At 64.0% G+C, this 56,620-nt stretch carries 54 protein-coding genes and 1 pseudogene (2 of these 55 cut by a window edge); 19 read left to right on the forward strand and 36 right to left on the reverse strand.

Features of this window, described 5'->3' with window-relative positions; all coding sequences use genetic code 11:
* Positions 1 to 572 carry the beginning of a glycogen/starch/alpha-glucan phosphorylase gene (locus KZJ38_RS35450; protein ID WP_219801665.1) on the reverse strand. It extends 1,882 nt beyond the left edge of the window, so 572 of the gene's 2,454 nt are visible here — the first part of the coding sequence; it begins with the start codon at positions 570 to 572; the stop codon falls past the left edge of the window.
* A 253-nt stretch (positions 573 to 825) separates the two neighbouring features.
* On the opposite strand from KZJ38_RS35450, the gene KZJ38_RS35455 reads away from it, so the two are divergent.
* Positions 826 to 1,053 (forward strand): hypothetical protein, encoded by a 228-nt coding sequence (locus KZJ38_RS35455; protein WP_219801666.1) that lies wholly within the window; start codon positions 826 to 828, stop codon positions 1,051 to 1,053.
* Between the two features lie 370 nt (positions 1,054 to 1,423).
* Here KZJ38_RS35455 and KZJ38_RS35460 read toward each other — a convergent pair whose 3' ends face one another.
* Positions 1,424 to 2,899: an aldehyde dehydrogenase gene (locus KZJ38_RS35460; protein WP_219801667.1), complete on the reverse strand. Its 1,476-nt coding sequence runs from the start codon at positions 2,897 to 2,899 to the stop codon at positions 1,424 to 1,426.
* Positions 2,900 to 3,174: 275 nt separating this feature from the next.
* On the opposite strand from KZJ38_RS35460, the gene KZJ38_RS35465 reads away from it, so the two are divergent.
* A complete protein-coding gene (locus tag KZJ38_RS35465; RefSeq protein ID WP_219801668.1) occupies positions 3,175 to 4,797 on the forward strand; it encodes a carboxylesterase/lipase family protein in 1,623 nt (540 codons plus the stop codon).
* A 108-nt stretch (positions 4,798 to 4,905) separates the two neighbouring features.
* On the opposite strand, the gene KZJ38_RS35470 is transcribed toward KZJ38_RS35465, so the two are convergent.
* The 11 genes from KZJ38_RS35470 to KZJ38_RS35520 form a co-directional block, all read right to left on the reverse strand.
* On the reverse strand, positions 4,906 to 5,889 hold the full coding sequence (locus KZJ38_RS35470; RefSeq protein ID WP_219801669.1) for a sugar-binding transcriptional regulator: 984 nt from the start codon (positions 5,887 to 5,889) through the stop codon (positions 4,906 to 4,908).
* An 84-nt stretch (positions 5,890 to 5,973) separates the two neighbouring features.
* Positions 5,974 to 6,465, reverse strand: a complete 492-nt coding sequence (gene rpiB, locus KZJ38_RS35475; RefSeq protein WP_219801670.1) for a ribose 5-phosphate isomerase B — start codon at positions 6,463 to 6,465, stop codon at positions 5,974 to 5,976.
* 244 nt (positions 6,466 to 6,709) lie between these two features.
* Entirely contained in the window at positions 6,710 to 7,720 is a 1,011-nt protein-coding gene (locus KZJ38_RS35480; protein WP_219801671.1) for an ABC transporter permease, read from the reverse strand.
* A gap of 7 nt (positions 7,721 to 7,727) precedes the next feature.
* Positions 7,728 to 9,206, reverse strand: coding sequence for a sugar ABC transporter ATP-binding protein (locus KZJ38_RS35485; RefSeq protein WP_219801672.1), 1,479 nt, complete (start codon positions 9,204 to 9,206; stop codon positions 7,728 to 7,730).
* A gap of 55 nt (positions 9,207 to 9,261) precedes the next feature.
* Entirely contained in the window at positions 9,262 to 10,329 is a 1,068-nt protein-coding gene (locus KZJ38_RS35490; RefSeq protein WP_219801673.1) for an ABC transporter substrate-binding protein, read from the reverse strand.
* A 144-nt stretch (positions 10,330 to 10,473) separates the two neighbouring features.
* Positions 10,474 to 11,160, reverse strand: a complete 687-nt coding sequence (gene dhaL, locus KZJ38_RS35495; RefSeq protein WP_219803813.1) for a dihydroxyacetone kinase subunit DhaL — start codon at positions 11,158 to 11,160, stop codon at positions 10,474 to 10,476.
* 14 nt (positions 11,161 to 11,174) lie between these two features.
* Entirely contained in the window at positions 11,175 to 12,182 is a 1,008-nt protein-coding gene (locus KZJ38_RS35500) for a dihydroxyacetone kinase subunit DhaK (protein ID WP_219801674.1), read from the reverse strand.
* Between the two features lie 98 nt (positions 12,183 to 12,280).
* Positions 12,281 to 13,048: a GolD/DthD family dehydrogenase gene (locus KZJ38_RS35505; protein WP_219801675.1), complete on the reverse strand. Its 768-nt coding sequence runs from the start codon at positions 13,046 to 13,048 to the stop codon at positions 12,281 to 12,283.
* 28 nt (positions 13,049 to 13,076) lie between these two features.
* Entirely contained in the window at positions 13,077 to 14,087 is a 1,011-nt protein-coding gene (locus KZJ38_RS35510) for a substrate-binding domain-containing protein (RefSeq protein WP_219801676.1), read from the reverse strand.
* 34 nt (positions 14,088 to 14,121) lie between these two features.
* Positions 14,122 to 15,111: an ABC transporter permease gene (locus tag KZJ38_RS35515; RefSeq protein WP_219801677.1), complete on the reverse strand. Its 990-nt coding sequence runs from the start codon at positions 15,109 to 15,111 to the stop codon at positions 14,122 to 14,124.
* Complete coding sequence (locus KZJ38_RS35520) at positions 15,108 to 16,586, reverse strand: sugar ABC transporter ATP-binding protein (RefSeq protein ID WP_219801678.1); 1,479 nt, start codon at positions 16,584 to 16,586, stop codon at positions 15,108 to 15,110. Before KZJ38_RS35520 ends, KZJ38_RS35515 begins: the two co-directional genes overlap by 4 nt.
* Positions 16,587 to 17,014: 428 nt before the next feature.
* Between KZJ38_RS35520 and KZJ38_RS35525 the strand changes: the two genes are divergently transcribed.
* The 7 genes from KZJ38_RS35525 (at position 17,015) to KZJ38_RS35555 (ending at position 25,417) form a co-directional block, all read left to right on the forward strand.
* Complete coding sequence (locus tag KZJ38_RS35525) at positions 17,015 to 18,268, forward strand: ABC transporter substrate-binding protein (RefSeq protein ID WP_219801679.1); 1,254 nt, start codon at positions 17,015 to 17,017, stop codon at positions 18,266 to 18,268.
* Positions 18,269 to 18,270: 2 nt separating this feature from the next.
* Positions 18,271 to 19,812, forward strand: coding sequence for a sugar ABC transporter ATP-binding protein (locus KZJ38_RS35530; protein ID WP_219801680.1), 1,542 nt, complete (start codon positions 18,271 to 18,273; stop codon positions 19,810 to 19,812).
* A complete protein-coding gene (locus tag KZJ38_RS35535; protein WP_219801681.1) occupies positions 19,809 to 20,861 on the forward strand; it encodes an ABC transporter permease in 1,053 nt (350 codons plus the stop codon). Before KZJ38_RS35530 ends, KZJ38_RS35535 begins: the two co-directional genes overlap by 4 nt.
* A 21-nt stretch (positions 20,862 to 20,882) precedes the next feature.
* The gene (locus tag KZJ38_RS35540) at positions 20,883 to 21,833 is read left to right on the forward strand and encodes a 3-hydroxyacyl-CoA dehydrogenase (RefSeq protein ID WP_219801682.1); all 951 of its coding nucleotides are present in this window, start codon (positions 20,883 to 20,885) and stop codon (positions 21,831 to 21,833) included.
* 36 nt (positions 21,834 to 21,869) lie between these two features.
* A complete protein-coding gene (locus tag KZJ38_RS35545; protein WP_219801683.1) occupies positions 21,870 to 22,664 on the forward strand; it encodes an FCD domain-containing protein in 795 nt (264 codons plus the stop codon).
* An 85-nt stretch (positions 22,665 to 22,749) separates the two neighbouring features.
* The gene (locus tag KZJ38_RS35550) at positions 22,750 to 23,658 is read left to right on the forward strand and encodes an SMP-30/gluconolactonase/LRE family protein (protein WP_219801684.1); all 909 of its coding nucleotides are present in this window, start codon (positions 22,750 to 22,752) and stop codon (positions 23,656 to 23,658) included.
* A 310-nt stretch (positions 23,659 to 23,968) separates the two neighbouring features.
* On the forward strand, positions 23,969 to 25,417 hold the full coding sequence (locus KZJ38_RS35555) for an MFS transporter (protein ID WP_246642106.1): 1,449 nt from the start codon (positions 23,969 to 23,971) through the stop codon (positions 25,415 to 25,417).
* Here the strand turns inward: KZJ38_RS35555 and ltaE are convergent.
* The 3 genes from ltaE to KZJ38_RS35570 all read right to left on the reverse strand — a co-directional run bounded on the left by ltaE (position 25,402) and on the right by KZJ38_RS35570 (position 27,975).
* Positions 25,402 to 26,406 (reverse strand): low-specificity L-threonine aldolase, encoded by a 1,005-nt coding sequence (gene ltaE / locus KZJ38_RS35560; protein WP_219801686.1) that lies wholly within the window; start codon positions 26,404 to 26,406, stop codon positions 25,402 to 25,404. The genes KZJ38_RS35555 and ltaE overlap by 16 nt on opposite strands.
* Positions 26,407 to 26,567: 161 nt before the next feature.
* Positions 26,568 to 27,323: a peptidoglycan DD-metalloendopeptidase family protein gene (locus tag KZJ38_RS35565; RefSeq protein ID WP_425518400.1), complete on the reverse strand. Its 756-nt coding sequence runs from the start codon at positions 27,321 to 27,323 to the stop codon at positions 26,568 to 26,570.
* 340 nt (positions 27,324 to 27,663) lie between these two features.
* Positions 27,664 to 27,975, reverse strand: a complete 312-nt coding sequence (locus KZJ38_RS35570) for a cupin domain-containing protein (protein ID WP_219801687.1) — start codon at positions 27,973 to 27,975, stop codon at positions 27,664 to 27,666.
* A 186-nt stretch (positions 27,976 to 28,161) separates the two neighbouring features.
* On the opposite strand from KZJ38_RS35570, the gene KZJ38_RS35575 reads away from it, so the two are divergent.
* Positions 28,162 to 28,482 (forward strand): hypothetical protein, encoded by a 321-nt coding sequence (locus tag KZJ38_RS35575; RefSeq protein ID WP_219801688.1) that lies wholly within the window; start codon positions 28,162 to 28,164, stop codon positions 28,480 to 28,482.
* A gap of 100 nt (positions 28,483 to 28,582) precedes the next feature.
* Positions 28,583 to 29,323: a DUF2968 domain-containing protein gene (locus KZJ38_RS35580; RefSeq protein WP_219801689.1), complete on the forward strand. Its 741-nt coding sequence runs from the start codon at positions 28,583 to 28,585 to the stop codon at positions 29,321 to 29,323.
* Positions 29,324 to 29,531: 208 nt separating this feature from the next.
* On the opposite strand, the gene KZJ38_RS35585 is transcribed toward KZJ38_RS35580, so the two are convergent.
* The 9 genes from KZJ38_RS35585 to KZJ38_RS35625 all read right to left on the reverse strand — a co-directional run bounded on the left by KZJ38_RS35585 (position 29,532) and on the right by KZJ38_RS35625 (position 37,337).
* Complete coding sequence (locus tag KZJ38_RS35585; protein ID WP_219801690.1) at positions 29,532 to 29,822, reverse strand: DUF4148 domain-containing protein; 291 nt, start codon at positions 29,820 to 29,822, stop codon at positions 29,532 to 29,534.
* Between the two features lie 309 nt (positions 29,823 to 30,131).
* Positions 30,132 to 31,544: an NADP-dependent phosphogluconate dehydrogenase gene (gene gndA, locus KZJ38_RS35590; protein WP_219801691.1), complete on the reverse strand. Its 1,413-nt coding sequence runs from the start codon at positions 31,542 to 31,544 to the stop codon at positions 30,132 to 30,134.
* 170 nt (positions 31,545 to 31,714) lie between these two features.
* Positions 31,715 to 32,347, reverse strand: a complete 633-nt coding sequence (locus KZJ38_RS35595) for a DUF938 domain-containing protein (protein WP_219801692.1) — start codon at positions 32,345 to 32,347, stop codon at positions 31,715 to 31,717.
* 35 nt (positions 32,348 to 32,382) lie between these two features.
* Positions 32,383 to 32,994 carry a pyridoxamine 5'-phosphate oxidase family protein gene (locus KZJ38_RS35600; protein ID WP_219801693.1) on the reverse strand — a complete coding sequence of 204 codons (612 nt, stop codon included), beginning with the start codon at positions 32,992 to 32,994 and terminating at the stop codon, positions 32,383 to 32,385.
* Positions 32,995 to 33,096: 102 nt separating this feature from the next.
* Positions 33,097 to 33,954, reverse strand: coding sequence for an NAD-dependent protein deacetylase (locus tag KZJ38_RS35605; RefSeq protein WP_219801694.1), 858 nt, complete (start codon positions 33,952 to 33,954; stop codon positions 33,097 to 33,099).
* Between the two features lie 133 nt (positions 33,955 to 34,087).
* Positions 34,088 to 34,324 carry an oxidoreductase-like domain-containing protein gene (locus tag KZJ38_RS35610; RefSeq protein WP_343223868.1) on the reverse strand — a complete coding sequence of 79 codons (237 nt, stop codon included), beginning with the start codon at positions 34,322 to 34,324 and terminating at the stop codon, positions 34,088 to 34,090.
* Entirely contained in the window at positions 34,321 to 35,115 is a 795-nt protein-coding gene (locus tag KZJ38_RS35615) for an SDR family oxidoreductase (RefSeq protein WP_219803815.1), read from the reverse strand. The genes KZJ38_RS35610 and KZJ38_RS35615 overlap by 4 nt, the downstream gene beginning before the upstream one ends.
* A 450-nt stretch (positions 35,116 to 35,565) precedes the next feature.
* Positions 35,566 to 35,817 carry a GlsB/YeaQ/YmgE family stress response membrane protein gene (locus KZJ38_RS35620; protein ID WP_219801696.1) on the reverse strand — a complete coding sequence of 84 codons (252 nt, stop codon included), beginning with the start codon at positions 35,815 to 35,817 and terminating at the stop codon, positions 35,566 to 35,568.
* Between the two features lie 110 nt (positions 35,818 to 35,927).
* A complete protein-coding gene (locus KZJ38_RS35625; RefSeq protein WP_219801697.1) occupies positions 35,928 to 37,337 on the reverse strand; it encodes a DUF2252 domain-containing protein in 1,410 nt (469 codons plus the stop codon).
* Between the two features lie 216 nt (positions 37,338 to 37,553).
* Between KZJ38_RS35625 and KZJ38_RS35630 the strand changes: the two genes are divergently transcribed.
* Positions 37,554 to 38,477, forward strand: a complete 924-nt coding sequence (locus KZJ38_RS35630) for a DUF72 domain-containing protein (protein ID WP_219801698.1) — start codon at positions 37,554 to 37,556, stop codon at positions 38,475 to 38,477.
* A gap of 139 nt (positions 38,478 to 38,616) precedes the next feature.
* On the opposite strand, the gene KZJ38_RS35635 is transcribed toward KZJ38_RS35630, so the two are convergent.
* From KZJ38_RS35635 to KZJ38_RS35650, 4 genes are all read right to left on the reverse strand, one after another.
* Complete coding sequence (locus KZJ38_RS35635) at positions 38,617 to 41,223, reverse strand: penicillin-binding protein 1A (RefSeq protein WP_425518401.1); 2,607 nt, start codon at positions 41,221 to 41,223, stop codon at positions 38,617 to 38,619.
* Between the two features lie 194 nt (positions 41,224 to 41,417).
* Positions 41,418 to 42,905 carry a monocarboxylate uptake permease MctP gene (gene mctP / locus KZJ38_RS35640; protein WP_219801699.1) on the reverse strand — a complete coding sequence of 496 codons (1,488 nt, stop codon included), beginning with the start codon at positions 42,903 to 42,905 and terminating at the stop codon, positions 41,418 to 41,420.
* On the reverse strand, positions 42,902 to 43,099 hold the full coding sequence (locus tag KZJ38_RS35645) for a DUF3311 domain-containing protein (protein WP_219801700.1): 198 nt from the start codon (positions 43,097 to 43,099) through the stop codon (positions 42,902 to 42,904). Before KZJ38_RS35645 ends, mctP begins: the two co-directional genes overlap by 4 nt.
* Positions 43,100 to 43,338: 239 nt before the next feature.
* Entirely contained in the window at positions 43,339 to 43,851 is a 513-nt protein-coding gene (locus tag KZJ38_RS35650; RefSeq protein ID WP_219801701.1) for a hemerythrin domain-containing protein, read from the reverse strand.
* A gap of 232 nt (positions 43,852 to 44,083) precedes the next feature.
* On the opposite strand from KZJ38_RS35650, the gene KZJ38_RS35655 reads away from it, so the two are divergent.
* On the forward strand, positions 44,084 to 45,073 hold the full coding sequence (locus KZJ38_RS35655) for a DUF72 domain-containing protein (RefSeq protein ID WP_246641935.1): 990 nt from the start codon (positions 44,084 to 44,086) through the stop codon (positions 45,071 to 45,073).
* Here the strand turns inward: KZJ38_RS35655 and KZJ38_RS35660 are convergent.
* Positions 45,054 to 45,944 (reverse strand): LysR family transcriptional regulator, encoded by an 891-nt coding sequence (locus KZJ38_RS35660; RefSeq protein ID WP_219801703.1) that lies wholly within the window; start codon positions 45,942 to 45,944, stop codon positions 45,054 to 45,056. The two genes, KZJ38_RS35655 and KZJ38_RS35660, sit on opposite strands and share 20 nt — an antisense overlap.
* Before the next feature lie 168 nt (positions 45,945 to 46,112).
* Here KZJ38_RS35660 and KZJ38_RS35665 point away from each other — a divergent pair, with 168 nt between their 5' ends.
* Together KZJ38_RS35665 and KZJ38_RS35670 are read left to right on the forward strand one after the other, a co-directional pair.
* Positions 46,113 to 46,838 (forward strand): pirin family protein, encoded by a 726-nt coding sequence (locus tag KZJ38_RS35665; protein WP_219801704.1) that lies wholly within the window; start codon positions 46,113 to 46,115, stop codon positions 46,836 to 46,838.
* A gap of 58 nt (positions 46,839 to 46,896) precedes the next feature.
* On the forward strand, positions 46,897 to 47,307 hold the full coding sequence (locus tag KZJ38_RS35670) for a DoxX family protein (protein WP_219801705.1): 411 nt from the start codon (positions 46,897 to 46,899) through the stop codon (positions 47,305 to 47,307).
* A gap of 169 nt (positions 47,308 to 47,476) precedes the next feature.
* On the opposite strand, the gene KZJ38_RS35675 is transcribed toward KZJ38_RS35670, so the two are convergent.
* From KZJ38_RS35675 to KZJ38_RS35685, 3 genes are all read right to left on the reverse strand, one after another.
* Positions 47,477 to 47,644: a hypothetical protein gene (locus KZJ38_RS35675; protein WP_219801706.1), complete on the reverse strand. Its 168-nt coding sequence runs from the start codon at positions 47,642 to 47,644 to the stop codon at positions 47,477 to 47,479.
* 234 nt (positions 47,645 to 47,878) lie between these two features.
* Positions 47,879 to 49,051, reverse strand: a complete 1,173-nt coding sequence (locus tag KZJ38_RS35680; protein ID WP_219801707.1) for a porin — start codon at positions 49,049 to 49,051, stop codon at positions 47,879 to 47,881.
* A gap of 522 nt (positions 49,052 to 49,573) precedes the next feature.
* Entirely contained in the window at positions 49,574 to 51,079 is a 1,506-nt protein-coding gene (locus tag KZJ38_RS35685; protein WP_219803817.1) for an aldehyde dehydrogenase family protein, read from the reverse strand.
* 227 nt (positions 51,080 to 51,306) lie between these two features.
* Between KZJ38_RS35685 and KZJ38_RS35690 the strand changes: the two genes are divergently transcribed.
* Positions 51,307 to 52,464 carry an acyl-CoA dehydrogenase family protein gene (locus KZJ38_RS35690; protein WP_219801708.1) on the forward strand — a complete coding sequence of 386 codons (1,158 nt, stop codon included), beginning with the start codon at positions 51,307 to 51,309 and terminating at the stop codon, positions 52,462 to 52,464.
* 355 nt (positions 52,465 to 52,819) lie between these two features.
* Entirely contained in the window at positions 52,820 to 53,278 is a 459-nt protein-coding gene (locus KZJ38_RS35695) for a hypothetical protein (protein ID WP_219801709.1), read from the forward strand.
* Between the two features lie 106 nt (positions 53,279 to 53,384).
* Here KZJ38_RS35695 and KZJ38_RS35700 read toward each other — a convergent pair whose 3' ends face one another.
* The 3 genes and pseudogenes from KZJ38_RS35700 to KZJ38_RS35710 form a co-directional block, all read right to left on the reverse strand.
* The gene (locus tag KZJ38_RS35700; protein ID WP_219803818.1) at positions 53,385 to 53,591 is read right to left on the reverse strand and encodes a hypothetical protein; all 207 of its coding nucleotides are present in this window, start codon (positions 53,589 to 53,591) and stop codon (positions 53,385 to 53,387) included.
* Positions 53,592 to 53,666: 75 nt separating this feature from the next.
* Positions 53,667 to 54,023, reverse strand: a pseudogene (locus KZJ38_RS35705) (DUF2784 domain-containing protein); the annotation flags it as partial.
* Positions 54,024 to 54,076: 53 nt separating this feature from the next.
* Positions 54,077 to 54,673: a short chain dehydrogenase gene (locus KZJ38_RS35710; protein ID WP_219801710.1), complete on the reverse strand. Its 597-nt coding sequence runs from the start codon at positions 54,671 to 54,673 to the stop codon at positions 54,077 to 54,079.
* A gap of 343 nt (positions 54,674 to 55,016) precedes the next feature.
* On the opposite strand from KZJ38_RS35710, the gene KZJ38_RS35715 reads away from it, so the two are divergent.
* Both KZJ38_RS35715 and KZJ38_RS35720 read left to right on the forward strand, forming a co-directional pair.
* Positions 55,017 to 55,721, forward strand: coding sequence for an ABC transporter ATP-binding protein (locus tag KZJ38_RS35715; RefSeq protein ID WP_219801711.1), 705 nt, complete (start codon positions 55,017 to 55,019; stop codon positions 55,719 to 55,721).
* Between the two features lie 82 nt (positions 55,722 to 55,803).
* Positions 55,804 to 56,620: the 5' portion of an FtsX-like permease family protein gene (locus KZJ38_RS35720; protein ID WP_219803819.1), read on the forward strand. Its footprint extends 1,733 nt past the window's final position; only the first 817 of its 2,550 coding nucleotides appear in the window; the start codon lies at positions 55,804 to 55,806; the stop codon falls past the right edge of the window.

Raw genomic sequence — 56,620 nt, forward strand, 5'->3', positions numbered from 1 at the left:
ACGATGTACTGCACTTCGGGACGCGGAAACTCCCATGGGTTGCCGGCGCGCAGCCAGTAGTCCGGGGTTTCGACCTGCTCGCCATTGAGGATCTGCTGGCGGAACATCCCGTACTCGTAGCGGATGCCGTAGCCGAAGCCCGGAATACCGAGCGTGGCCATCGAATCGAGAAAGCACGCGGCCAGACGGCCCAGGCCGCCGTTGCCGAGCGCCGCGTCGGGCTCGAGATCGGTCAGCGCTTCCATATCGACGCCGAGGCTTGCGAGCGCCTCCTTCATCTGGTCGTAGATGCCGAGCGCGAGCAACGCGTTCGTAAACGTGCGGCCGATCAGAAATTCCATCGACAGGTAATAGACGCGCTTGACGTCCTGCTCGTATTGCTCGCGCGTGGTTTTCATCCAGCGCGCGACGAGCCGGTCGCGCACGGCGAGCGCGGCGGCGTGCAGCCAGTCTTGCGGACGCGCGGTGACGGCATCCTTGCCGACGCCGTACATCATGCGATTCGAAATCGAGCGCCGTAGCGCGTCGACGGTGCTGTTGAGCTGGTCGAATTCCAGATCCACCGCTGTCATCGAAGCCTCCGGTAAAGCGACGCGGCACACACCTGAAACGCACGCGAGCGGTAAGGCGCAGGCGGCGCGAGCCGGTCTGGTGGATAAATAAGCAGATTAGGACATTTGACGTGTCCCGTCATCCGCGACGGCAGTGCCACGCAAGGTACATGCCCCGCCCGCGGGCACGGATGCCGCGCGACCTTCGATCCGGCTTGCACTAGTATGGAATTGAAAGAAGGCATATCGGCGACAGTGCTAACGGGAAATCGACATGAATGCGCAAGCGATGCTCGGAGTCGTTCACGCACAGGAACTGCTGATCGTATCGCTGATCCGCGCCATGCCGCCCGACGAACGACGCAGGATCGCCGACGAATTCCAGCAGCAGGTCGATCTTGCCGAAGCACCGCATCTGAGTTCTGGACATGACCGCGAAATCAACGAAGCGTTCAAGGCTCATATCCGAAAGTTGTCTATTCTGCTTGCCTCGCTTAGCTGAAAGCCGGTGCTGGGGGCCGCTTGAGGGGATGTCGCTTGCGGGCCGGCTGGAGGGCTCGCGGGCGCCGGGCGGGGCAGACAGTTAGTTGCATTTTAGTCGACGATGTTGGGGCATCGGTCGCACCTTCACTTGCGTTTGTTCCTCCACAACCAGGTGGAAAAGCTCAACGCAAAGTGTGCAAAAATAGTAAGGAAATCAGCAAAAAATGGAGCAGGTTGTAAGCTCCATGGCACACCTTTCAGTGTCGGCCATCTGAATTCGCTTCATCCGGGCGGCAGTTCGTGGCACCGCCCGTCTCCGGACGGAGGTCGCGGGCTGCGGCGCGGCGACGCCCCTGGCGTCCCGCCGCGCCGCATCACGCCCGACTGGATCAGCGCATAACAAACGGATTCGATGGCACGCCTTCGGCATAGGAAATCCAGGTGCTCTTGGTTTCCAGGTAGTGCCGGACGGCCTCGATGCCGCTTTCGCGGCCAATGCCGGAATGCTTCATGCCGCCAAACGGCATCATGTAACTGACTGCGCGATAGGTGTTCACCCACACCGTGCCCGCCTTCAGCGCCTTCGACATGCGCATCGCCCTGCCGATGTTTTCGGTCCAGACACCCGCGGCAAGCCCGTAGATCGTGTCGTTGGCGAGGCGAATCGCCTCTTCCTCATCGTCGAATCCGATAATCGACAGCACGGGCCCGAACACTTCTTCACGCGCAATGCGCATCGCCGGCGTCACATCGACAAAGATCGTCGGCTCCACGAACTGGCCGCCGGGCAACCCGCTTGCCGCCTGGCCGCCAAGCACGCAATGCGCACCTTCGGCCTTTGCGATGTCGATGTAGTCGAGCACTTTCTTGTATTGCGCAGGCGTCGTGACCGGCCCGATATTCGTCTGCGGGTCCATCGGATCGCCCTTCCTGGCCGACCCGCCCAGTTCGATGAGACGCTTCGTAAACGCATCCTTGATCGAGTTCTGCACCAGCAGCCGCGAGCCGGCGATACAGGTCTGTCCGGTCGCCGCGAAGATACCGGAGATCGCGCCGCTCGCGGCCTTGTCGAGGTCCGCATCGTCGAACACGATATTCGGCGATTTGCCGCCCAGTTCCAGCGTGACGCGCTTCATGGTTCGGGCGGCCTGCGCATAGATCGCCGCGCCCGTCGCATCCGAACCCGTGAACGTGATCTTGGCGACATCCGGATGGTCGACCAGCGCCGACCCGACCGTCGGCCCGAGCCCCGCCACCACGTTGAACACGCCGTCGGGAAAGCCCGCCTCCTTCGTCAGCGCCGCGAATTCCAGCGTCGAAGCCGACGTAAACTCCGAAGGCTTCACCACCACTGAACAGCCCGCCGCGATCGCCGGCGCGCACTTCCACGCGACAAACATCAGCGGCGAATTCCACGCGGTCAGCGCGCCCACCACGCCCACCGGTTCATGCGTCGTGAAGGCGAAGTGATCCGGCTTGTCGAGCGGCACGACTCCGCCTTCGAGCTTGTCGGCGATGCCGCCAAAGTAGCGCCACCATTCAGGGTGATAGTTCAGCTGACCGCGCATCTCGGACAGCAGCTTGCCGTTATCGCGCACTTCGATTTCCGCCAGACGCTGCGCGTTCGCGGCAACCAGGTCGGCGAGGCGCAGCATCATTTTTCCGCGCTCGGATGCGGTCATCTTCGCATACGGCCCCGACGACATCGCCCGTTTCGCCGCTTGTACCGCGCGATCCACGTCTTTTGCGCTGCCTTTGGGAATGCGCGCCCATGCCTCGCCCGTGTACGGATTGATGGTATCCATCCATTCCCCATCGACTGGCTCGACGTATTGACCATCGATGAAATGGCTGTAGGTTTTCATACGGACTCTCCTGGTGAATGGCTAAACGGCGCGCCGATAACGGCACGCTTGAGTAAGGCTGTCTGGCTGCCGGCTCGCGCACGAGCGGCCAGTTTAAGGCCTGACTTCAATGCACTGCATAGCGCCCATTTTTATGTCGACATGCAATTGAATATTTTTCGCTAGACTCACAAAAACTCAATCAAATCATAAAGTACGGAGACAGCGGAATGAAAGTAACAACAAGTGAAACCGTAATCACCTCAAGCGTGCCGAACTCTGGACGGCGAGCCGTCTTGAAGAGCGTCGCGGCGCTCGCCGCCGGTGCGACGCTCCCCATGCTGTCCTCGTGCGCATCGACGTCTGCGTCCGTTGCTGCGAACCCGATCGCCGAGACCCATGCCGGCAAGCTGCGCGGAAGCAATATTGCAGGGGTCGATGTATTCAAGGGCGTTCGCTATGCCGATAGCCCCGCAGGAGGTAACCGGTTTTTGCCGCCGCAGCCGGTGTCAGCCTGGGCCGGTGTAAAAGATGCGACCGCCTTCGGCGCATCCGCGCCGCAATCGCTTGAATCGCTAAGCCCGCTAAACAGCTGGTATGCGGCGTTGCAGCCGCAGAGCGAAGATTGCCTGTTTCTGAATGTATTCGCGCCGTCAAGTCAACGCACTTCGGCGAAACGCCCCGTGATGGTGTGGTTGCACGGCGGTGCGTGGTCAAATTGCGCCGGCACGGCGCCCGGCTTTGACGGCACGAACCTCGCACGCAATGGCGATGTCGTGGTCGTCACGGTCAATCATCGGCTCAACGTATTCGGTTATCTCTATCTCGGCGACAAAGACACACGTTTCGCCGATTCGGCAAACGCGGGACTTCTGGATGTGGTCGCAAGCCTTCGCTGGGTACGCGACAACATCGCCGCGTTTGGCGGCAACCCTGACAATGTCACGCTGTTCGGCCAATCAGGCGGCGCGGCGAAAGTGGCGGCCATGATGGACTTTCCCGCTGCGCGCGGTCTGTTTCATAAGGCCGTGATCGAAAGCTGCTCGGGCGGAATTCATCTCGAGAGCCGGGACGAAGCCGCGAAGCAGGCTTATCAATTAGGAGCGCGCCTCGGCATCGCGGATCTCGACCCGCTCAAGCTGCAGGCCGTGCCGATGGAACAGCTGATCGCCGCGATGAAGCCGGTGCGCGATCCGTTCCGGCCAGTCGTCGATGGTCGCGGCTTTACGCGGCATCCGTTCGACCCGGGCGCACCCGCGCAATCGGCAGGCATGCCCGTGCTGATCGGCAACGCGGCGACCGAGATGACGCTCTATATGGCGGCCGATCCGCGCAATTTCTCAGTCGACCTGACTGAGGTGACAAGGCGCACGGCGCTGCTGCTGAAGCAAAGCCCGGCATCGGCCGCGCGCATTGTGGATGCGTACCGCGCTGCGCAGCCGAACGCAACGCCTGGCGAACTGCTTGCCGCGCTGAGCACCGACTACGTGTTTCGCCGCAATACGACGCGCATCGCCGCGCTGCAGTCGGCGCAGGCGCCCGTCTACGATTACGTGTTCAACTGGAAGACGCCGGTGATGAACGGCAATCTGCAGTCGCCGCATACGGTCGAGGTGCCGTTCGTGTTCGGCACGGTCGACGCGGCACGTGGGCTTCTCGGCAGTGGGCCCGAGCTTTCGCGTCTATCTGGCGAGGTGATGGGCGCGTGGACGGCATTCGCGCGTACGGGTAACCCGAATACCGGTGCGATGCCGGAATGGGAGCCGTATGACACGACGCGCCGCGCGACCATGATGATCGATACGGAGAGCCGTATCGAGAGCGATCCGGGTGGTGTTGCGCGACACGCACTCGATGGATTGCCGCCCTACGAGTACAGCATGGACCGCAATAGCGTGGTGCGGCCGTCGCGGGCTTAGAGGCGTCTATCCGACCGACCGGCCGCGTACCAGGCCGGCGAACTCACTGGTCGAGCAGCGTCTCGAGGCACCGCTTCACGCAGTTACCGAAGGGGCGTCATTAATCGGCTAAGTCGCGCTCTCCGTCACGCCGGCCCCTTGCCGTGGCCGCGTCGCGCCATCGAGACTCAGCACCGACTGCGCGATGGCCTCTGTCGTAGCCAGCGTATCGATCGCGCCGGTGCGCAGCGCGCCAAGCACCGCTGTGGTTTTCGTGATCTCGCTGGCCACCGCGATGACGTTGGGAATGCGCACGAGATCCTCGAACGACAGGCCAATCACACGGTCCGCGAACGGTGTGCGCGACGGTTGCCCAGCGAGATCGATGAAGTCGTAGCCCATCATGTCGCCGACCGCGCCGAGCTGCCGCACGGCGACGATTTCTTCGGGCGTGAACCACCCCATGCGCACCATGTTGCTGTCTTCATTGATGTCGCCGATACCGATCAGCGCGAGTTGGGCGCGCCGCGCGTGGTCGAGCGTCTGCTTGACCGTATCGTTTTGCAGCAACGCCTCGCGAGCCTGCGGATCGACGACCAGCGCCGGCGCATACAGTGTTTCGCTTTCGCCGCCGAAGCGCGCCGCGAGCCGCCGGCAGATATGGTCGGCATTCATGGCTTCGCCGCCGCGATACGCGCCGCCGATCGCGCAGACAAACTGGCAGGAACGGCGCGTCGATGAAATCGCGTGCTGTGAAATCGAGCTGATGTTGCGCCCCATCCCCACCGCGACGATCATGCCGTCCGACAGAATGCGATCGAGATGGCTCGCGACGAGCCCGGCCAGCAATTCCCGCTGTTTGTCCTGGTCCTTGTGATTGACCGAAACGATCGCGCGTTCAAGCTTGAAGCGCGTGACGAGTTGCTGTTCGAGTTCGCTCGTATCGCGCGGATGATGCCGGACGCGGATTTCGACAATGCCCTCTTCCTGCGCCCGCTTGAGCAAACGCCCGACCTTGGCCCGCGAAATGGAGAATGTCTTCGACAGATCTTCCTGAGTGAGCCCATCGACATAGTAGAGGGTGGCAAGGCGTGTCAGTTCGTCGGTTTCCATCAGGCAATCCTTAGAAGTGGAATCGGGCTGCGACGATCGCAAGGATACCCACCGGTGCCCACCGCAGTACGCGTTGCCGGCGCATCAGCCCGGTATTCGGTCACCGCCCGCGGCGCGCTCGTCCTCTTTCGCATGGAGCTCGGTCTCATATTGCTGGATGCGCTGCACCTTGGGCGTCGAGCGGCCGCCGTCGAACTGCGCGGCGAGGAAGGTATCGACAATGGTCTTCGCCAGTTCCGGGCCCACGACTCGCGCGCCAAGCGTCACGATCTGCGCGTCGTTGCTGCGGCTCGCCCGCTCGGCCGAATACGTATCGTGGCACTGCGCGGCGCGAATGCCCGGCACCTTGTTGGCCGAAATCGCCATGCCGATGCCCGTGCCGCACAGCAATACCGCACGGTTGTATTCGCCGGTGACGACACGCTCCGCCACCGTAAACGCAATGTCGGGATAGATGACAGGCTGCGCATTATAGGTGCCGAAATCCGTCACGTCGACACCTCGCTCCCGCAGGTGGGCCAGCAGTATCTCCTTCAGGTCGTAGGCGGCCTCGTCACACCCGATGGCAATCTTCATTCAGTCACTCCAGGCGCAATTTCGCGCAGATCTGCACATAAGTTCACTTTTTCAGCATTGTGAAATTGAACATTTGATTAGTCAAGAGCAAATTCTCGACGCACTTCCCACGTGAATACAGGCATGCGGCTGCTACGCAGGCCACGCTATTAGCATTTTGCGGATATCTGCGCTATACAAATGATCACACATGATCAAATGTCACGCTTGATAAGCACGACTCATCGGAGGAGCCAGGAGGGGTCTATTTGATGATCCCGATCTTCTTCCGGTCGATCGTCACGAATACCGCGGCGATCAGCACGACGCCCTTGACGATGCTCTGGAGATACGGATCGACGCCCGCCATGTTCATGCCGTTCGACAGGATCGTAATGATCAGCACGCCGAGTATCGTGCCCTGCACACTGCCGAGCCCGCCCGTGAGCGGCGTGCCGCCCACCACCACCGCGGCGATCACATCGAGTTCGAGCCCCTCGCCGAGCTGCGACGTGGCCGCCATTGCGCGCGCGCTCTGCAGCAGGCCGGCGACGCCGCACAACAGGCCGAGCAGCGTGAACATGACGATCTTGACCCGATCGATGCGGATGCCGGTCAGCCGTGCCACGCGCTCGCCGCCGCCCGTCGCTTTCAGCTCGCGCGCGAACACCGTGAAGCGCAGCGCGCCCCAGCCGAGCACCACCACGCCGAGCGCGATCCACACGGCGTTCGGTACTGAGAGAGAGCGGCCCGAATAGAAATCGAGGAAGCTTTCGCTCTCGATCGACACCGGTGCGCCGCGCGTGAAATACAGCACGACGCCGCGAAACACGACCATCGTGCCCAGCGTCACGATGAACGACGGCACCTTTCCCTTCGCGACCACCACGCCATTCACAAAGCCGCACGCGAGGCCGACCAGCGCAGCCGGCACGATCGCGAACACGCCGAGCGCATTCGAACTCGCCGCGGCGGCCAGCGCGGCCAGCGCGACGATCGAGCCGACCGACAGATCGATCGACCCGGCGATCACAACGAAGGTCATGCCGAGCGCGGCGACGGCCAGCACGACCGCCTGCTGCAGCACGATCAGCGCATTGCCGGGCGTCAGGAAGCGTCGCGAGCTGATCGAGAAGGCGATGCACAGCACGGCCAGCAGCAGCACCGGAAACATGCGCCGCAGCCGTTCCGGCCGCTCGCGCGAGGCACTGGCGTCAGCCGGACTGTCGGCGTGCTTGCGCCGGCCGGAAAGCAGGGAGGTAGACGGGCGGTTCATGGTCGTCTCAGGTCATATGGCGGACGATGGTGGTCTCGTCGGGCGTATCGCCGGCGGCGAACGTGTGTTCGATGCGGCCGCCGCGCATCACGGCGAGACGGTCCGACAGGCCGATCAGTTCGGGCAGATCGTCGCTCACGAGCAGCACCGCGACGCCCTCGTCGGCGAGCGCGCGAATCACACGGTAGATCTCGATGCGCGCGCCGATGTCGACCCCGCGCGTCGGATTGTTGAGCAGCAGCAGCCGCGGCGCGACGTGCAGGCACTTGGCCAGCACGACCTTCTGCAGGTTGCCGCCGCTGAGCGTGCGGCAGGCGATATCCGGATGCGCGGCCTTGATCTTGAGGCGTGTGCCGAGTTCGCTCGCGTTGCGATGCGCCTCGCGCGCATCGAACCAGCCGAGGCGCTGCGGCGGCCGCGCCATCACGACGTTGTCGAGCACGCTAAAGTCGGCGATCAGCCCTTCACCGGTGCGGTCGCCCGGCAGATAGGCGACACCAGCGCGCCACGCCGCATCGGGATGCTTCGGCGCGTACGCGCGCGCACCGAGCGCCAGCGCGCCGCGCTGCGGCGCCAGCACGCCCATCGCGAGTTCGAGCAGCGCCTCGCCGCCGCTGCCCTTGAGCCCCGCGAGGCCAACGATCTCGCCGCCATGCACATCGAGGCGCACATCGTCGAGGCGGCCCGCGACGCTCACGCCTTGCACGCCCAGCACGACGTCCACCGGCGGCCGTTGCGCCTTCGGCGGAAACAGGTGGCCCGAAATATCGCGGCCGACCATGCGCGCATGGATTTCCGCGGGCGTGATCTCCGCGACCTTCGCGCTGCCGGCGAGCTTGCCATCCTTGAGGATGGTCAGGCGATCGGCCACCTCGGTCACCTCGCTCAGGTGATGCGAGACGAACGCGACCGACAACCCGCGCGACTTGAGCGTATGAATCGCCGTGAGCAGCGCGTCGACCTCGCGGTGGCCGAGAAAAGCCGTCGCTTCGTCGAGAAACAGGATGCGTGGCGCGTGCGACAGCGCCCGCGCGATCTCGATGCATTTCCATTGCCCGAGATCGAGGCGCCCGAGCCCGGCCGACACCAGGATACCCGCGTCGAAGCTGTCGAGCACCTCCTGCGCGGCCCGCTCGAGCGCCTTGCGCTGCATAAAGCCATAACGCGTAAAGCGGCTGAGCCGATCGATAAAGATGTTTTCCGCCACTGTCAAAGACGGATTGATCGTGATTTCCTGGTGGACGAGCGCGACGCCGTGGCGCTCGGCATCGCGCGTGCCGTGCGGTGCGTAGTGCGCGTCGGCAAGCCGCATCGCGCCGTCGTCGGGCCGCTCGGCGCCGGCGAGAATCCGGAGCAGCGTCGATTTGCCGGCGCCGTTCTCGCCGACCAGCGCGTGCACCTCGTTCGGCGCAAGCGCGATCGAAACGTCCTGAAGCGCGACGGTGCTGCCGAAGCGCTTGTTGATGTGCTCGGCGACCAGGGTCATCTGCGAATACCGATGGGCATGAGCCGAAAGCCTCGCGTGCGTAACATCGCAACGGCTAGCTGTACTTCATGTCGAACGACGCCGCCGGCGCATTGGGCGTATAGAAACGCGAATGCTTGCGGAAGTCGTAGGACGGAATGCCGTGCGGGAAGTCCTTTTCGAACTCGGGCACCTGCTCGCGCGTGAGCGGCAGCAGATTCAGCTTGACCGTGTCGTTCTGTTTGCTCACGGGCTTGCCCTTGATCTGGTCGAACAGCATCACGAGCGCGAAGCCGCCCTGCAGCCAGTGTCCGCCGATGTCGAACAGCAGCTCGCCACGCTTCACGGCTTCGACGTTTTCAGGATTCAGGTCCATCGCCACGACATAGACATCCTTGCCGGGCACCTTGCCTGCATTCCTGAGCGCGGCCATCACGCCGGTCGCCGTGCCGCCATTCGCAGCCCAGACGCCCTTGATGTCGGGATGCCCCTGATACAGCGATTCGAACGCGGTCTGCGAGGTGTCGCGCACGAAGTTGCCGTCGACCTCGCCCGCCACCACGACTTCGGGATGCGCCTTCAGCGCGCGCCCGAGGCCCTTGCGCCGGTCGATCGCGACCGACGTGCCGGCCGTGCCGTTGACCACGCCGATCACCTTCTTTCCGTTGGCACCGGCCGGCACCGCGGCAAACAGCTTGAGCGCCATCTGATAGCCGGCCTCCTCGTCGCTCGGCCCGATAAAGGCGATGTAGTTCGGAAAGCGCGGCGTCTGCGGGCTGAAGTCGGGATAGGAGTCCGTGAGGATGACCGGGATGCCCGCATTCTTCGCCAGCGTGAGTCCCGGCACCGCCGTCGACCAGTACGGCGTGAAGATGATGCCGTCGACTTTCTGCGCGGTCAGATCTTCGAGACTGCTTACCATGCGGTCCGGCTTATTGTCCGCGTTGAGCACGGTCAGATCGACACCGAGCTGGCTGGCGCCCTGCTTCATGAAGTCGATGTAGTTGTTCCAGAACTGCGCGTCGAGCGTCGGCACCACCACGCCGATGCGGACCTTCTGCTCCGCCGCGCGCACGCCGGCGGCAAGCGGCAGTAACGCAATACTCGTCAGGTATTTCAGGGACCGCCGTTTGCTGGCCTGCATGTTCGTCTCCTTGTGGTTGTTCTGCCATTGCGCGCCCGCCTCGTTCAGACAGCGGGTCTCCTCGCGCAGATTCGCCTCACGGTTACTTCGTCACGCTTGTTTCGTTACGCTTGTTTTCTCACGGTTGCGCGCGCGAGGCGCGCTCTAGGCAGGCTGCTTTCCAACCTGCTTCGATCCGCTGCCTTCCAGGTTCGCGGAACCTTCGAGCAACGCGCCCAGCGATTCGCTCATGCTGCGCAGGATCAGGAAGCATGAACACGCGCCCGCGTCGAGTACGCCGATCGAACGATCGCCGAGCCGGCTGGCACGGCCGACGCGCGCGCGCAGATCGCGCGTGGAATTCATGCCGGCCTCGGCGGCCGCCGTCATGGCGTCGAGGCACGCGCGGAACGAACGGTTTTCCGCAAGCGCCGCCTCGTACGCGGCACGCGCCGGCTCGAGCGTGTCGATCAAGGTCTTGTCGCCTACTTTCGCGTCGCCGATCGCCTGGACCGCGTCGATGCCGGCCGACAGGGCGCGATAGAACAGCTGCTTGTCGAGCGACGCGTGCGCGTCGAGGACGCTGCTCATGTCGAGAAAGAACGAGCCGTATAGCGGCCCCATCGATCCGCCGATGCCGCCCATCAGCGCATCGGACAGATCGGCCAGCGCAACGGGCAGTGACGGCGGCGCAGCGCGTTTCGCAAGACGCTCGCCGCATTGCGAAAAGCCCTTGCTCATGTTGATGCCGTGATCGCCGTCGCCGATCGCGCCGTCGATCTCGCTCAGATAGGTGCGGTTGCGATTGATGACGCCGATCAGATCGGCCACCACGCTGCCCGCGGCGGACATGTCGAGCGTGTCGGTCACGATGCGTCTCCCACGGTGATGCCGATGCTGCGGCACGGATGGTGAAGCGCGCGCGAAAGCTGTTCGTCGAGTCGCGTCAGCGTGACGGTCACGCCCATCATCTCGAGAGAAGTGAACAGATTGCCCACGCGCGAAAAGCCGATCTCGACGCCGGCCTCGCGCAGATAGTCGGCCACCTCGCCGTACAGGATGTACTGCTCCATCAGCGGCGTGGCGCCCAGCCCCGAGACCAGCAACGCGACCTTGTCGCCGCGCGCGAAAGGCAGATCGGGCAGCAGCGTATCGAGCATGCGCTTCGCCATGTCCTTCGCCGGCACGGTGCGCTGGACTTCGATGCCGGGCTCGCCGTGATGGCCGATGCCGACTTCCATGTCACCGTCCTTGATCGTGAAGTTGGCCTTGCCCACCGCCGGAATGGTGCAGGCGGACAGACCAATGCCGATCGAGCGCGTCGACTCGATCGCATGGCGCGCGGCCGACACGACTTCGTCGAGCGACGCGCCTTGCGCAGCGCAGGCGCCGGCGACCTTCCACATGATGATCTCGCCGGCCACGCCGCGGCGTTTCGCGATTTCCTCGGGCGGCGCCGATGCGGCGTCGTCGTTGGCGACGACCGGCACCACGCGGATCCCGTCGCGTTCGGCCATGCGCATCGCCATCTTGACGTTCATGTTGTCGCCCGCATAGTTGCCGTACAGGCACGCCACGCCCGCGCCGCCGTCGGCGGCCTTGAACGCGTCGGCAAACGACTTTGCGGTTGGCGACGAAAAGATCTCGCCGACCGCAACCGCGTCGACGAGGTGCTCGCCGACGTAGCCGATGAACGCCGGTTCGTGACCTGACCCGCCGCCTGTGACGATCCCCACGCGGCCCTTCTGTCCTGCGTTCACATGCGAGACCACGCGCGCGTTGTCGGCCGCGGCGCGCAGTTCAGGGTGCGCCGCGAGAATGCCGCGCAGCATGTCCTCGACAACCAGATCCGGATTGTTGATGACGCGATTCATGAGCTTTCCTTGGACTCTCTGATTGCTTTATTGAGCTGCTTGATGGGACTTGATTCGGACGTTGATTCGAACATTGATTGCGACGTTGATCGGGCCGCTTATTGAGCCGTGTATCCGCCATCGATCACGATGTTCTCGCCATTCACCATCGCGGCCGCATCGCTCGCGAGGTAGAGAATCAGCGCGCCGATTTCGTCGGGGCGGGCAAAACGGCCGGCCGGAATTTTTGCCTTCATCGCCTCGCCGACCGCGCCCGCCCATGCCTTGCGGCCCAGTTCGGTCTCGACCACGGTCGGCGAGACCGCATTGACCGTAATGCCGTGCTTCGCCCACTCGAGCGCGAGCACCTTCGTCATGCCGACGATCGCCGCCTTGCTCGCGCAGTACGCGACATGACGCTCGAGTGCGATCACGCTGGCCTGCGACGCGAGATTCACGATGCGTCCGTAACCGCGCCGGATCATCTCGCGGCCGGCCGCCTGCGCGAGCAGAAACGGCGCCTTCAGGTTGAGCGCCATGGTGCGGTCCCAGGCGTCTTCGCTGAGTGTCTCCGCCGGTTCGAGCAGCGCCACGCCGGCATTGTTGACAAGGATGTCAAGCTGACGGCATTGGCCCACCACGTCGCGCACCGCCGCCTCGGCGGCGCCGGGCGCGACAAGATCGGCCACCACCGCGACGTGCTGCCCCGCGCCGCCCGGCAGCGTCGCGACAACCTCGCGGACCGCCGGATTGATGTCGAGCAGCGCCAGCCTCGCGCCCGCTGCCGCGAGGCTTTCGGCGGCCGCAAGACCAATGCCGCTCGCCGCGCCGGTAACGAGCGCCACGCGGCCGCTCAGATCGAAAAGACTGCCTGCTTGCTGCGCCATGGGTCCACTCCGGTCAATGACGTACTGCTTACTGTTGCGAGACTTCGCGAACCTTCTTCAGGATGGCGTCCGCATTCGCCTGGGTGACCTGCGTCCAGGGCACCGTGTACGACTTGTCGGTACCGCCGTTCCACGGCATCTTCGCGCCGTACTCGGTCCAGATTTCCGACTGCGGCTTGTACGACGGGCCGACCACCGCGCGCATCGCGAGGTCGAGCGCGCCTTGCGACTGCGCCTTCGCATCCTGGAAGAAGGTGGTCATTTCGCCGCGCTTGGCTGCCTGGATGCCGTCGGCAATGCCGTCGATACCGGCCACCGGAATCTTCTTCGGGTCGAGCCCCTTCGACTTCATCGCCTGGATCGCGCCAAGCGCTTCCTCGTCGTTCTCCGCGATGACGCCGTTGATCTGGCCGGGATGCGAGGTGAGCCAGTCCTCGACGAGCGCGAGCGCCTCGGCACGCGACCAGTTCGCGGTCTTGTTCTCGAGCACCTTCACATCCTTGTGCTGCGCAAGCACTTCGGCGATGCCCTTCGAGCGGTCGATCTGCGCCGACTGGCCGATCGGCCCCTCGATGATCACGACGTTGCCCTTGCCGCCAATCGCCTTGACGATCGCCTCGGCCTCGAGCCGGCCCGCGACGACGTCGTCGTTGCCGACATACGACGTGAGCTGGTTGCCGGAGATGTGCGTGTTGGAGCCGATCACCGGAATATGAGCAGCCACGGCCTTCGCAACGGCGGCCGAGCCGGCGTTCTTGTCGATCGGCGCGAAGATGATCGCGTCGTATTTCTGCGTGATCATCGTGTCGAACTGATTGCTTTGCGTGAGGGCATCGTAGTTGCCATCGAACACGACAATTTGCACCGAGCCGTTCTTCACTGCCGGGTCCTGTTTGACGGCGTTGGTCCACATCTGCATGAACTCAGCCTTGAGCCCGTACGGCATGACGCCGATACGAACCGGCTGCGCCGCCTGCGCAACGCTCATGGTCATCGCGGCGAGCACCGCCGCCAGCATTGCCTGCTTCCGAAGCTTCATTGATCGTCTCCTGGGATTGTTGTTAAGTACTGCGTCACTGCTTCTTGCGCGATACATCGAGCAGAACGGCCCCGACGATGATCACGCCTTTCACGACCTGCTGGTAATAGGACGACACGCCGAGCAGATTCAGACCGTTGTTGATCACGCCGATCAGCAGCGCGCCGACCACCGTGCCGCCCAGCGAACCCGAACCGCCCGAGAGGCTCGTGCCGCCGATCACGACCGCGGCGATCGCATCGAGCTCGTACGACAGGCCTGCCTGCGGCAGCGCCGAGGTCGTGCGCGCGGCCAGCACGATGCCGGCGAGTCCCGCAAGCAGACCGCCTATCACGTACACCGAAAAGATGATCTTGCTGGTCGAAATGCCGCTCGTTTTTGCACTCTTCGCGTTGCCGCCGACCGCGTAGACGTAGCGGCCGTAGGTGGTGTAGCGCAGCACGAACCAGAACAGCAGCACGACCAGCACGAACACGATCACCGGAACGGGTACGCCGGCGAAGGTGCCGGTGCCCGCGCTCAGGTAGCCGTCGGGCAGATCGGCGATCGGCATGCCGTCGTTGTAGATGAAGGTCAGCCCGCGCGCGACGCTCAGCATGCCGAGCGTGGCCACGAACGATGGAACCGCGAGCCGCGCGACCACAATGCCGTTGACCGCGCCGACCGCCGCGCCGACCAGCAGGCCCGCCAGCAGCCCGAGTGCGATACCGTGCGGATGCGCGCCGGTCACGACACTCGCGCTGACCATACCGGCCAGCGCGAGTGTCGAGCCGACCGACAGATCGATGCCGCCGGTCAACACGACATAGGTCATGCCGACGGCGAGAATCCCGTTGATCGAAGTCTGTCGCAGGACGTCGGCAATGTTGCCCCACGTCAGGAAGTACTGGTTCGCGAAAGACAGCACGATGCACAGCAGGACCAGCACCGCGAGAATGCCGTAGCGCCGGTACAGCTGATGCATCTGCGCGGCGCGGCTCTGTTGCGCGGGAACGCTGACGGAAGGTGAGAGTTGTGTATTCATGACGCGAGGTGCAGAAGATCTTCCTGGCTGGAGAGATGGCCGTCGATCACGGAGACCAACCGCCCTGACTTGAAGATGGCGATGCGATCGCTGACGTCGAGTACTTCCTGTGCTTCCGACGACACGACAATGGCCGCGCCGCCTTGCGCGACGAAATCGTCGAGCAACTGGTAAATCTCGCGCTTCGCGCCTTCGTCGATGCCGCGCGTCGGCTCGTCGCACAGCAGGCAGACGGGCCCGGTCGACAGACAGCGGGCCAGCACGACCTTCTGCTGGTTGCCGCCGCTCATCGACGAGACGGGCAGCGAGGCCGAGGCGGTCTTGATGCGCATGCGCTCGATCATCGAGCGCACAAGCGTTTTGACCTTGCGTCCATCGATCAGCGAAAAGCGCGACAGCGACGGATACGCAGACAATGAAATGTTGTCGCGCACCGACGAAGACAGAATCAGGCCGGTTTCCTTGCGATCTTCGGTGACGAGCGCGAGACCGGCGCGGATCGCCTTGCGCGGACTGCCCGACGGAAGACGACGCCCTTTGAATTTCACTTCGCCATCCTGCGCATCGGTGAGCCCGTACAGGCAATTCAGATACTCGCTGCGGCCCGATCCCATCAGTCCGTAGATGCCGAGCACTTCGCCGGCGCTGACCGACAGCGAAATATCCTCGAACTCGGTGTTGCGCGACAGGCCCGTGGTTTCGAGCACGATCTGCCCGGTAGGCCGGCGCTTTTTCTCGCTCTGATTGAGCTTGCGCCCGACGATGGTGCTGACCAGATAAGAACGGTCGATATCGGCAATGCGCCCGCTGTCGACATAGCGGCCGTCGCGAAACACCGTGTATCGGTCAGCAATCCGGAATACTTCGGAGAGGCGATGGGTCACATAGATGATGCCGGTGCCCTGCGCGGTCAGGCTGCGGATCGCATTGAACAGCACCTCGGTTTCCGATTCGCCGATCGCGGAGGTCGGCTCGTCCATGATCATGACGTCGCACTCGCGGCTAAACGCCTTGGCGATTTCCACGAGCTGGATTTGCGCGAGGCTCAGCGAGTCGACGGTTGCGCGCGCATCGATCGCGAAGCCGAGCCGGTCGAGCAGATCCTGCGCCTTGCGTGCAAGCGCGTTGAACTTCACGAGCACGCCGGCTCGCTTCGGCTCGCGTCCGAGATAGAGGTTCTCGGCCACCGTCATGCCGCGGATCGGCGTGAGCTCCTGCGTGATGATCGCGATCCGGTTGGCGAGCGCGTCGGCCGGCGACCGGAAGTTGACCTCGCGCCCGTTGAGCAGAACCGTGCCCGCATCGCGCTCGAGGATGCCCATAAGGATGCTGAGGAAGGTCGACTTGCCGGCGCCGTTGCCGCCGCACAGTGCGTGGACGCTTCCGCGATGCAGGCTCAAGCGACCGTCTGCGAGCGCGGGAACGCCGTCGAAAGCCTTTTGCAAACCGCTCGCCTCGAGTAACAGATCGCTCATCCTCGCTCCATCATTTGCTCATCAATGAACAATTGATCAATCGAGCGCTATCGTAGTGGGCAGGCAAAAGGGTGTCAATCTTCGGCATCAGATGGTAAACCCGCAGGGGCAATGGCCGTCTGGGCGGCTTTCATCTTCGCTTATCGCAAGTTCAGCCTAGTAGCAGGAGATTCCCGCGACCTTGAAGACTGCTTCTTTCGCCCTAAATCAATGAGAATTTGATCTATATCGAACATATGATCGATGCGCCGTGACGCATTCATCGGGCGTAAGTGCTCTTCAGAAGTACAACGCACGCGCATTTATCCCCATGGGGGTAAACACTGCTGACTGCCGACATATCAACTTGTCATACTGGTTGAACAGCTACCAAGCGTGCGAAGTGATGAATAAACGTCGCCGTGATGGCGACCCACTGAGGAGACGTCATGCTGTCGAACATCAACGGTGCGCGGCCATACCCGGTGACGGGCCGCAACTTCAGCACGCGCGGCGGGTGGCGCGGGTCCGCCATGCTTACGTGCGCGTTCCTTTGCGGCGGATTGCTGGCGGCCGGCCACGCGTTCGCACAAACGCCAACGCGCGCGACGCCCTATGACGCATGGCCGCAACCGCAAATCCGCAAGACGATTTCCGTCGACGAAGCGAAAGCCATCGTCAAGGAACGCACGCAGGCGCAAACCGAATGGAAAGGACCGACCAGCGGTCCGCGCGCATCGACCAAACCGCTGACCATCGTCTACGTGTCGGCGGACCAGTCGTACGTGTCGTTCGTCAACTGGGGCCGAGGCGTCACCGAAGCGGCCAAGGCACTGGGCTGGAACGCCGTCGTGCTGAACGGCCAGGGCACCGTGACCGGCACGCTCTCCGCGATGCAACAGGCCGTCGCGAGCAAGCCGGCCGCAATCGTGACGTCAGCCGACGCCAGCGCATTGCAAGGCCCGATCAAGCAGGCCGTGGCGCAGCACATTCCGGTGATCGGCATTCACGCGACCGCGTTCCCGGGCCCCGATCCGAAGCTCGGCCTGTACAACAACATCTCGTCGAATCCCGCTGAAATCGGCGAGACGCAAGCGGCCTATGTGATCGCCGAATCGAACGGTACGGCCAAAGCCCTGCACTTCCTCGACAACAGCTTCGCGATTGCGCGTTTCAAGGCCGAGGCAGCGACCGATCCGATCAAGGCATGCAGCGGCTGCAAGTTCATCGACATGGTGAACATTCCGATCGCCGACCAGACGCGCCGGATTCCGGCGGTGATCTCCGGCATCGTCGCGAATCAGGGCAAGGGCTGGTGGGGTACCACCTGCTGCGACAACTTCTATCCGTACGTTGCGTCGGCGTTGCGCGCCTCGGGCGTGAAGCCCGACGAAGTGCATCTGGTCGGCTCGGACGGGCCGCCGTCCGCCTACGACATGATCCGCAAAGGCGAATACGAAGTCGCGACCGTCCCGGAACCGAGCACGCTGTTCGGTTATGAGGCGGTGGACTCGATCGTGCGCGCGATGGCCGGCGAACCGCCGTCGAAGTTCGTGCAGCCGACTTATCTCGTCACGAAAGAAAACGCCGATGCCGAAGGCGGCAAGAACAATGAGTTCATTCCGAGCAACGGCTTCGCATGCCACTACCAGAACATCTGGCGCGGCACGAACACGGCCTGCGGCGGCAAGAGCGGAGGCTAGCGATGACGTCCGGCACCGTGCCGCTGCTCGCGGCGCGCGGTATCACCAAACGTTTCTTCGGCGCGCTTGCGCTCGACGCCGCGTCGTTCGACTTGCGCGCGGGTGAGATTCACGCGCTGATCGGCGAGAACGGTGCCGGCAAATCGACCTTCATCAAGATTCTCGCGGGCGTCTATCAGGCCGACGGCGGCGAGATACTGCTCGACGGCAAGACCATCGATCCTGCCGTCGATGCCTTGCCGCTCGCCTTCGTTCACCAGGATCTCGCGCTCGTCGACGATCTGAGCGTCGGCGAGAATATCGCGCTGATCGCCGGTTATCCGCGCAAGCGCGGGCTCATCGACTGGCAGGCGGTGATGCGCCAGGTCGCGCCGCTATACGCGGCGATGAACGTCGAACCACCCGATCCCGAACGGCTGGTGGTCACGCTGAGCCTCGCGGAAAAGGCGATTCTCGGTATCGTGCGCAGCCTCGCGGGCAAGCCGCGCGCGCTCGTGCTCGACGAGCCGACCGCCGCCCTGCCCGAAGCCGATGCGCAGCGGCTCTTCGAAGCGATCCGGCGTCTGCGCGACGCGGGCACCAGCATCATCTACGTGTCGCATCGGCTCAACGAACTGTTTGGTCTCGCAGACCGCGTGACCGTGTTTCGCGACGGCCGCCACGTGCATACGACGGCGATTCGCGACACGAAGCCGGAGCAGCTGATCGCGCAGATGCTCGGCCGTCCGCTCGAAAGCGTCGAGATCGCGCGTCACGATGCGGCCCGGCAGCCGGCGGTACTGCGCGTCGAGGACCTCGTGGTCGAAGGCCGCGGGCCGCTGTCGTTCGAAGCGAGCCCGGGCGAAGTACTCGGCCTCGTCGGCTTGCGCGGCGGCGGTCAGGAAGCCGCGGGCCGCGCGATCTTCGGCGCGCTCGCCGCGGATGCGGGTCGCATCGTGCTCGACGGCCGCGCCCTGCCGCGCACGAGAGACATCGGCGCGCGCATCCGCGCGGGCATCGTGCTGCTCGCCGGCGACCGCATGCGCGAGAGCACGTTTCCGGGCATGACGCTCGCCGAAAACCTGTTTCCCAATCCACTCATCATGGCGCGCAGTCTCTGGCAACCGCGCGCCCCTGCGATCGAGCGGCAGACCGTGCATGCGCGTCTCGAGCAGTTCGACGTGCGGCCACGCAATCCGGGCTCGCTGATCGACTGGCTCAGCGGCGGTAACCAGCAGAAGGTGTGCCTCGCGCGCTGGCTCGAAGCGCGTGCGCGGGTGGTGATTCTCGAGGAACCCACCGCCGGCGTCGATATCGGCGCCAAGCTGTCGATTCATCAAATGCTGCGCAAAGCGGCAGCGGACGGCGCGGCCGTGATCGTCGTGTCGTCGGATCTCGAGGAAGTCGCGGCCGTCTGCGACCGCGCCCTGGTGATCGACCGCGGCCGCGTCGCCGCGGAACTCGCCGGCCGCGCCTTGACGATGGATGCGCTGATCGCGCGCTCGTCCCTAGGCGAACGCGGACCCGGCACGCACGACTCGACTTACCTTTCGGATAACGTATGAACAGCACCAGCGGAAACGGCGTCGAATCGAACAGCGCAAGCGGGCCGGCGGCGCCGCACAGGCCGCCGCCCACGGCCGCGAAACGCGCGGCCGACCTGTTCGCGAATTACGGGCTGATTTTCGTGTTCGCGCTCGTTCTGATCGTGTTTTCCGCGCTGCGGCCGGACACGTTTCTGAGCAGCGGCAATATCGGCAACCTGCTGACGAGCCAGTCGGTGACGGCGCTGCTCGCGTTCGCGGTGATGCTGCCGCTCGCGACCGGACGCTTCGATCTGTCGGTCGGCTATCACGTGGGCATGGCGCAGGTGCTCGTAATCGGCTTTCAGGTCAACAACGGGATGTCGTGGCCCATCGCCGCCGTGCTCGTCATCGCAATCGGCGCGGTGGTCGGCCTGATCAACGGCATTCTCGTTACGCGCTTCAAGATCGATTCGTTTATCGCGACGATGGGCATGGGCTCGCTGCTCTACGGCGTATCGAACTGGTACACGGGCGGCCAGCAGATCGCCGGCTTCAATCTGCCCGACAGCTTTTCGAATCTGTCGCAGGTGCTGGGCTATGTGCCGCTGCCCGCCGTCTATGTCGCCGTGGTCGCGATCGTGCTGTGGATCGTGCTCGAGCGGCTGCCGGTCGGACGCAGCCTCTATGTGATCGGCTCGAACGCACGCGCGGCGGAACTCTCCGGCCTGCGCACCGGCAGCTACATCAGCAGCGCCTTCGCCGCATCGGGGCTGTTGTGCGGCATCGCGGGCGTGCTGCTCGGCAGCATTCTGCGTTCGGGCACGCCCTCGGTCGGCGCTGAATATTTGCTGCCGGCATTCGCCGGGTCGCTGCTCGGCGCGACGTCGATCCGGCCGGGGCGTGTGAACGTCGGCGGCACGCTGCTCGCGATCCTGATCGTCGCGTTCTCGTTTTCGGGCGTGCAGCAGCTGGGCGCGCCGTTCTATGTCGAATATTTCTTCAACGGCGGCATTCTGATCGTGGCAGTCGCGCTGTCCGTGTACGCGGCTATCCGTCGCCGTAAAGCGGCCGTGAATGCGGCCAGCTAATCTTTCTGGAGTGGATCGCTTATGACGCGGATTGCGGTAATCGGATGTGGAGTAGTTGGCTCGTCGTGGGCCCTCGTTTTTTCGCGTGCCGGCTTCGACGTCGCCGTGTGGGACGCGGCGCCCGCCGCCGTGCAGCACACGCTTGCGTTCGTGCGCGAGTCGATCGGCAGTCTCGCAAAACAGGGGCTTGGCGGCAGCGAAAGCGCCGACACGGTCTGCGCGAGGCTGCATCCATGCGCGACCCTCGAAGAGGCGCTTACTGATGCCGACTATGTGCAGGAAAGCGCGCCCGAGCGCGTGCAGATCAAACGCGAGCTGTATCAGCGGCTCGATACGCTTGCCGCGCCCGATGTCGTACTCGCGAGTTCGACATCGGGCCTACCGGCTTCGTCGTTCACCGATCATCTCGCGACGCGCGCGCGCTGCCTCGTCGTGCATCCGATCAATCCGCCGCATCTGATTCCGCTCGTCGAACTGGTGCCGGCGCCGTGGACCGATCCGGCCGTGCTCGAGCGCGCCGCAAAGCTGATGGAGCAGGTCGGCCAGGCGCCGATCCGTCTGTCGCGCGAGGTCAACGGGTTCGTCGTGAACCGGCTGCAAAGCGCGCTGCTCGGCGAGGCGTTCCGGCTCGTCGAAGACGGCGTGCTGAGCGTGGCCGATGTCGACAAGGCGGTGGCCGACGGCCTCGGCTTGCGCTGGTTTTTTATGGGTCCGTTCGAGACCATCGATCTGAATGCGCAGCAAGGCGTGGCCGAATATTGCCGCAACCTGGGGCCGATGTACTACGGCCTCGCGAAAGAGCAGGCGGACCCGCGCGAATGGGGACCGCAGCTCGTCACGGCCATCGAGCAGCAGCGCCGCGCGGTGACGCCGGCCGATGCGCTGCCCGCGCGCCGCGCATGGCGCGACCGGTGCCTCGCCGCGTTCGTCGCCGCCAAGCGCAGCGTGCTCGGCAAAGAAGGGAGCGTGTAGCATAGGAGGTTTATCCCCCGCTATTGCGAGCACTTTATGTCCACACCCGCCTCCCCGTTCACGATCAAACGCCAGCGCCTGTTCGATCAGGTCGCCCAGCATCTGGAAGCGATGATCCTGTCGGGCGAAGTCGGCGTGGGCGATGCTTTGCCCTCCGAACGTGAGCTGATGGAACGCTTCGGTGTCGGCCGGCCAGCCGTGCGCGAGGCGCTCCTGTGGCTCAACAAGAAGGGATTGATTTCGGTGAGCGCGGGCGAGCGCGCGCGTGTCGTCGAGCCCGACCCAAGCGAGCTGCTCGAGCATCTGTCGGGGGCGGCGCTGCTCTTCGCATCGACGCCGCGCGGCATGCAGCAGTTTCAGCAAACGAGGCTTTTCACGGAAGTGGCGCTCGCGCGCGAAGCCTGCCGATGGACGTCGGTCGACGACCTCAAGCGTCTCGAGCAACTGCTGCGCGACAATGAAGCGGCCGCGGACAACATGGACACGTTCGCGAGAACCGACGACGCGTTTCACTTCGGTATTGCGAGCCTCGCGCACAATCCGCTGATCGACGCGCTGTATCGCAGCGTGCTTAGCGTGCTGCAGAACCAGCGCTATACATCGCTGCGGCATCACGATGCGCTGTCCGCGGCAATCGACTGCCACGCACGCATTTTCGATGCGATCGCCGCGCGCGATCCGGACCGGGCCGAGCAGGTCATGCGCACGCATCTGACCCATGTCGAAGCGTTTTACTGGGATGTGCGAGGCAAGCACGCGCCGCGTCCGCAAGGCGCGGCAGTGGACGATGTCGCGCAGCCCCCGGAAAAAACCGGCAAGAAAAAAGAATAGCGCGAGGAACAACGCGAGGAATAGCGCGCGCAATCGCAGGCAAAGCGGCCGGAACGGCCACGGTCATAACAACGGAGACACAGTCATGGCTTATTTCGAAGCGATCGATCCGCGCTTCATGCAGTACATCATTCCGGTGTGCGCACTGGAGACGCTCCATACGGGCATGCGTTGGGCCGAGGGTCCGGTGTACTTCGCGGATGGCCGCTATCTGCTGCTCAGCGATATTCCGAACAACCGGATGCTGCGCTGGGAAGAAGAGACCGGAGAGGTCAGCGTATTCCGCTATCCGTCGGGCTTTTCAAACGGCAATACGCGCGACCGTCAGGGGCGGCTCGTCAGTTGCGAACACGGCAACCGGCGCGTCACGCGCACCGAACCGGATGGCACGATCACGGTGCTCGCCGAGCGCGTGGGCGGCAAGCGGCTGAATTCGCCGAACGATGTGGTGATCAAGTCCGACGGCAGCGTCTGGTTTACCGATCCGCCCTACGGCATTCTGACCGACTACGAAGGGCACAAGGCCGAGAGTGAAATAGGCGGATGCCACGTGTATCGCTGCGATCCGCAAACGGGCGAAATCGCGGCCGTCACCGACGATTTCGTCAAGCCCAACGGGCTCGCGTTTTCCGCGGATGAACGCCAGCTGTTCATCGCGGATTCCGGCCGCTCGCACGCACCCGACGCGCCGCATCACATTCGCGTGTTCGACGTGACGGATGGCGGGAAACTGACGAACGGTCGCGTGTTTGCGACGATCGATCCGGGCGTGCCCGACGGCTTCCGGCTCGACGAGGACGGTAACCTGTGGGTGGCCGCCGGCGACGGTGTGCACTGCATCGACGCGTCGGGAAAATTGATTGGCAAGATCCTGACACCCGAGACTGTGGCCAATGTGACGTTCGGCGGACCGAAGCGTAACCGCCTGTTCATCGCGGCGACCTCTGCCTTGCATGCGGTATTCGTCAACACTCGCGGTGTTCAGATACCTTAAGCGTCGATAGCGGCTTATCGGTAAACCCCATCGGCAAACCGTTCGGCGCCGCCGCGGCGAGGCGCGCGCTGAACAAAAGCTTCGCTTGCAACAACCTTTCATCGCGTCGTCACCTCGCGCACTCGATGTGTGTGATCGAGCAAGAATTCCGCGTGTCTGCAACAATTGCGAATTCGCGCCGCGCCGCCGCTTCGTATTCCGATCGAGTGTTCCGATCGAGCGCCGGTTCGCCCCCCGCCACTTCATGCAGAGCCCGGTTTTGTCCGCCCACGACCCCGCCCCCGATCCCACCCGCGTCGCCGATCAACCGATGTCGACCGGCCTGCGCTTCGCGCTCGTCGCGATCATGCTGTCCGTCTCGCTCGCGTCGATCGACACCGCGATCGCCAACACCGCGCTACCGGCCATTGGCGCCGATTTGCACGCGAAACCGGCGGCGTCGGTGTGGATCATCAACGCGTATCAGCTCGCGATGGTCTCGACGCTGCTGCCGCTCGCCGCGCTCGGCGACATCATCGGCCATCGGCGTGTGTATATCAGCGGCATTGCGCTTTTCACCGTGGCTTCGCTGGGCTGCGCGCTGTCGCCGAGTCTCGTGTTTCTCGCCATCGCGCGCGTCGCGCAGGGGGTCGGCGCCGCGGCCATCATGGGCGTCAATTCGGCGTTGATTCAAACGCTTTATCCGCCGCATCGGCTCGGGCGCGGGCTCGGCCTGAACGCGCTCGTCGTCGGCGTGTCGTTCGCCGCGGGTCCGACGGTCGCTTCGCTGATTCTGTCGGTGGCGGACTGGCCCTGGCTATTCGCGGTCAACGTGCCGCTCGGCATCCTCGCCATTTCGTTTGCGCTGCCTGGCTTGCCCAAAACCGCGCGCGGCAAGCATCAGTTCGATCCGGTCGCGGCGGTGCTCAACGTCGTCATGTTTGCCGCGCTGATTTTCGCGCTCGCGGAAGCGACGCAGCGCGCGTCGACGCCGGTCGTACTGACCGCGGCGGCCATTGCGCTCGTGTTTGGCGCGTTGATGGTGAAGCGCGAGGCGGGACACCCGGCGCCGATGCTGCCCGTCGATCTGTTCAAGCGACCGGTGTTCACGCTGTCGGCGGTGACCGCGGTCTGTTCGTTCGCGGCGCAAGGGCTCGCGTTCGTGTCGCTGCCGTTTTACTTCGAAACGGTTCTGCAGCGCAGTCAGGTTGAAACGGGTTTTCTGATGACGCCGTGGTCGGTGGTCGTGGCGATCGCCGCGCCGTTCGCCGGCCGGATGTCGGACCGCTATCCGCCAGGTCTGCTCGGCGCGATCGGTCTTGCCGTGCTGAGCGCGGGCATGGTGTCGCTCGCGCTGCTGCCGCCGCATCCGTCGGTGCTCGACATCACGCTACGGATGTGTCTGTGCGGTGCCGGCTTCGGCTTTTTCCAGTCGCCGAACCTCAAGGCGATTATGGCGAGCGCGCCGCGCGAACGCAGCGGCGGCGCCAGCGGCATCATCGCGACCGCGCGCCTGCTCGGGCAGACCACGGGCGCCGCGCTCGTCGCGTTGAGCTTCGGCGTTGCGGGTCGTCATGGGCCGACCGTCGCGCTCGCGACAGGCGCCGTATTCGCAGGCGCCGCGAGTATCGTCAGCGGCTTGCGGCTGTTCGCGCCGTCGCATCGCGCGAAGCAACGCGAGGGCGCCGAAACGCTGTCGCAGTCTCCGCAGCCGCAGCCCGCGCAGCCTTATACGCAAGCCGTGGCATCGGTGAAACCGGTCAATCAGCGCGCGAAATAATCCTTCACGGCGGCGAGAAACGTGTCGATATCGGCACGCGACACGTCCATATGCGTGACGAAGCGCGACGCGTACAACATTTGCGTCAGGATGCCGCGCTCTTTCAGGAAGGCTTCGAGCGGCGCGCAATGCTCCTGCGGAATGTGCGCGAACACCATGTTGGTGGCCTGCGACTGAACCTTGATCCCGCCGATCTGCGCGAGGCCGGCGGCCAGATGCGCAGCGTTGTCGTGATCTTCGGCGAGACGCTCGACGTGATGCTCGAGCGCGTACAGGCAAGCGGCCGCGAGCACACCCGCTTGCCGCATGCCGCCGCCAAGCACCTTGCGCCAGCGATGCGCGCTCTCGAGCAGCGCCTTGCTGCCGACCAGCACCGAACCGACCGGCGCACCAAGCCCCTTCGAAAAGCAGATCGACACCGAGTCGAACGGCGCGCACAGCGCCTCGATCGGCTTTTGCGACGCGACCGCCGCGTTGCAGACGCGCGCGCCGTCCAGATGCGTCGCGAGCCCGCGACTGCGTGCGAACTGGGTCGCCTCGGCAACGTAGCCCGCGAGCAGCACCTTGCCGCCGATCGTGTTTTCCAGCGCAAGCAGACGCGTGCGCGCGAAGTGATTGTCGATCGGCTTGATCGCCGCGGCGATCTTGTCGAGCGGCAACGATCCGTCGAGCGCGTTTTCGAGCGGCTGCGGCTGGATGCTGCCGAGCACCGCCGCGCCGCCGCCTTCGTACTTGTACGTGTGCGCGGCCTGGCCGACGATATATTCGTCGCCGCGCGCGCAATGCGCCATCAAGGCCGCGAGGTTGCTTTGCGTGCCGCTCGGGAAGAACAGCCCCGCCTCCTTGCCGGCGCGCTCGGCGACGGTCGCCTGCAGGCGCAGGACGGTCGGGTCGTCGCCCCAGACGTCGTCGCCAACTTCGGCCGACGCCATCGCGGCGAGCATGGCCTTGCCCGGCCGGGTAACGGTATCGCTGCGCAAATCGATCATGGACTTTTCCTGTAAGGATGGCGGAAGTCGCGGCGCCCATGAGGCGCCGCGCACATGACTTGAATGCGCGAGTGTATCAATTCTTAACGATGCGAACCGGGCGTAAGCCTAGGTGATTCGCGCGGCTTGATTCGTGCGGTTCGCGAAACAACGGCCAACGACTAGCGCGGCAGCCATGCAAGCGGATCGGCCGGGCGGCCGTCCTGGCGCACTTCGAACTGGATCGAGCCGACGCCGTTGCTGTCCTGACCGGCCTCGGCGACCGGCTGGCCTTGCGTGACGGCCTCGCCTTCCTGCACGAGCAGCTTGCTGTTCTGACCATACGCGGTGATCAGCGAATCGTTATGTTTGATGATGACGAGCGGCCCGTACGCGGGAATGCCAGTGCCCGCATAGACCACGCGCCCGCCTGCGGCCGCCCTGACCGTTTCGCCGACGCGCGCGCCGATCACGATGCCGTTCGTCTTGCCGGGCACGAAGCGCTTCAGTATCGGCCCGCGCAATGGCCATGTCAGGACACCCTGCTGCGCGGCGGCCGACGAAGGCGCCTGCGGCGCGCCGACAGGCGGCACCGCGCCCGCGCCCGGTGTGAGCGACGGCGGCGACACGCGCAACACCTGGCCCGGCGTGACCAACGTCTCCGTGCTCATGCCGTTCCAGGTCGCGATATCTTGCGGACGCTGGCCGAACGCGCCCGCGATGCTTTGCAGCGTATCGCCGGGATTCACGCGATAGAACCCCGCCGGCACGCCGGTCGACGCGGCGCCGCCGGTGGTTCGCGCGCCAATGGTGGTGGGCGGCGGCGTGCTCTCCCACGGCGGCGTAAACGACGAGCATGCGGCGAGCATCGTCGTCATCGAAAGGAAAACCCGACGCATCCAGACTTGCGTATGTGCGGTATGCCACTTGCCGGTCATTTTTATGATCCTCGACGCGGTCCGAAACAAACGTTGAAGAACCATTATGCCGTTGCTTGACGGGAATCGTCACGCGCGGCGGCGTACGAACTTCGTGAACTTTTAGCGGTGTCGCTGTCGGGCGTTTCTGCACGCTTGCGGCGCGTCTGTCGAGTCTGTCGAGTCTGTCGAGTCTGTCGAGTCTGTCGCGTGGCTCGCGTGTTTCTCGCGCATGTCGAGAATGTCGGACCGGCGATCAATCCGTTCGGCTTGCCTCGATCATCGTGCCTTCCGTGCGGAACGTATCGTTTGCATTGCAGATCAATTGAGTGCCGCTGCCGCTTTCGCAGCCCTTCCCGAGCTAGACACTGCCTTCTGATTCGACGACGAGAATACGCGCCTCGCCCACCGGGTACGCGACGTGCTCAGTGCCGACCGACGCATGAAATACATCTCCGGTGTCAAGCATCGTCGACTGTTCGACGCCGTTTTCGCGGTAGCGCATTTCGACGCGGCCATCGAGCACCGCGAACACTTCTTCGCCGTCGTTGATATGCCACTTGTATGGTTGATCGGTCCAATGCAGACGCGTCGTGATGCCGTTCATGTTCGCGATATCGAGCGCACCCCAAGGGCGTTCAGCGGTAAAGCTGCGGCTGCGAATGATCTTCATGATAGCCAGGCCTGACGATGATGTTGCGGGCCCGCACATTATAGGGCCGCAAAGGTCGACGCCCGCCGCCTCCGGATTCGTGCGACCATTGCTTCCACCCGCCTCTCGCCTATACTGGATCAAGCTGCCGCAGTGCACAGCGGGCGAGCAAGCCGCCACAATGTCCTGTCCATGAGGAGTTCGAGCATGAACAAAGCCATGTTTCTGGCTGTGCAGCTCAGCGTCGACGAGGTCGCCTCGTCGCGCAGTCTCGTCGAACTGTTGAACACGCATCTGGTGTTCGCAGCGGATGTCGCCGAGGCCGCTGACGCGCTCGTGCAGCTTGCCAGCGTGTCGCGTCTCTCGAGCGGCGTCGAGGCCACCGTCGAGATTCCCGCCGTCGCGATTGAACGTCTGCGCGATGCGCTCGATACCTTGAGCGGCTACGACGAATCATGGCTCTTCGCACTCGAACCGAGCCACGCGCTATTCGAAGAAATCACGCGCCCACAACGCACACTGCACTAACGCCCCACCTCACCCCAAACCATTTGAACCGGAAAAAGTCTCCTTACGTTGCAGCATCGACCCATTAGTTAGCTATCCGCACGAATATGGAGGTGACGCCTTGAAGCTGCTTCTGAACCGGCGCCGCGCGCTGCCCGCCGATGGCATTGCGCACCTGGTGCGCATCGACCGCAATCCGTCTTTATCGGCCGATGCGATTGTCGATGCGCCGGTGCACGATGCGCCCGCCGCTGGCCCGGGGCACGCGGCCGAACGGCCCGTGCGGCCGGTCGCGACCTTGCATCCGATGCCCGCAATGCCATCGCAGTCGAATGGCCGCGTCGCACACTTCGCCGACCCCGGGGAAATCGAATGGCTCGTCGAAGCCGGCGCGGTAACGCCGTTTCGCGTGTTTCGCGCGTTCGACTATTCGGTGAGCCTGCTGTTTCACGCCAAGGAGTTGAAGTACTACGTCGCGCTGTATCAGGACGGCACCCCCTGGCGTGCTTTGCGAGCGAACGACCTCGATGCGGCGCAAGGCATCTTCCACCAGTTCGAACAGCAGGCGATGCGTCTTGCCGATGGGCAAACGCGGCGCGTGCAGCTCGAAGCGCAGAACGAGCAGTTGACGAAGATGATCGCGCAATCGGAAGCGCAGGCCGAGCAGTTGCGCAAGGCGTTGCAGCGATCGGCGACGCAGGAGCAGGCGGTGACGAGCCGCCAGCATCAGGTACGCCGCGAGGTGGCGCAACTCGAAGCGCAGCGCGTCGCGGCGCAGGCGCAGCTGAACAAGGTGCACCGGCAGATTCATCAACTCGATCTGGCCGCGCACGATGGCGTGCCGCATTTGACGAGCCGATAGCGGACGACTAGTGCGGCGGGCGCGCGGATGTGCGGTCGAGCATGCGTCGCTCGTCCATGCGTCGTCCATGCGTCGTCAGTGCAGGCACGAGACGAGCACACGGCGCGCATGAAAAACGCCGGCCAGATTGCTCTGGCCGGCGTCCTTCTTCATTCTGTTTTGCTAGCACGGCGGCATGGGCTCGCCGCGCCGGCAGTCACTTCCGTATTCAGTGACCGGCTTGCGACGTACCGCCCGCTTGCGCACCGTAGCCGCTCGTATCGCCGTGCGCCGCATTTTGTGCCTGTTGCGCTTGCAGGCGCGCTTCGGCTGCCTGGATGTTGCGCGGATATTCCTGACGGTCGCTCAGGGGGTCATAGCCGGCGTTTTCCAGCGCGACCAGTTCCGCACGCACTTGTGCGCGGGTCAGCGGCTGGTTCGACTGCGAAGACTGCGCGAACGAAACAACGGGAGCGGCCAGAAGCGTGGCGACGAGTACTGCCGGGATCAGCTTTTTCATGACTTATAACCTCCGAGACCTTGTTTTTCGGTTGTGCCGGGAACATCAGTTCGAGGCGTTGATAGAAGTCTACGGAAGTGACGCCCTAGGGTAAATACCTAGTCCGTCGATACAGCATTTCTATTTTCGCAATAATTGCTCCGTCAAATAATGATTTTTCTTATCTTCTATTTTGCAGTGCAACAATAATTGCCTAAAACGGCCTGCAGGAGAAAAAACGGCGGCGCCACCCATCAGTGGCACCGCCGTCTTTGCGCTCACGCCGCGAGAGCAGCGCGAGCGAACCCACCTGCCGGACGAACCGGCCGCTTACGCCCATTCAGCGTGGAAGCTGCCCGCCTTGTCGATGCGCTCGAACGTATGCGCGCCGAAGAAGTCGCGTTGCGCCTGCACGAGATTCGCCGGCAGCCGCTCGGAGCGATAGCCGTCGAAGTACGCGATCGCCGACGAGAACGCCGGCACCGGCACGCCCGCCGCGATTGCCGCCGTCACGACATCGCGCAGCGCGCCCTGATAGTTCGCCGCGATATCGCGGAAGTACGGGTCGAGCAGCAGATTCGCCAACGCCTTGTCCTTCTTATAGGCATCGGTGATCTTCTGCAGGAAGCGCGCGCGGATGATGCACCCCGCCCGGAAAATCTTCGCGATCGTGCCGTAGTCGAGATCCCACTTGTACTCTTCGGACGCCGCGCGCAATTGCGCAAAGCCCTGTGCGTACGAAATCACCTTGCTGAAGTACAGCGCGCGGCGCACCGCTTCGACAAACGCTTCGCGGTCGCTCGCAAACGGCTTCGTCTTCGGCCCTTCAAGCACCTTGCTCGCGGCGACGCGCTGGTCCTTCAGCGACGACAGCACGCGCGCAAATACAGCTTCGGTAATCAGCGGCAGCGGTGCGCCGAGATCGAGCGCATTCTGGCTCGTCCACTTGCCCGTGCCCTTTTGCGCGGCGCGATCGAGAATGATGTCGACGAGGTCCTTTCCAGTCACGTCGTCCTTCTTGCTGAAGATCTTCGACGTGATTTCGATCAGATAGCTGTCGAGTTCGCCCTTGTTCCACTCGGTATAGACGCGGCCCAGTTCCTCGTTCGACAGCCCGAGCACCTGCTTGAGCACCGCGTAGCTCTCGGCGATCAGCTGCATATCGCCATATTCGATGCCGTTGTGCACCATTTTCACGAAGTGCCCCGCGCCGTCCGGTCCCATATACGCGACGCACGGCTCGCCGTCGTCAGGCGCCTTCGCGGCGATTTCGGTAAGGATCGGCGCCACGAGGTCGTACGCATCGCGCTGGCCGCCCGGCATGATCGACGGGCCTTTCAGTGCGCCTTCCTCGCCACCCGACACGCCCGTGCCGATGAAATGCAGCCCCGCTTTCGCGAGATCCTGATTGCGGCGGATCGTGTCGGTGAAATGCGTGTTGCCGCCGTCGATCAGAATGTCGCCTTTTTCAAGCAGCGGCTGCAGCGCGGCGATCGTTGCATCGGTCGGCGCGCCGGCCTTGACCATCAGCAGAATGCGGCGCGGTTTTTCAAGCGACGCGACAAATTCTTCCATTGTGAAAGTCGGCACCAGCTTGCGGTCGGGAAACTCGGCGATCAGTTCGTCGGTTTTCTCGCGCGTCCGGTTGAACACGGAAACCGCGTGACCGCGGCTTTCGATGTTGAGCGCCAGATTGCGGCCCATGACCGCTAGCCCCACTACGCCGATTGCCTGTTTGCCCATGTGAGTTCTCCAGATTTCCGGGTGACGTCAAGCCGCACGAACCTGCGTTGCGCGAGGCGCGCGCGGCGTCAAGGATGAAAGAATAAAAGAAATGAACGAGCCATGCTCGGATTACCGCTTCCGGCACGGCGCACGCCACCCAGTGTGATGCGTGAGACTTGCGGCATGCATCAGCGTTTGCGGAACACGAGGCTGAAGTTGTTCGCAGGCATCGCAATCGGCTCGTCGCACGCGAACCCCGCCGTGTCGGCAAGCTGCACGACCGCCTCCATGTCGCGCACGCCCCATGCCGGGTTGCGAGCCTTCAGGTGCTGATCGAAGGCTTCGTTGGACGGTGACGTATGCGCGCCGTTGCGCCGGTATGGGCCGTACAGGAACAGCACCGCACCGCGCTCGCCGAGCACCCGCGATGCGCCGTCGATCAAGCCTTCGGTGGCCGCCCACGGCGAGATATGGATCATGTTGAGGCAGAGCATGGCTTGCGCCGCTTCGATGCCCCATGGCGTGCGGCAAACGTCGAGATCGAGCGGCGGCCGGATATTCGTCAGACCGCTCAGCGTCGTCCATGCCTCGATCGATGCGCGCGCACCGGGGTCCGCGTCGCTCGGCTGCCAGTCGAGATCGGGAAACGCCGCGGCGAAGTGAATCGCATGCTGGCCTGTGCCGCTTGCGATTTCGAGCACAGTGCCGCGTGACGGCAACACCGTGCGCAGCACGGCGAGAATCGCATCGCGATTGCGCTCGGCCGACGGCGAGTGCTCGCGTAAGTCGGCAGTGCGGTGGGTCGAATCGGTGGACGTCATGGCGGTCTTGCCCGGGAAGGTTCGTTCGGTAAGGATCAGTAAAGGCTCGTGCGCAGTCTTTCCACGAGATCGAGATCGTAGGCCTCTGCGTCGAACGACGGGCCGTTCAGCCGGCGATGGATCTCGCCTGCGCTCGGCAGCCGCGAACGCTCGACATGGCGCGACGGATCCCACAGTTTCGAACGCACGAGCGCCTTCGAGCAGTGATAGTAGACCGCGTCGATATCGACGATCAGCACGGTGCGAGGCCGTTTGCCGTTCACCGCAAAGCTGTCGAGCAGTTCGTCATCGACGCTGATGCGCGCACGGCCGTTCACGCGCAGCGTCTCGCCGACGCCCGGCACGATAAACAGCAAGCCGACCTGCGGATTCGCGACGATATTGCGCAGGCTGTCGATGCGGTTATTGCCGACGCGGTCCGGAATCGCCAGCGTGTGTTCGTCGACGATGCGCACGAAGCCTGGTGCATCGCCGCGCGGCGAACAGTCGAGCCCTTCGGGGCCGCTCGTGGCGACCATGACGAGCGGCGCGTACTCGATAAACGCGCGATAGTCTTCGTTGACGAACGTGATTTCCTTGCGCACCGAGCGTTCGTGCGGCGCGCCGTAAATTGCTTCGAGGGCTTCGAGCGTTGTCAGCGTCGACATTGTGTTGTCTCCCGGGTGTGCGTCATTCGCGTTGCGTCGTTTGTGCGGCGTCGTTTATGCGGTGTCGTCCGTGTTGCCTCATTACGCAAAGGTCGCGGCATTTCAATCGATCGCGAGCCGCGCCGCCAGCGCGATCAACGTTTCGGCGCACGGCGCCGTGATTTTCAGCGACAGCAACGGGTCCGCGCGCGTGAGCCCGAGATTGATCGCGGCGATCGGCTTGCCCTTCTGCTGCGCCCACACGCAAAAGCGATAACCCGAATACACCATCAACGACGATCCGACGACGAGCACCGCATCCGATTCATCGAGCGCGCGCGCCGCCGCATCGACGCGCTCGCGCGGCACGCTTTCGCCGAAGAACACCACCGACGGTTTCAGTAACCCGCCGCAATGCGTGCAGGCCGGCACGCGAAACGTATCGAGCGCGTGCCATTCGAGATGCGCGTCGCCATCCGCGGCGGGTTCCGCTTCCGCTTCGAGCAGCGCGGGGTTTTCCGCTTCGAGTATTTGTTGAATCGATGCGCGCGTATGCTGCGTACCGCAATCGAGACACGTCACCGCGCCGATACTGCCGTGCAGTTCGATCACATTCGTACTGCCGGCGCGTTGATGCAAACCGTCGACGTTTTGCGTCACGAGCGCCGTGATATGCCCGGCCGCTTCGAGCCGCGCGAGCGCATGGTGCGCGGCGTTCGGCTGCGCCTCGCCGACCACCGGCCAGCCGACCATGCTGCGCGCCCAATAACGGCGCCGCGACGCATCAGCGCCGAGAAACTCCTGCAGCGTGATCGGCGGCGAGCGCTTCCATTGACCGTTTTCGTCGCGATAGCCGGGAATGCCGGAATCGGTGCTGATGCCGGCGCCTGTCAAGACGAACAGGCGCGGATAGCGCGCGACGAAGTCGTGCAGCGCATGGAGGGTGTCAGGTTCGATCGGCGGGGCGGCAAGTTCTGTCATAAAGCGCGGCTGCAAGGCAATACGCGAGCGAAGCTTGAACAAGGCATGAGCGAGATGCGGGCAAAGCGCGGCGTTCGTTCGAACCGCATTAACCGAGCCTGCAAACGCTATAGCAAACGCTTTCGCATACGCGCTATCGCGCACGCGGGCCATGCCGCTTTTCCCACGCGGCGAGCGCGGCGTGATAGCGCTCCAGCGCCTCATTGTACAGATCGAACACACAGGGGTCGCAGCCGCTGCGGCAGCAGTCGTCCGCAGATGGACGTACGGGCGGTTCGGGCCGCGGATCGTCGTCGCGCACCGTCGGTGTGGTCTGGCGTCGCGACCTGCTCGCTCCGGCATTCACCCTTGCACCCACCGTCGGCGTCACCCGCGGCCGACAAACGGCATCTTGCTTGCCATGATCGTCATGAACTGCACATTCGCCGACAGCGGCAATTCGGTCATATGCAGCACCGCGTCGGCGACATGCTCGACATCCATCAGCGGCTCGATCGCCGTCTGCCCGTTCGCTTGCGGCACGCCTTTCGCCATGCGCGCGGCCATCTCGGTTGCCGCATTGCCGATATCGATCTGCCCGCACACGATGTCGTACGGACGCCCGTCGAGCGAGACAGACTTCGTCAGTCCGGTGATTGCGTGCTTCGTCGCCGTATAGGCGATGCTGTATGGACGCGGCGCGTGCGCGGAAATCGAGCCGTTGTTGATGATGCGCCCGCCGCGCGGCATCTGCGCTTTCATCATCGCGAAGGCGGCGCGTGTGCAGAGGAACACGCCCGTGAGATTCGTATCGACGACCGCGCGCCAGTCTTCGATCGAAAGCGCGTCGATTTCGACCGGCGGCGCACCGCGTCCCGCGTTGTTGAACAGCACGTCGAGCCGCCCGTAGCGCCCGCGGATCGCATCGAACAGCGCGGCGACGCCGTCCGTATCGGCGACGTCGCACGCGTGCGCATACGCATCGAAGCCGCTGGCGAGCGCCTCGGCCGCGAGTTCGTCGAGCGGCTGTTGCCGGCGGCCCGTCAGCACGACGCTATAGCCGTTTTCGAGCAGCTTGCGCGCCGTTGCGCGGCCGATGCCGCTGCCCGCGCCGGTGACGAGCGCGACCTTGCCGACCGAGGTTTGCCGGGTTCGCGGCGCATCCTGCGCGCCGAATGCCATCTGTGCTTCGCGGACATCGTCCGCGCTATGTTCAGCCACTGTGCCCTCCTTCGATTGAGCAAGCGCTGCTCGACTGATGCATGGATCGTGCGCGCCATGCCATGACGCTGTTCAATGACGCAGCTTCATGGCGCAGCCTCGCGCACGGCCTTGCCGCAATGCATGCGTGGGATTTGCGCGAAAAACGCATCGCGCATGCTAGCGCCGCCGGTGTGCGGCGCGATGACCACATACCGGCGGCGTTGACGAGGCACATGATGACTGATTCGCACGCACCGCGCAGTCTCGCCGGCAACGCATAGAGAAGCATGCGTGGCACCACGCGCGCCGCGGTGCCACGCAATCACGGCAACTGCCGCAACTGCGCGACAACCCTGCATGACAACCTTTATGGCAACTGCGAGTGTCCGCCCACGGCAAGCGTGCCGCTACCACGCGGCTACCGCACGACTACATGCGTTTGCGGATCAACCCGTAAATAACGAGCAGCACGATCGCGCCGATCACCGATGCGATCCATCCCGCACCCTGCCCCGGCTCATACCACCCGGCGGCGCGCCCGATATAGCCCGCGATCAACGAGCCGGCGATGCCGAGGATGATCGTCATGATGAGGCCCATCTTGTCGTCGCCGGGTTTGATCGCGCGCGCGATCAGGCCGACGATCAAACCGACGATCAACGTCCCGATGAATGAAAGCATATGCACCTCCCTCTTTAGTAAAGCCACGCGTCGTGGCCAAATGGCACAGCGTGCCGTGAAACTACCGGTGCGCCGGTGCGCCGGTTCGCGCGTCCGCATACCGAACAAATCTATCTGCGGAAATCGGCGGCAAAATCTGCGTCGGTGCGTGCTTCGAGCGCGCCGCTGCGGCACGCCTTTACGAACGCATCGTAGTCGCGCTCGACCTGGTCCGCATAGGCAGAAGCGTACTGGGCCAACGCCTCGGCGAACTGATCGTTGCGTCCGATATAAGCGGCAATCTCAAGCGCCTTGCCGCTCGCTTTCGCGTGCGCCCGCGCGAGCGCCCAGCCGCACAGGCGCGCATAACCGTTGAGCAATTCGGTGTCGACGTGCTCGATATTCGGCGACAGCTTCATGTCGAGCACTTGCCGCACGTAGAACGGACGCTCGCCGGGCCCCGTGGTCCAGCCCAGAAAAATGTCGCTGGACGCCTGCAGCATCTGCTGCCCGCGCACGACGCGCTCGCCTTCGTGGCGCGGCTCCTTCGATTTGAAGTAGCGCGCGACGGCCGATGGCTGCGCTTCCTTCAATTGCAGAAACAGCGGCTTTTCCGTGGCATCGGTGGCCAGCAGCATGAGGCAACGCGTCCCGACGCTGCTGACGCCGACCACCTTGAACGCGAGATCCTGAATCGCGAACCGGTCGAGCAGCGAGCGCCGGTCGGGCGGCACCGTCTGCAGATAGTCGGCGAGCATGCCGTCGATCAGCGTATGCCAGTCGTCGATACCGAACCAGTCGTCGCCGGGTGTGAATAGCGTGTTCGCGTCGTCCAGATGAAACAACACGGGCGGCATATCGCGCATCACGAAGCGGCCGTCGACGCGCTCCGCGATCTTGTCCAGCATGGCTTCCGGCGTATGCGTCACGGCCTTTTCCATGCCGCGGCGAATCCGGCGGCGCGCTTCGGGCGTCATCGCCGCTTCGATCATCCGGTCGAACGTGATGCGCTCATACCAGAGTTCGAGCACGCCGGACTGCGCGTATTGCGCCATGCGGTCGCGGTACTGGAGCACGGCCGACACCGCCGTATCGTGCGCGGCGCCGCGGCTGAGACCGAGCTGCCGCGCAGCGACGGTAAAGCTCGCGACGAGGCGCTTCAGATCCCATTCGAACGGGCCGTGCGCGGTTTCGTCGAAATCGTCGACGTCGAAAATCAGTTGACGCTCGGGTGTCGCGAAGCCGCCGAAGTTCAGCAGGTGGCTATCGCCGCAGATGGGCTGCACGAGCGAGGTATGCGGCAGCTGGCCCAGATCGTGCGACTGCAGAATTGCGCTGCCGCGTAAAAAGGCGAGCGGCGAAGCGGCCATGCGGCCGTAGCGCAGCGGAATCAGCCGCTCGATGCGGCCGGCGCTGCTTTGCCGCAGCAGTTCGATCGGGTCGCGGCGGATCTCGCCGACCGCGCGATGACTCGAGCGTTTCGACTGCTCGCGTGCGGCCCGGCCAGCGGCTTCCCGTTCCGCGATGGTGCTGCCCTTCATGCGCCTCTCCGTTCTTGTTGATCGACGTGCCGCGGATAGCCATTGAATTCAGCCTGTCGAATTCTAGCAACAATCATTGCGATGTCAGCGTTGGCTAACCATCTTTGACAAACCTGAGCTCGCCCTGCGCGGGCACGCTGTGCAGTACGATGCAAAAGCGATAGCCGGTCGCCGGGGCACCACCAGGCATCACCAGGACCGAGGGAGCAGTGCAACATGTCGATCGAAGTGGGTACCGCGTCGTGGACGGACGCCACGCTGATCAAGTCCGGCAAGTTCTATCCGAAGGGCTGCACGAGCGCGGAGGCGCGCTTGCGCTTTTACGCCGACCGTTTCCCGATGGTCGAGGTCGACGCGTCGTACTACGCGATGCCGAGCCCGGCCAATAGCGCGCTGTGGGCGCAGCGCACGCCACCGGGCTTCACGTTCAACATGAAGGCATTCCGGCTCTTTACCGGGCACCAGACGGAGCCGAAATTCTTCCCGCCCGATATCCAGCAGGCGCTGCCGCAAACGGGCAAAAAGAACCTGTATTACCGGGACATTCCGCCCGACATCATTAACGAGCTATGGGCGCGTTTTTTTGAAGCGCTCGAACCGTTGCGCACGGCCGGCAAGCTCGGCGCGGTGCTGTTCCAGTTCGCGCCGTGGATCACCACCGCGTCGCGCGACAAGGCGCACGTCGCGCATTGCGCGCAGCGTATGGCACCTTATCTGACCGCATTCGAATTTCGCAACGCAAGCTGGTTCGACGACCGCCACCGCGCGTCGACGCTCGCGTTCGAACGCGAGCACGGGCTCGTGCACGTGGTGATGGATGCGCCCGACGTGGCGACGCGCGCGCATACGGTCTGGGAAGCGACGTCGCCGCGTCTCGCGATCGTGCGATTGCATGGCCGCAATGCGGAGACCTGGTCGGGCAGCACGACTGCGTCCGGACGCTTCAATTACGACTACAGCGATGAAGAGCTCGAAGAGCTGGTCATTCCGATTCGCGAGATCGCGCGCCGGGTAGACCGGACCGATGTCGTGTTCAACAACTGCTTCGAAGACTCGGCGCAGCGCAACGGGCTGACGATGATGAGGCTGCTCGGGCAGCGCTATGCGGGGTCTTCCGGGGAAGGATTCGAGTTTGGGTGAGCGAGAGCGTCGCTCCGTGATGCGCTTATAGCAGGCGCCGCAGTCCGGCTCCGGGCTGCCGGATCATCGGGCGCGCTCACACTGCTTTGTGTCACGGCGCGCGCACGGCGACACAAATCGACCGCGACCAGGGCGCACGCTATTGCGATGCGCCGCTCGACGTACCGGAAGACGCCCCAGCCCCGTTCGTGTGCTGATTGACCCATTGATCAAGCGACGTCTGCCCGGACGGCGACGTCCCGCCCGGCGCATTCGGAACCGGCGACGCCAAGCCAGGCGACAAGCCGCCCGCGGCCGCACCATTCGCGGATGCGGCGCCCTGCGCCCCTTGCGCGCCATTCGCCGCGGCAGGCGGCGACAGCAACGGCGGCACCGACGCGCCGTGCGGTGCGACGATCTGCGGCGGCTCGACATCGCGCGGCTCAGCCGATGACGCGGCCGGCGCCGTTGCATTGGGCACAGCAGGCACGGCAGGCGCGGACGGCGCAGCAGACGTGCTCACCGCAGGCGCCCGTCGCGGCGCACGCGGCTTCTCCTTCTGCGGCGCGGCCTTGTTGTCCGCCCCGAACAGATGCCCCCACCACGTACCAATCGTCGTACGTAGCGAATCGAACAGGCCCGTCTGTTTCTCTTCGACAAACTTCGCTCGCGGATCGACGAGCCGCGAACGCAGCGCACGCTGGAAAAAGTCGCCCACAATCGGCAGCGCGCTATGCGCGCCCTGCCCCCAGTAATCGCTGCGCAGCGTCACGCGGCTATCGTTGAAGCCAACCCACGCGCCCGCCACCAGTTGCGGATGCATGAGGATGAACCAGCCGTCCGCGTCGTCCTGCGTCGTGCCCGTTTTGCCCGCAACGTCGCCGCGAATGCCGAAGCGCGTGCGGATCGCGGTGCCCGTGCCCTTATCGACGACGTCGCGCATCACATCGAGCAGCGTCTGCGCGGCTTCCGGCGGCAGCGTCTGCTCGGGCCGCGCGGGACGGAATTGCGCGAGCAAATTGCCGTCGCGATCTTCGATCTGCGTGACAAACATCGGCGGAATATAGGCGCCGCGATCGGCGATCGTGCTGTACGCCGAGACCATTTCCTTGAGCGTGACCGGGCTCGTGCCGAGCGCAAGCGACGGCACCGCGTCGAGCCGGCTGTCGCGCACGCCCATCGAATAGGCGAGCCGCGCGACCTTCGACGGCCCCACTTCTTCCATCAGCTGCGCGGTGATGCGGTTCTTCGAATAGGCGAGCGCGTCGCGCAGCGTGACGGGCCGGCCGCTTGGCGGCGTATCGTCAGTCGGTTTCCAGATTTCGCCGCCCGCGAGCGTGATTTCGACCGGCTGATCGACAAACGTGTCGTCGGGCTTCGCGCCGTTTTCGAATGCCGCCCCGTACACGAACGGCTTGAAGGTCGAGCCCGGCTGGCGCCGTGCCTGCTGCACGTGATCGTACTGATCGTCGCTGAAATCGCGGCTGCCCACATAGGCCTTGATCTCGCCGTCGCGCGGATCGATTGCGATAAACGCGGCCTGCACGCGCGTCTTGTCGTCGCACAGCGACTGCATCAGATGATGGTCCGATTCGACCTGTTTGAGCGCGGCGTCGTCGGCGAGACCCGACTGCTTTGCCGCGCGATATTCGGGCGTCTCGCGCACGAACGCTGTGAACACGTCCTTGTGTGCCGAACACGCGTTACGCGTGCCCCACACCGAATTCGCCACCGTCTGCAGCTGGTTGCCTTGCCAGACCAGCGCCTGGGTCGCCATCGTCTGCAGGCGCGAATCGAGCGTCGTGCGCACGATCAGGCCGTCGGAGTAGATGTTGTAGTCGTTCGCATCGGCCCATGCGATCAGCCACTTGCGCAACTGCTGCGCGAAATGCGGCGCCGGACCCGGCGGCTCGGTCTGGCGCTCGAAATCGACGCCGAGCGGCCGGCGCTGCAGCGTCTGATAGGCGGCGGGCGTGAGCCGCTGGTACTTCACCATCTGTGCGAGCACGATATTGCGGCGCTGCAACGCGCGCTCGGGATTGATAACGGGGTTGTAGTAGCTGTTGCCCTTCAGCATGCCGATCAGCGTCGCGCTCTCGATCACCGTCAGGTCATGCGCCGATTTGTCGAAATAGGTGCGCGCGGCCATTTCGATTCCGTACGCGTTGTACAGGAACGGCACCGTGTTCAGATAGGTTTCGAGAATCTCGCTCTTTGTATAAACCGCTTCGATCTTGAAAGCGGTGATCGCTTCCTTGATCTTGCGCGTGAGCGTCGGCGCGCGGCCGATTTCGTCGGGGTACAGATTGCGCGCGAGTTGCTGCGTGATGGTCGAGCCGCCCTGGCGGTCGCCCGAGAACGTATGCAGCGCCGCCGACGCGGTGCGCTTGAAATCGATGCCGTGATGCTCGTAGAAGCGATGGTCTTCGGTCGAGATCAGCGCGTCGATCACGTGCGGCGACACATCCTGCAGCTTCACCCATTCGCGGTTCGACGGCTTGAAGGTGGCGAGCAGCTTGCCGTCCGCGGACAGCACCTGGGCCGGCTGCTCGACCTTCGCCTTGCGGATGTCGCCGATGCCGGGCGTAAATGGAATCAGGATCAGCACGTACAGCAGCATCAGCGCCGGCACCGCGGCGACGGTCAGCGCAATACCGCGCCGTGTCGGATGGCGCACGCGGTCGAGCGCGCGAAGCGCGTAGGGCTTGAGGAAGTCGAGCGTCGTCGCGCAGAGACTACGGACGAACGGCGCGATGGGTCGTTTCACGCAGGCTTACCGTCGGCAGAAAAGGCTGCATCGTACCAAACCAGCGCGCATACTCCGGCGTTTTTGCGTTGAAACGACGGTTGTGGCGCCTGCGGGAAGAGGGACACGATAGGGTCCGGTCGGCCCAAAACGAAAACAGCCGCCCGAAGGCGGCTGTAATTCAACATGCTGAGTTGCTTATCGTTAGCTCACGCTTACGCGTTCGCGCGCACCGCCGCGCGTTTCGGCGTCACCACCGACACTGCGAACGTCACGACGATATTCGCCGCGAGCGCGATCAGGCCGATGTAGAGCGGCCAGCTCGAATCGCCGATATGCAGCGTGAACACCGGCTTCAGACCCTGCACGATCGCGAGACCCGTGCCGAGCACGATGCCGACCAGCCAGCCGAAGAACAGACCGGCCGTATTGAGGCGGCGCGTGTACAGCGTGAACACGATGGCCGGGAAGATCTGCAGAATCCATACGCCGCCGAGCAGTTGCAGGTCGATGGCGTATTGCGTCGGCAGGAACACGATAAACAGCAGCGCGCCGAACTTCACGACGAGCGACACGAATTTCGCCGTCGACGCTTCCTGCGCCGGTCCCATGCTCGGCGAAACGAGCGGACGCCACAGATTGCGCGTGAACAGGTTCGCGGCGCCGATCGACATGATGGCGGCCGGCACGAGCGCGCTGATCGCGATCGCGGCCGCGGCAAAGCCGACGAACCACGACGGGAACAGCGTGCCGAACAGCGTCGGCACGACGTCGGAAGCCGACTTCACGTGGATGCCGGCAGCGATCGCCATATAGCCGAGCAGCGCGATCAGGCCGAGCAGCAGCGTATACGCGGGCAGGAAGATCGCGTTCTTGCGCACGGTCTGCGCCGATGACGACGACAGCACCGCCGTCATCGTATGCGGATACATGAACGCGGCGAGCGCCGAGCCCAGTGCCAGCGAGGCATACGCGGTGAACTGCGTCGGCTTCAGGATGATGCCGGTCGCGCCGCCCTTCGCCTTGAAGTACGTATCGGCCGCGTCGAACACCTGGCCGTAGCCGCCAAGCTTCTGCGGAATCAGCCAGACCGCCGCGATCACGACGATGTAGATCATGATGTCCTTGACGAAGGCGATCATCGCCGGCGCGCGCAGGCCGCTCGTGTACGTATAGAGCGCGAGGATCACGAACGCGATGACGAGCGGCAGTTCGCCGGAGACGCCGAGGCCCTTGATCACCACCTGCATGCCGACTAGCTGCAGCGCGATATACGGCATCGTCGCGACGATGCCGGTCAGCGCGACTGCCGCCGGGAACCACTTGCCGCCGTATTCGCCGTGCACGTAGTCGGCGGCCGTGATGTGGTTTTTCGCATGCGCGATTTTCCACAGCTTCGGCATCACCGCGAACACGAACGGATAGACGATGATGGTGTATGGCAGCGCAAAGAAGCCGTACGCGCCGACCGAGTAAACGAGCGCGGGCACCGCGATCACCGTGTAGGCGGTGTAGAAATCGCCGCCGACGAGGAACCACGAAATGACCGTGCCGAACTGGCGGCCGCCGAGGCCCCACTCGTGCAGTTGCGTGAGGTCGCCGCGCTTCCAGCGCGCAGCAAGGAAGCCCACTACCGTCACGAGCACGAAGAAGGCGATGAAGACGGTCATCGCAACCGGGTTGACGGGGTTCAGGTCGCTCATCGGATACCTCGGTAGACGACGTAGATCAGCAGCGACGTGAGCGGAACCCACAGGAACTGATACCAGTAGAAGAACGGAAAGCCGGCGAAAGATGGGCGCGTGTCGTTATAGAAAGGCAACCACAACAGCGCGATATAGGGGATCAGCAATATGAGCCAGAGCCATGAACGGCCGGCCTGATCTGATTGTTCCACGATTGTCCCTCTTGATTTGTATAGGAAAAACGAATATTCCCCGCGTCGGCGGCAAGGTCTGGGCCTCGCCGTACGGTCATCCCCCGCGCAAAGGTACGCGCATTATCCAGGAATTTGTTCGTCAATGCCTACTTTAGAAAAGGGACGGTTTAGTGCAGTGCGTCATTGTTCGGGGCGACCCGCGGCGTGATTTGCGGGCCCGCGCCCTTAGCTACAACTTCAGTGCTACTACTTCAGCACTACGTCTTATCTCCGACCATTTTGCTGCCGGCCGCCTCCAGCTTCTGTTCGAGCGCCTCCATTCTTGCCGCGAGCTTTTTGCCGAGTGCGCCGAGGTCGGCGCCGCTCTTGCGCAACTCCGGAAACAGGCTCTTCTCCTCTTCCTCGACGTGATGGCGGACCATCTCCGTCAGGACCTTGAACGTCGCGTCGAAGCCGCGCTGACCCGGCTTTAGCGTATCGAAGCGCGCGATTAGTGTTTTCACGAGGAAGTGCTCGACATACGCCTCGTCGACATCGATCACGTCGCGGCCGCCTAGCGCCTCGTGCGCGGCGGGATAGAGAATTTCTTCTTCGACGATCGCGTGGACGCTCAGCTTCTCGCACGCGCGCTGCGCGAGCGTGCCCTTCGCGTCGCGGTCGTCGTCGGCGGCGCGCTCGAACGCGTCGAATAGCTTGTCGACCGCGCGGTGGTCTTCTATCAGCAGCGCGATCGCGTCGGTGGTCGCTTTATCGGGGGTGGCGGTGCTCATCGTGGCTCCTGTGGGGTCGGTGTCGGGCATACCCGAGGGCGCTGCCCGAGGTTTCGTGAGTGCGCTCAATAGCGCGTTCGCGGCGCGTTCGAAGCCGCTCGCGTAACGAATGCGCAAGTGATGTTCCACGGGAGCGGGACGCGCGAGATGCGCAAGGCGCACAGGAATAAAGCCTGCTGCGGCGATTACACGGCTACGGCGACGAAACGGCTAACGCATGAGGGAGGGCATCGTGACCCCGCGCGGTGGGAACTTGCATATCGGCATATCGGGCTGGCGATACGAAGGATGGCGCGGCACGTTCTACCCAAAAGGTTTGCGCCAGGCGGACGAATTGCAGTTCGCGTCGCGCGCGGTACAGACTATTGAAATCAACGGCACACACTACAGCCTGCAATCACTCAACAGTTACCGGAAGTGGTACGACGAAACACCGGACGGTTTCGTGTTCAGCGTGAAGGGCGCGCGCTACCTCACCCACATGCTGCGTTTTCGCGACGAAGCCGCGCACGCAGGCCTCGCGAACTTTTTCGCGCAGGGGCTGCTTGCGCTCAACGACAAGTTCGGGCCGATTCTGTGGCAATTTCCGCCGTCGTTCCGATTTGATGCGGAGCGCCTCGAGCGCTTTCTGACGATGCTGCCGCGCGATACGGAAGGCGCACTCGAGATCGCCCGCCGGCACGATAAGCGTGTCCGCGAGCCCTATCTCGCCATCGACCGGCCGCGGCGCCTGCGGCATGCAATCGAAATCCGCCATCCGAGCTTTCTCGACCCCGCGTTCGTGGCGCTGCTGCGCAAGCACGGTGTGGCGCTCGTCGTTTCCGATTCGACCGAAGACTGGCCGCACGTCGACGACCTGACCGCCGACTTCGTCTACGTGCGGCTGCATGGCACGAGTGCACGCTATTCGGGCTCGTACGACGACGCCGCGCTCGATACGTGGGCGCTGCGGATCGCTGCATGGGTGCACGGCGACCAGCCGACTGACGCAAAACTGATCGCCCCTGACAAACCGCCGCGCAAACGCTCAGCGCGCGACGTGTTCTGCTACTTCGACAACGATACGAAAACGGAAGCGCCGTTCGATGCACAGCGGCTGATGGGGCGACTCGCGGTCGAACCTCAAGTACGACGTGTGCCGCCCCGCAACGAGGCGGCCGCCGATGGCCGCAAACAGAGCGGGCAAGGCAGGCAAGGGCAGGTCAAGCACCCCATCCCTTAGCGAACCGTTCACGCAAATACTGCGTGAACGCACGTATCGTCACCGAGCTTTGCTGGTGCTGCGGATACACGGCGTAAAGCGTGATCGGCCGCGACGCAAACGCTTCGAGCAGCGGCACGAGCCGCCCGCTCTCAAGCGCGCCCGCGACGATGAATTCCGGCAGCAGCGCGACGCCGATGCCAGCAATCGCCGCATCGCGAATTACCTCGCCATTGTTCGCGCGCAACGGTCCGTGCACTTCGATATGCCGCACCATGCCGTCGATTTCGAACGGCCAGCCGGTACGCGCCTCTTCGCCGTATAGCAGGCACGGATGGCGCGCGAGCTCGGCGGGCGTCATGGGCGCGCGCCGCGTGTTGCGGTACAGCGGACTGCAGCACGCGATCATGCGAAATTCGGCGAGTTTTTGCGCGATCAGCGTCGAATCCGCGAGCGTGCCGATGCGCAGCGCCATGTCGTAGCCCTCGCCAACCACATCGACGACGCGGTCGCTCAGTTCCATATCGATCCGCACCTCGGGGTTCGAGCTCAGAAACGCGCCGACGAGCGGCGACAGATGGACCATGCCGAACGACAGCGGCGCGCTGACGCGCAACAGGCCGCGCGGATAGGCGCGCTGCGACGACATCGCCAGCTCGGCGTCGGCCACGTCCGCGAGGATCCGCGTGGCGCGCTCGTAGAACTCGTAGCCGAGATCGGTCACCGCGAGCTTGCGCGTATTGCGCACGAGCAGGCGCACGCCGAGGCTCGCCTCGAGCGCCATCACGCGGCGGCTGACGAACTGCTTCGACAGCTGCAAGCGGTCCGCCGCAGCCGTGAAATTCCGCGCGTCGACGGTCGCGACAAAGATTCTCAGGTCATCGAGCTGCATGGGCGGGGCTTCCTTCGGCGCCGGGTTCGGTTGCCGCAATTGTCAACACTAACAGGACAGTCAATCCCGTTTCAGCGCGATTATAGCCTTCTGAATTGACCTAAACTTCGTTTCAACGCGTGAGGTTTGACGCTCCCGTCGAAACCGACACCTTTTTCGGAGATCGCCATGATTGAAATCAGACACGCCAACGAACGCGGCCACGCCAATCACGGGTGGCTCGACTCGCACCATACGTTCTCGTTCGCGAATTACTACGACCCGAAGCAGGTCGGTTTCTCCGATCTGCTCGTGATCAACGACGACCGCGTCGCGCCGGGCCGCGGCTTCGGCAAGCATCCGCACCGCGACATGGAGATCTTTTCGTACGTGCTCGAAGGCGCGCTCGAACACAAGGACTCGATGGGCACGGGCTCAGTGATCGTCCCCGGCGATATCCAGCTGATGAGCGCCGGCACCGGTGTCGCGCACAGCGAGTTCAACCATTCGGCGAAGGAGCCCGTGCACTTCCTGCAGATCTGGATCGCGCCGTCGGTGAAGAACGCGACGCCGCGCTACCAGCAACAGCATTTCGGCGCCGAACAGAAACGCGGCACGCTGCGCCTCGTGATTTCGCCGGAAGGCACCGACGGCTCGCTGGAAGTGCGCCAGGACGTACGCGTCTATGCGGGCCTCTTCGATGGAGCGGAAACGGCAGACGTCGAACTCGCGGCGGACCGCTACGCGTATGTGCATGTCGCTCGCGGCGCAGTCACCGTGAACGGCGTGCGTCTTACCGAAGGCGACGGCGCGCGCATTCGCAATGAACGCAAGCTCGCCTTCAGCGCCGGCGAGGACGCGGAAGTGCTCGTGTTCGACCTGCGCAACAACGAAGTATCGGAACTGTGGTCGTGAGCGTACGCGCCGCGATCTTCGACAACATTGACCACGCTATATAAGAGAGGAAAAAACCATGAACGATCTGATCGACCAACGGCGCGACGCGATTCTGCTCGTCGCCCGCGTGCTGCTGATGGTGCTGTTCGTCATCTTCGGCTGGAGCAAGCTGACCGGCTTTTCCGCCGCCGAAGCGTATATGGCGACGACCGGTGCGCCGGCTCCGTCGGTGGCCGCGGCGATCGCCGTCGTGATGGAACTCGGCGTGGGCGTGCTGCTCGCCGTCGGACTTTTGACGCGGCCGCTTACGTTGCTGCTCGCGCTCTATACGCTCGGCACCGCGCTGATCGGCCATCACTTCTGGACGCAGACCGGCATGGAGCAGTACGCGAATATGGTCAACTTCTACAAGAACATCAGCATTATCGGCGGACTGTTGTTGCTGGCCGTGACGGGACCGGGGAAGTATTCGTTCGACCGGCGCTAGAGGTAAGACGCGGCGTGCGGCGCACGCCGCCGCTTTTCGTTGAACGAAGTTCGGGCGGCCGGGTTGCCGCCCTTTTCTTTTTGCGCGTCGACGCCGCGCGATTTGTCATGCCGCGCTTTGCGGCCCAAATCCCTGGATGCCTGGATGCCTGGACACCTGAATCCGAACGCTATTCGGAGAGACAGTAAAACCCGCCCAACCGGTCGATCCAGATGATTTCCTGCGCCTCTTCGAGCCGGCGCCATTCTTCATCGGTCACCATGACCTCGGCCGCGTCGCCGAGCTCGTAAAATTCTTCGTCTTCTTCGGTGAACTGCTGAACCTTGACCGTTCGCATCGCCGCACCTCGCGCTTGAGAGAGCCGTGCTCACCACACGCTTCGCATGCGGCTGGCACGATTCCGGACGCGGCCATTCTACCGGCATTGCGCGCCTGCAAAATTAACTCGCGCGCACCATAAAAAAGGCGGGCGCGCCGCCCATAAAGGCAGCGCGCCCGCTTCATTTCCACCATTCACACTATAGGCACGCGCGGCAAACCCACCGGTTGGCCGCGTCACGCGCAGCGTGATTTAGAACTTGTGGCGCAGACCGAGGTTGACCATCGTCTGCGACGACGTACCTGCGTAGCCGTACGAACCGATCGACGCTTGCGCCGCAACCGGAGCGCCGCCGCCGTTCGGATCAGCCGTCTCGCCGCTCGCGTGCTGGTAAGCCGCGGTCATGTACACGTCGGTGCGCTTCGACAGCGAGTAGTCCGCGCCGAGCGACACCTGGTGATACGTCGCCGACGTATCGCCGCTCGACTTCGTGTAGCTATAGCCGACGCCAAGCAGCATGGCCGGCGTTGCCTGCCAGTTGAAGAAGCCCTGGCCCGTGTTGTACTTCTCGTTCTCGGCGAACAACGACGCATTGTCGCGGCGATATTGCGCGTTGCTGTAGCCCGCGCCGACCGTGAACGGCCCGATCACATACTGGCCCGCAACGCGTGCGATCGCGAGCGAATGAGCCGACGAGTAGCCGAGGTTGATCGGACCGTCGAACGTGCCGTCCGACGTGCTCGTGAAGCTGTTGGCGCGCGGCACGGCCGTTGCTTCGCTGTTTGCCGCATAGAAGTAACCGGCTGCCAGCGACAGCGGGCCCGTGTTGTAAGCCGCTGCCACCGAGTACGATTGCTGCGCGCCGGTCGAGCCCGCCGTGCCGCCGAATGCGTACATCGTTTCAAACTGGAAGCCCGACCACACCGGCGACGCGTACTTGACCGCATTGCTCACGCGGAAGCTGTTGTCGTAGTTATCGACGTCGCCCGCCGTTGCGAACGCGCTGCCGAAGTAGTTGTCCGCGGTAATGCCTTGCACCAGGTCGATCAGCGGATCGTACTGGCGGCCGAGCGTCACGGCGCCGTACTGCGTGCTCGTCAAACCGACGTAAGCCTGACGGCCGAACAGACGGCCCCCCTGGCCGAGCTGGCCCGTCGACGGATTGAAGCCGTTTTCCAACTGGAAGATCGCTGCGAGACCGCCGCCGAGATCTTCGTTGCCCTTGACGCCCCAACGCGTGCCGGACAGGTTGCCGAAACTGGAGTTGCCGAGCGCCCACAGGCTCTGGCCGCCCTGAGCATGGTTCACATAAGTAATCGACGTATCGATCGTGCCGTATAGGGTGACGCTCGTTTGCGCGTGCGCGGCCCCGGCGACGCCCAGCATCGCCAGCGAAATGACCGAGAGGGAGGTCGTGCGTTTCATTATTTCTCCTTGCGCTTGTAGTTAAGTGGACGCGAAGCGCAGACTACCCGTGCAAAGAATTAATGTAAAAAATGGCAAAAAGACACGTCTCGGATGTGCGACACGTGCAATTCGCGCACTATTTCTTTATCGTCAATATAGACACACGAAAACAGAAACAATAGAGGTCTTTTCCACGAATGTTCGTGTCGTTTTAGCCGAAAACGGACATCCACCCAATCCTCACCAAGCTTCATCGAGGATAATTGCGAAAAATAGAATAGGTAATTTCGCGAGACGAATAGTCGCGGAGATTTGGACCAGCTAGAGTGCACTCGCTTCACAATATCCGTAGACAGCGGATATCCACGCATTTGCGCGGCTTTGGCCGCGCTTTTTTCTTTTGCGAAGCTTTTTTGCAAACGCGCGACAAGGCCTTTGAAAGGCTGACAGAATCGTTTCGAAATGCCCTTCAAAAGGCCTTTAAAGCGCGTTTAAAGCAGCCGGGCGCTCAGTTGCCCTTCAGCCGCTCTTCAGCTGCCGTCACTTCCCGCCGAGCAGCACATTGACGTTCTTCAGCTTCGTGAACTCGAGCAGTTCATCCTTCGACTCTTCGCGGCCCTGCCCCGACTGCTTGTAGCCGCCGAATGGCGCACCGAGAATGTGCGTCGACGTATCGTTGATCCATACGTAGCCTGATTCGATCGCCGCCGCCACGCGGTGCGCGGTATCGAGGTTCTGCGTCCACACCGAGCCAGTCAGGCCGACCTCAAGACCGTTGACCGCCGTGAGCATCTCCGTTTCGTCGCGCCAGCGAAACACCGATAGCACCGGCCCGAAGATTTCATCGCGCGCAATCGCCATATCGGGTTGCACATCGACAAAGACGGTCGGCTCGATAAAAAAGCCGTCCGCGAGCGCCGGGTCGGCAGGATGCCGGCCGCCGAGCGCGAGCGTCGCTTTCTGCTCATGCGCCTTTTCGATGTAATGGAGCGTGCGCTCATACTGCGTGCGGTTGATCAGCGCGCCCATCGTGGTGCGCATGTCGGTCGCGATACCGGGGCGATAGAGCGACGGCAACTGCTTCACGAGCGCATCGACAAAACGGTCGTGAATCGAATCGTGAATGAAGAGTCGGCTCGTCGAACCGCACGACTGGCCGCACCACGCAAAATTCATCCCTTTGATCGCGCCCGCCACGGCTTTTTCGACATGCGCGTCCGGGTAGACGATCATCGCGTTCTTGCCGCCGAGCTCGAGCACGGTGTGCTTCATCGTATCGGCCGCGGCGCGCAGCACGGCCTTGCCGGCCTGCACGCTGCCGATCAGCGCGACCGCATCGACGCCGGGGTGGCTTGCGAGCGCGGCGCCCGCATCGCGGCCGCCCACCACGCAATTCAATACGCCCGGCGGAAACACGTCTTCGAGCAGTTCCATCAGGCGAATCGTCGACAGCGGCGCCTGCTCGGGCGGCTTCACGATCACGGTATTGCCCGCCGCAAGCGGCGCGGCGATCTTGCCCGCGGCGAACATGAACGGATGGTTGAACGGAAAAATCCGCGCAACGACGCCGCGCGGCTCGCGCACTGTGTAGTTCAACGACCCGTTCGATGTCGGTATCGTTTCGCCTTTTATCTCGAGCACAAGGCCCGCGAAGTATTCGAGCAGTTTCGCGCCGACCTGCGCGTCGAACATCATCGCGTTGACCGGATTGCCGCAATTCGCCGCATCGATCAGCGCGAGTTCCTGCGCGTGACCGAGCACGCGCGACGCCGCCTCGCGCAAACAGCGCGCCCGCTCGAGCGGCGGTGTGCGCGCCCACGTGTCGCGCGCGGCACGCGCGGCGGCCACGGCCGCCGAAACTTCTTCAGTACCGCCGCACAACACATCGCGTAGAGGCTTGCCGGTCGACGGGTTCATACAGGCGAGCGTCGCCGCGCCTGTCGGCGTGTGCCATTGGCCTCCCCAGTAGAGTCCACTCGCCTTCGGCAGGCTCGACGGCACGCGCGACGACAGGTCGTTCTGCGCCGCCTGACTCGCGCTTTGCATCGGGCTTTGCATCGCGCTTTGATGCGCGCCTTGATTCGATTGAGTTCGATCGTTCATCGGTGGGTCCTCGTTGCTTCGGCTGGTCTGGAAATAACGTAGACGTTTCCATGACTCGCGTATTCCATGGGCAATACAATCGAAAGCACATCGCGCCCGCGAAAAGCGGAATAGCAGATGCGCGGTGAATGTTCTCGTAGGGGACAGCCACGAGCGGGAAGGAGCATCCGATGAACGACGTAGCGCAACGCATGCTTGCCGAAATCCGGGAACTTTCATCAGACATCGCCTCGCGCGCCGCGCAGATCGAAGCGGAACGGCGCCTGCCCGCCGATCTCGTGCAAACCATGCGTTCGATCGGCGTGTTCCGCATGTATGTGCCGCGCAGCCACGGCGGCCTCGAACTCGATATCGAAAGCGCAATGGCGGTAGTCAGCGCGCTCAGCCGTATCGACAGCTCGATCGGATGGCTCGCCGGTATCGGTTCGACCGCGCCGCTGTTCGCGACGCGCTTGCCGCGCAAAGTATTCGACGAGATGTACCGCCACGGCCCCGACGTGATCATCGCGGGCGCCGTGCAGCCTACGGGTACGCTCGAGGAAACGGCCGATGGCTGGCGCGGCAACGGACGCTGGGCATTCGCGAGCGGCTGCATGCACGCGGACTGGATGTTCGGTATCGGCGTCGTCACCGCGAACGGCAACGCGGCCGGCGGCACGAATGGCGCGGGCGGGCCGCCGGCGATGCGCGGCATGATGCTGCCGGCCGGCGCATGGCGCATCGAAGATACGTGGAGCGTCGCGGGGCTCGAAGGCACCGGCAGCCACCATATTTCGCTGACGAACGCGCCGGTTCCCGCGAACCATCTGTTCGATCACATCAACGGCGAGTCCTGCGTGGCGGGCCCGCTTTACCAGGCGGTCGGGGCGCTGCTCGCGCCGATGGGCTCGGCAATGATGGTCGGCATCGCCGAAGGCGCACTCGATGCGATCGTTGCGCTCGCGAATACGGGCCGCCAGCAGTTTCGCGTCGCGACGGCGATGCGCGATTCGGAAATTTTTCTGCACGACCTCGGACGGATCGAAGCGGACCTGCGCGCGACGCGCGCCTTGCACGATGCGCAGGTTCGGGTGCTGTGGCAACGCGCGCTCGAAGGCACCTTGAACGACGACGCGCTGTATGCGCAGGCCGCGCAGGCCGCGGTGTGGATTGCGAGAACGTGCGTGCAGATCGGCGACGCCTGCTTTGCGTTGGGCGGCGGCGCGGCGATTTACGACAGCTCGCCGCTGCAGCGCCGCTTGCGCGATCTGCACGTCGCCGCGCAGCACGCGGCCGTGCATCCGCGGCATTATGTGTCGGCCGGCAAGTTGCTGTTGAAGCGCGGCTGAGCGATCTCAGCGATCGTATCGGGTTCCTGAATATCGCCTGGGTTATAGCCTGGCTGATAGCTTGCCTGTAGCCTGAACGATTGATCCACAGCGCCCTGCGCCACCCTATACTCTGCCTTGCCGTCAAAACAGCGACGGATGGGTCTGGCAGCCTGATCAGCATCGAAGTCCCGCGCCTGCACAAGCAGCGACCGCGGCAGCCGCTGCACGTCTGTGTATCAATGGGCGGGCCGTGGCGAGGAGACCTGCGGGTCTACCGGTTCCTTCGATGCTTCCGGTCTGCCAGCCTCGCTACCGTGCCCGCTCGCCTTCCCTTCAAGGTTGTGGGTTTTCATCGAACGAGGAAGAACGCAACATGACCCGCAACACTACGCCAACCGGGCCGCTCGAGCGCGCCGCTCAGCGCGGCGTCGGACGCTTCGTCGTGAACCCGCGCATCGCGCCCCGGCGCAAGCCGCGCCGCGCAGGGCGGACGCCGACGGGACGCGAAGCCGAGCATTACGCGGAAGCCGCGCTAGCGGCTCTCGAATACTGCAGCCAGACAGTCGATCAGTTCAGAACGCTCGTCGCCATCGCGGCGACCCTTCTTCGCACACCGCCCACCCGTCACGACGCGCGCGTCAGCCGGCAAACGATGTTGCAGTTGCTGCTCGATACCGCCGAGCATTACCAACGCGGAGCCGAAAACGATCGCGCGCTGTTCGAAGTGCTTGTGCTCGATGCGCGCAACCTCCACGGAACCGATATGGGCGCCGACGAAGCGTTGAAACTGCTGGGCCAGCGGCGCACGCAAGCGGCGCGCTACCAGGTGTGAGCGAGGTCCGGACCTCTCGCCTCATTGGGTTCCATGCCTGGTCCCCTCCTGGTCCCGACCCGGTCCGATCCTGTTTCAAGCCGCGGTCACCAGTCAGCGTCCTCGCTCAGCCGTCCTCGCTCATTCCCGCGAGACGCGCCTCGCCGGCGTCCCTCGCCGCGGCCGCGGTGCTGAACGAGTCGTCGGAGACCAGTGCCCGGCGCACGTTTTTCGCATCGAAATCGACCAGCGTGATCACCCAGACGAACCCGCCCGCACGCTCCGCGGTCTGCACGAACGCGCGCAGATTGCCGTTGCTGCCCTCAGATTTCATGATGACCTCCCGAAAAGCGTTGCCTTGAGAAAACACGTCCGCGGGTGGTGTTTTGCACATCGCGTTCCTGCCCGGTGGCACGAGCCGCCACGTCAGCGCAACCAGCGCCGCGAACGCGACATACGCAACCGTAAAGACCCACGCGGGTAATTCGTAATACAGCAGGCGGCCCACCCAGCGCTGCACGAAGCCTTGCGTCGCGCCGGCGTCGTGACGCAGCGTGTCTTCGAGCACGGTCAGCGGGCACGCAATGCCCAGCAGCGCGAGCAACGCGACGACGCCGATCGCCGCAAGATGCAGGCCACGGAAAGCACGGCCGCGAACCCAGCGCCAGTCGGACGCCGCGCCGAGCCAGATCGCTAGCAGGCCGCCGACGATAAACACCACGAGCGCGGCATGCAGGACGAGTACGGCGTCGGCGAGCCTGTTCATCGCGATTGCTCCGCGGGGCGCATGCCGCAGCCGCCGCTCTCCCGCCCCAACCGTCAGCGCGCCGCCGTCACAACCTGCCCGCTTATGTTTTCCTCGACGCACTTGCGATACGCCTGCGCGACCACTGAAGCGCGCACGGCATCCGTCGCATCGCGCCCCATCATTTGCAGCGATTCGGCCACCCATCCCGGACTCACGACATTCACGCGCAGCATGTCGCGCAATTCGAGTGCCGCCGCCCGTGCAAACGCTTCGACGCCCGCGTTGACGAGACTGATTGCGGCGCCGCCCGGCATCGGGTGTTGCGCGAGCGTGCCGCTCGTCAGGGTAATCGAGCCGCCCGGGTTGATTTTCTGCGTGCCGCAGCGCACCAGATTCACCTGGCCCATCAATTTGTTCGCGAGACTGAAGTCAAAATCGCTATCCTGTAGCTCGTCGAGCGGCGCGAATTTTGCTGTCCCGCCCACACAAATGACCGCGTCGAGCGGACCCGCATCGTTATACATCGCGACGATCGAGCCCTGGTCCGACAGGTCGACCTTCAATGCCGGGCCATTACGGCTCGCGCCGATCACCTCATGCTTCGGAGACATCAGCTGGATGATTTCCTTACCGAGGAGCCCTGTCGCTCCGACGACCAGTATGCGCATACCGCCTCCTGTACTCACGATGCATCGCGATGGGTGCGGTGAACGCGCAATGGCCGCGCGACGACCGCGCTGTGCTCCCGCTGTGCGCCACGTTGTGGTCCATGCTGTGACCCGCTCAGTGACCTGCGCCGTGACCTGCTCAGTGACCTGGTTCGCGCGCCGCGTTCCGCCGTGTCCGATCGTTCTATCCGGCTTCGATTGTCATGAAGGAGCCCGATCATTCTGTTCCACTGATTTCCCGCGCGCAATCACTGCGCGCACCACCACCCGACCTGCCTGAGCCGGCAATTCGCCACGTTCACGTCATGCACATTCCCTACGCTATCGTCTGAACCGAGACCTCATGCTGACTCTGTCGAATGTCATCAAGCGCTATCCGGGCAATCCGCCGCGCACCGTGTTGAACGGCGTATCGCTCGAGTTGCGGGAGGGCGAGTGTGTCGCGATCATCGGCGAGTCGGGCAGCGGCAAATCGACGCTGCTTAATCTCGCCGCAGGGCTCGACAAGCCCGATGGCGGACAGATCGTGTTCGACGGCCAGGATCTCGCCACGCTTAACGACGATCGCGCGACACGGCTACGCCGCGCGCACATGGGTTTCGTTTTCCAGGCGTTTCATGTGCTGCCGAACCTGACCGCCGCGCAAAACGTCGCGTTGCCGCTGCGGTTGAATGGCGTGCCGGCGGCCGATATCGCTGCGCGCGCCGCGGCCGCGCTCGCCTCGGTCGGGCTCGCGGATCGCGCGGACACGCTGCCGCGTGAACTGTCGGGCGGCGAACTGCAGCGCATCGCGATCGCGCGCGCGGTCGTCCATCAGCCGAGTCTCGTGCTCGCCGACGAACCGACCGGCAATCTCGATCACGACACGGCCACGCGCATCCTGCGCTTACTGCTCGATATGACGCGCGAGTCGCGCGCCGCGGTGCTGCTCGTCACGCATTCGGCGGCGGCCGCGGCAAGCGCCGATCGCGTGCTGTTGCTGACGCGCGACGGGCTTGCGCCGCACGCGCCGCCGCTGTATCTGCCACCTGAAGAGCGCACGCTATGAGCCGCGCACGATGACCACGGCGAATATCAAGCAAGGCTTGCGCGGCGACGCGTCCGCTACGTGGTCCGTTTCCGCGCGCGCGATGCTGGCGACCGCGGCGGCGCTGATCGCGGGCGAAAGCCGCAGCCATCCGCTGCGCGCGCTGGTCGCGGTGCTCGCGATCGCGGCCGGCGTCGCGATGGGTTATGCCGTGCAACTGATCAACGGCGCGGCGCTGACCGAGCTGGCCTCGACCGTCAATTCGCTGACGGGCGACGCCGACCTCACGATTCGCGGTCCGCGCAACGGCTTCGACGAATCGCTGTATCCCCGTATCGCGCGTCTACCCGATGTGGTGGCGGCGAGCCCCGTCGTCGAAGTCGATGCGCGCGTCGCGGGGCATGACGATGCGTTGAAGCTGCTCGGCGTCGATGTGTTTCATGCGGGACGCGTCACGCCGGATCTGGTCGGGCGCGTCGGCTCATCAAACGGAAACGCGAGCGAAAACCCGGACGGAAACCGGCTCGATCTGCTGTCGCCGGACACCGTGTTTCTGTCGCCGGCCGCGCTCGCATGGAGCGGCCTCAAGATCGGCGACACGCTGACGGTGCAGGTCGGCCTGCGGCAAGTGGCGCTGCGCATCGCGGGCACGCTACCCGCGTCGGGCACGAGCGTGCGCGTCGGCGTGATGGACATCGGCGCCGCGCAATGGCGGCTCGAGCGGCTCGGCTCGCTGCAACGCATCGATATCAAGCTGAAGGCCGGCGTCAACGCCGCGCGCTTTGCGCAGCAGATCGCCACCCAGTTGCCGGCCGGCGTCGCGGCCGTCTCGCCCAATGACAATGCGCATCGCACATCGCAACTGTCGCGCGCGTATCGCGCGAATCTGAACGTGCTCGCGCTGGTCGCCCTGTTCACCG

Origin of the sequence: Paraburkholderia edwinii (genome assembly GCF_019428685.1) — a bacterium.
GTDB classification, from domain to species: domain Bacteria; phylum Pseudomonadota; class Gammaproteobacteria; order Burkholderiales; family Burkholderiaceae; genus Paraburkholderia; species Paraburkholderia edwinii.

Coding starts and splice junctions, on each gene's coding strand:
- KZJ38_RS35695 (WP_219801709.1), top strand. CDS start 52,820: ATGACCCGCAACACTACGCCAACCGGGCCGCTCGAGCGCGCCGCTCAG.
- KZJ38_RS35650 (WP_219801701.1), bottom strand. CDS start 43,851: ATGAGCACCGCCACCCCCGATAAAGCGACCACCGACGCGATCGCGCTG.
- KZJ38_RS35515 (WP_219801677.1), bottom strand. CDS start 15,111: ATGAATACACAACTCTCACCTTCCGTCAGCGTTCCCGCGCAACAGAGC.
- KZJ38_RS35490 (WP_219801673.1), bottom strand. CDS start 10,329: ATGCAGGCCAGCAAACGGCGGTCCCTGAAATACCTGACGAGTATTGCG.
- KZJ38_RS35710 (WP_219801710.1), bottom strand. CDS start 54,673: ATGCGCATACTGGTCGTCGGAGCGACAGGGCTCCTCGGTAAGGAAATC.
- KZJ38_RS35600 (WP_219801693.1), bottom strand. CDS start 32,994: ATGTCGACGCTGACAACGCTCGAAGCCCTCGAAGCAATTTACGGCGCG.
- KZJ38_RS35540 (WP_219801682.1), top strand. CDS start 20,883: ATGACGCGGATTGCGGTAATCGGATGTGGAGTAGTTGGCTCGTCGTGG.
- KZJ38_RS35625 (WP_219801697.1), bottom strand. CDS start 37,337: ATGAAGGGCAGCACCATCGCGGAACGGGAAGCCGCTGGCCGGGCCGCA.
- KZJ38_RS35520 (WP_219801678.1), bottom strand. CDS start 16,586: ATGAGCGATCTGTTACTCGAGGCGAGCGGTTTGCAAAAGGCTTTCGAC.
- KZJ38_RS35605 (WP_219801694.1), bottom strand. CDS start 33,954: ATGACAGAACTTGCCGCCCCGCCGATCGAACCTGACACCCTCCATGCG.
- KZJ38_RS35585 (WP_219801690.1), bottom strand. CDS start 29,822: ATGAAAAAGCTGATCCCGGCAGTACTCGTCGCCACGCTTCTGGCCGCT.
- KZJ38_RS35470 (WP_219801669.1), bottom strand. CDS start 5,889: ATGGAAACCGACGAACTGACACGCCTTGCCACCCTCTACTATGTCGAT.
- KZJ38_RS35500 (WP_219801674.1), bottom strand. CDS start 12,182: ATGAATCGCGTCATCAACAATCCGGATCTGGTTGTCGAGGACATGCTG.
- KZJ38_RS35555 (WP_246642106.1), top strand. CDS start 23,969: ATGTCGACCGGCCTGCGCTTCGCGCTCGTCGCGATCATGCTGTCCGTC.
- KZJ38_RS35510 (WP_219801676.1), bottom strand. CDS start 14,087: ATGAAGCTTCGGAAGCAGGCAATGCTGGCGGCGGTGCTCGCCGCGATG.
- KZJ38_RS35700 (WP_219803818.1), bottom strand. CDS start 53,591: ATGAAATCTGAGGGCAGCAACGGCAATCTGCGCGCGTTCGTGCAGACC.
- ltaE (WP_219801686.1), bottom strand. CDS start 26,406: ATGATCGATTTGCGCAGCGATACCGTTACCCGGCCGGGCAAGGCCATG.
- KZJ38_RS35505 (WP_219801675.1), bottom strand. CDS start 13,048: ATGGCGCAGCAAGCAGGCAGTCTTTTCGATCTGAGCGGCCGCGTGGCG.
- dhaL (WP_219803813.1), bottom strand. CDS start 11,160: ATGTCCGCCGCGGGCAGCGTGGTGGCCGATCTGATCGGCGTCATCAAT.
- KZJ38_RS35690 (WP_219801708.1), top strand. CDS start 51,307: ATGAACGACGTAGCGCAACGCATGCTTGCCGAAATCCGGGAACTTTCA.
- KZJ38_RS35595 (WP_219801692.1), bottom strand. CDS start 32,347: ATGACGTCCACCGATTCGACCCACCGCACTGCCGACTTACGCGAGCAC.
- KZJ38_RS35575 (WP_219801688.1), top strand. CDS start 28,162: ATGAACAAAGCCATGTTTCTGGCTGTGCAGCTCAGCGTCGACGAGGTC.
- KZJ38_RS35525 (WP_219801679.1), top strand. CDS start 17,015: ATGCTGTCGAACATCAACGGTGCGCGGCCATACCCGGTGACGGGCCGC.
- rpiB (WP_219801670.1), bottom strand. CDS start 6,465: ATGAAGATTGCCATCGGGTGTGACGAGGCCGCCTACGACCTGAAGGAG.
- KZJ38_RS35550 (WP_219801684.1), top strand. CDS start 22,750: ATGGCTTATTTCGAAGCGATCGATCCGCGCTTCATGCAGTACATCATT.
- KZJ38_RS35530 (WP_219801680.1), top strand. CDS start 18,271: ATGACGTCCGGCACCGTGCCGCTGCTCGCGGCGCGCGGTATCACCAAA.
- KZJ38_RS35455 (WP_219801666.1), top strand. CDS start 826: ATGAATGCGCAAGCGATGCTCGGAGTCGTTCACGCACAGGAACTGCTG.
- KZJ38_RS35535 (WP_219801681.1), top strand. CDS start 19,809: ATGAACAGCACCAGCGGAAACGGCGTCGAATCGAACAGCGCAAGCGGG.
- KZJ38_RS35565 (WP_425518400.1), bottom strand. CDS start 27,323: ATGACCGGCAAGTGGCATACCGCACATACGCAAGTCTGGATGCGTCGG.
- KZJ38_RS35680 (WP_219801707.1), bottom strand. CDS start 49,051: ATGAAACGCACGACCTCCCTCTCGGTCATTTCGCTGGCGATGCTGGGC.
- KZJ38_RS35660 (WP_219801703.1), bottom strand. CDS start 45,944: ATGCAGCTCGATGACCTGAGAATCTTTGTCGCGACCGTCGACGCGCGG.
- KZJ38_RS35485 (WP_219801672.1), bottom strand. CDS start 9,206: ATGACCCTGGTCGCCGAGCACATCAACAAGCGCTTCGGCAGCACCGTC.
- KZJ38_RS35460 (WP_219801667.1), bottom strand. CDS start 2,899: ATGAAAACCTACAGCCATTTCATCGATGGTCAATACGTCGAGCCAGTC.
- mctP (WP_219801699.1), bottom strand. CDS start 42,905: ATGAGCGACCTGAACCCCGTCAACCCGGTTGCGATGACCGTCTTCATC.
- KZJ38_RS35685 (WP_219803817.1), bottom strand. CDS start 51,079: ATGCAAAGCGCGAGTCAGGCGGCGCAGAACGACCTGTCGTCGCGCGTG.
- KZJ38_RS35545 (WP_219801683.1), top strand. CDS start 21,870: ATGTCCACACCCGCCTCCCCGTTCACGATCAAACGCCAGCGCCTGTTC.
- KZJ38_RS35665 (WP_219801704.1), top strand. CDS start 46,113: ATGATTGAAATCAGACACGCCAACGAACGCGGCCACGCCAATCACGGG.
- KZJ38_RS35675 (WP_219801706.1), bottom strand. CDS start 47,644: ATGCGAACGGTCAAGGTTCAGCAGTTCACCGAAGAAGACGAAGAATTT.
- KZJ38_RS35670 (WP_219801705.1), top strand. CDS start 46,897: ATGAACGATCTGATCGACCAACGGCGCGACGCGATTCTGCTCGTCGCC.
- KZJ38_RS35480 (WP_219801671.1), bottom strand. CDS start 7,720: ATGAACCGCCCGTCTACCTCCCTGCTTTCCGGCCGGCGCAAGCACGCC.
- KZJ38_RS35715 (WP_219801711.1), top strand. CDS start 55,017: ATGCTGACTCTGTCGAATGTCATCAAGCGCTATCCGGGCAATCCGCCG.
- KZJ38_RS35620 (WP_219801696.1), bottom strand. CDS start 35,817: ATGCTTTCATTCATCGGGACGTTGATCGTCGGTTTGATCGTCGGCCTG.
- gndA (WP_219801691.1), bottom strand. CDS start 31,544: ATGGGCAAACAGGCAATCGGCGTAGTGGGGCTAGCGGTCATGGGCCGC.
- KZJ38_RS35630 (WP_219801698.1), top strand. CDS start 37,554: ATGTCGATCGAAGTGGGTACCGCGTCGTGGACGGACGCCACGCTGATC.
- KZJ38_RS35570 (WP_219801687.1), bottom strand. CDS start 27,975: ATGAAGATCATTCGCAGCCGCAGCTTTACCGCTGAACGCCCTTGGGGT.
- KZJ38_RS35615 (WP_219803815.1), bottom strand. CDS start 35,115: ATGGCATTCGGCGCGCAGGATGCGCCGCGAACCCGGCAAACCTCGGTC.